Source organism: Pseudomonas sp. D1-36, assembly GCF_051132205.1.
In the GTDB taxonomy this organism is placed as follows: domain Bacteria; phylum Pseudomonadota; class Gammaproteobacteria; order Pseudomonadales; family Pseudomonadaceae; genus Aquipseudomonas.
On the sequence record NZ_CP071674.1, the window covers coordinates 1,146,956 to 1,204,192 of the forward strand.

The window sequence follows — 57,237 nt, forward strand, 5'->3', positions numbered from 1 at the left end:
TTGTCTGTTCGGCGCGCTGGCGCTGACGGTCTACCGTTGAGATCGATGCGATGAAAAAGTTTTTCAGCCTGCTGGCGACGTTGTTGATCGTGGCCCTGGCGCTGTGGATCGGCCGGACATTGTGGGTGCATTACATGAACACGCCCTGGACCCGCGACGGCCGGGTACGGGCCGACATCATCAATGTCGCTGCCGATGTCAGCGGGGAGGTGGTCGAGGTGCCGGTGCGCGACAATCAGTTGGTGAAAAAAGGCGACCTGTTGATGCGCATCGACCCCGAGCACTACCGCATCGCGGTGAAGCAGGCGCGCTCCCTGGTGGCGTCACGCAAGGCCACCTGGGAGATGCGCAAGGTCAATGCCCATCGGCGCGCCGATCTGGACAGCCTGGTGATCTCAAGGGAGAACCGTGACGACGCCAGCAACATCGCCGATTCAGCCCAGGCTGACTACCAGCACGCCCAGGCGCAGCTGGAGGCGGCCGAGCTGAACCTGGCCCGCACCGAGGTTCGGGCGGCGGTGGACGGATACGTCACCAACCTCAACGTGCACCGTGGCGACTACGCGCGCATCGGCGAGGCAAAAATGGCCGTGGTGGATATGAATTCGTTCTGGGTCTATGGCTTTTTCGAAGAGACCAAGCTGCCCAAGGTGCGGGTCGGGGATTCCGCGCAATTGCAGTTGATGAGTGGCGAGGTGCTCAAGGGCCACGTGGAAAGTATTTCCCGGGGGATCTACGACCGCGACAATCCCCAGAGCCGTGAATTGATCGCCGACGTGAACCCCACGTTCAACTGGGTACGCCTGGCCCAACGGGTGCCGGTGCGCATTCATCTGGACGAAGTGCCGGATGACGTGCTGCTGGCGGCGGGGATGACCTGCACCGTGGTGGTGGAGCCATACAGTCACCGCTAATTCCCTCGCCACAACGGCAAATAAGACCGGAACGATTACAGTAACCGACCCAAACCGAACCGCTTCATCAAGCCTTTCTCCAGTAACCCCTTGGGCAGCAGGCCGGCCATCAGCGGCAATGCACGACTGCCATTGCCCAGGCGCAGCAGGCGGGGTGGCTTGGGCTGTTGGATAGCCTTGAGCAGCGCGGCGGCGAATTCGCTGGCCGGGGTCGGGTTGTCCTGGGATGCCTTGGCGCGGGCACGAATGCCGTCGCGCAGCGGCCACCAGGGCGATTGCTCACTGATCAACTGTTCGGCCTCGTGCCCGGCGTTCTTGGCGAAGCTGGATGCGATGGCGCCGGGCTGGACTTCCATCACGCGGATGCCGAACGGCGCCAGTTCCATGCGCAACGCATCGCTCAGGGCGTGTACCGCTGCCTTGGAGGCGCAGTAGGCGCCGGCGAATGGAGTGACCAGCACACCGGACACGCTGCCGATATTGACCACCAACCCATTGGCCTGGCGCAGCACGGGGAACAATGCGCGGGTCACGCCGACGATGGCGAACACGTTGGTTTCGAACTGGCGCTGCATGGCCGGCACGCCGCCGTCCAGCAGCGGGCCCATGGCGCCATAGCCGGCATTGTTCACCAGCACGTCGAGGCCGCCGTGTTGCTGGTTGATCCGCTCGCTCAACTGCTCCAATGCCTGGCCGTCGTTGACGTCCAGTTGCACCGCTGTGAAGCCGGCAGCGCTTAGCTGCGCCACGTCTTCGGTCTTGCGCGCGCTGGCCCAGACCTGGTAACCGCCGGCCTTGAACGCGTCGGCGAGGGCGCGGCCGATGCCGCTGGAACATCCGGTGATCAACGCAACGGGCATGGCGCTTTCCTTGGGTAACGTTGTGATGGAATCAGTTGGAAAAACTACCCTGCAACCGCTCGGCGCGAAACTCCAAGGTTTGCGGGCGATAGCCGGGGCGCAACGGCGGCAACGGCAGGCAGTCTTGCCAGTCGGCGCCTGGTTGCAGTTCGCCAGGGCCGCGATAGCGGGGTGAGCTGTAGACGTTTTCGGCCAGGTTGATGGTGTCGCCGGGCGCATAGGCCGCTATACGCCAGTGCAGCTCGGTCAACGGCACGTCGTTGCCATTTTTCAGGCTCAACGACAGCGGACGATCAGCAGGGCAGCGCTCAGGCGCATAGGCAATGCGCACATCCAGGCGATCCAGTTGCCGGGTTTCGCGGTTTTCCTGCCAAAGCACCCACGCCGCGACCAGCCCCAGCCCGACGAACGCCGCCAGGGAAACCGGCAAGGCCTTGGCCGGGTAGCGTAATAGCAGGATGAGCCAGGTGATGACCAGCGCGACGCCGATAAGCATGTTGAAGCCTCCGTTCCTATCGCCACATCCTACCGAAGGGCGCGGGCGATGGATATTCATCTGCCCTGCACCGTCCGTCGTCACTGTCATACATGACAGTAGGCAGCCTTGCGCGACCGTTGGTTAGATGTGCCGGGTTACCTGGCACTTTACGGAGCTGCTGCTGATGGGCATGGATTATCGAACGCCGACGTTAATCGCTGTCGACTCGCGAAGCTTGCCGGTTCGTTCGGTGGGCTATTGCCGCAACGTTGAGCATGGCCCTGCGCAGCGGCGGATCAACCGCAGCCGGTTCGATATGGCCGGGCGCGCGGTGAAACAGTGGGATCCCCGCTTGTGGGTTTTGCAACGAACGGATGAGACGGCGCCGGCCAATCTCTCGGCGATCTATTCGCTGTCCGGCGCCACGCTGCATACGGACAGCGTCGACGCGGGCATTCAGACGGGTCTGCCCGGTCTCGCTGGCGAAGGCTTGCTGGGTTGGGATGGACGAGGCACGCAGCGTGAGGTCTCACATGACAACCTGTTGCGTCCCGTGGCCGTGTTCGAGCACGGCAGCGGGCAGCCACGCCGGTGTACCGAACGCCTGACGTATGGCTATCCGGGCCAGGGCGACCAAGACCACAACCAGTACGGGCAATTGATCCGCCACGACGACACGGCGGGCACCTTGTCACTGGCATCCTTTGCCTTGACCGGGCAAAACCTCATGCAGGATCGCCGCTTCATCCTCGATGCGGATTTGCCCGACTGGCCGGAAGCCGAGGGCGATCGCGAGCACCTGCTGGAGCCGGGAGACGGCGCCGTTTCGACGTGGCGCGTTGGGCCGTTGGGTGATGTGCTGGAGCGGGTCGACGCCAGGGGCAATCGACACCGACAAGGCCTTACGCTCGATGGCCGGCTGTCCGGCAGCCAATTGCTGCTGGAGGGGCAAGACGATTGGCAGGCGTTGGTGAGCGACATTCGCTACGACGCCCAAGGACAAATCGAGCAGGAAACAGCCGGCAACGGCGTGCAGACCTCACTCACGTATGACCCAGAGGACGGACGCTTGTCGGAACGCCAAGCCAAGCGTGCCGACCAGGTGCTGCAACACTTGCGCTACGACTACGACCCAGTGGGCAATGTGCTGGGCATCGAAGACCAAATCCTGCCGATCCGCTACTTCGCCAACCAACGCATCGATCCGATCAGTCGCTTTGTCTACGACAGCCTCTATCAACTGATCGAAGCTACGGGGTGGGAGGCGGGAACGGCCAATCAGGGCCCCGATTCGCTGAGACGCAACGACCCGGCGGCGGTCAGCAACTACCGACAGACCTACCGCTACGACGAGGCCGGCAACCTGTTGGAGCTGACTCACGTCGGCGCCCAAAGCCATGGCCGGGAAATCAAAGCGGCTCGCTACAGCAATCGCTGCCTGCCTTACCGCAACGGCGTGCCGCCCACCGAGGACGAAATCGCCGCCGCGTTCGATGCACGGGGCAATTGCCTGGAGCTGGACGCCGCTCGGTTCCTGGCCTGGGATCTGCGCAACCAGTTGAGGTCGGTCACCCCCATCGAGCGCGACTCGGGGCTCAACGACAGCGAAGCGTATGTCTACGACGGCGGCGGACAACGGGCGCGCAAACTTCGCACCTTGCAGACCGGCACCCGCACGCTGGCTGCCGAGGTGCGATATCTGCCGGGGCTGGAACTGCGTGTCGACAGTGGAACGGGCGAGGCATTGCAAGTGATCGTCGCCCAGGGCGGGCTCAGCGAGGTTCGGGTCCTGCATTGGGAAAGTACGCCGCCGACCGGGGAGAACGACGCTTACCGGTTCAGCGTGGCCGATCATCTGGGCTCGGTCGGCCTGGAGGTCGCCCTTGATGGGCGGATTATCAGCCGTGAGCATTTTTATCCTTTTGGTGAAACGGCTTATCTGGCGGGAGAAGATGCGATCGAGGTGGGGTACAAGACGGTTCGTTATTCGGGCAAGGAGCGGGATGCGACGGGGCTTTATTATTATGGTTTTCGTTATTACCTCCCTGGGTTGCAGCGGTGGATGAATCCCGATCCGGCGGGGACGGTGGATGGCTTGAACCTGTTTGTGATGGTGGGTAACAATCCGCTGACATTTGTGGATACGGATGGGCACATAAAGGAAGAGGCGGCGAGTGATAAAGGAGGCACAACACCGTTTATACCCAGTGCTCCCCCGTTTATGCCGCTATCAGTTATTCCCCAACCGCCTTCTGCGCCGGGGCCTCCTCCGCCACCGCCTTTAGCGCCGGGCCCTCCGCCCCCACCTGCGGCAGGCGCGTCATCCGCTTTATCAGTGGCTCGTCCACCGGAGCAGGGCGAAATATTTTCGCCCATTAACTTAGCGCCTCCTGAGGTGCGGGATTATGAGCCCACAGCTTCGTGGAACGTAGAAAATTATGTGGATCTTGCTGAGCTTTCCAGGAAGATAAGCGATAGGTTCAAGCTGCCAAGACAGGTAATTGCCTTAGAGCAAGTTTCACAGCATAGACTTAATACATTGATGAGTGCGGATAGGCGAATGAGTCCAGACGGAGAGTTTAATGAGTTTGGAGCTCCCGCATGGACGGCACCCGACGGGCGGATTTATATGGTGGCGGCCGCACCGGATTATTCGAATAACGGTCAGATTGATGCGGATAAAATCATATCGACCATCATTCACGAAAGTCTGCATTTTTCCTCCTTTGAACATGTAGGTCTTCAGGCGGTAACTGATATGACTGTGGCGCACGGTAATTATGATGAATACGTAACGGACTATTTCGCCAATGAGATTTTTACTGAAATGTTTCCCGGTAGAGTCTACAAGACCGGCTACTTTACAAGTGGGAATAATGGATACCTGCATTGGGGCGGTAACATGGCTAAATATATGATTGACTCTGGCCATCTAACGCGTGCCGACTTGGAAAATGGGTACTTTCGAACAGGGAAGCTGAAAAAATTGTCAGCTTCATCAATGTCAAAATGGCAAGACTTTGCCAAGCAGAATCGAAGACCTCTGAGAATGTGACCAGGCAAAAAAAGCCCCCACCCAACCCACTGCGGATAGGGGACGCAGTGGGCTGGATGAGGGCTTCTTGTCTGGCTGATCGTTGCTGATCTTATTGGGCGATAGTCTTCACCGACACGCCGCGCTCCAGTGGGGTGGAACGACCGTAGATATCTTCGAAGCGCTCGATGTCGTCTTCGCCCAGGTAGCTACCAGACTGCACTTCAATGATTTCCAGCGGGATCTTGCCCGGGTTGCGCAGGCGGTGAACCGACGCGATCGGGATGTAGGTCGACTGGTTTTCGGTCAGCAGGAACACGTTCTCGTCGCAGGTCACTTCAGCGGTGCCGCTGACCACGATCCAGTGTTCGGCGCGATGGTGGTGCATCTGCAGCGACAGGCACGCGCCCGGCTTGACCGAGATGTGCTTGACCTGGAAGCGACCGCCCATGTCCACCGAGTCATAGGAACCCCACGGACGATAGACCTCGCAGTGGTTCTGGGTTTCGGTGCGGCCCTGGGCATTGAGGGTGTTGACCAGCTGCTTGACGCCTTGGACCTTGTCCTTGTGGGCGATCATCATGGCGTCCTTGGTCTCGACCACGACGATGTTGTCCAGCCCGATCACCGACACCAGCTTGCCGTTGCCGTGGATCATGCAGTTGCGGCTGTCCTGGACCACGACGTCGCCCTTGGTGACGTTGCCGTTGGTGTCTTTGGCATTGACTTCCCACAGCGATGCCCAGCAACCGACGTCGCTCCAGCCCGCCGACAGTGGCACTACGCAGGCGCGCTGGGTTTTTTCCATTACCGCGTAGTCGATGGAGTTGTCCGGGCAGCAGGCGAAGGTGGCGTCGTCGAAGGTGATGGTGTCGGCGGTCTGCTCGCTGCGCTCAAGGGTCAGCAGGCAGGTGTCGTAGATGTCCGGATCGTGTTTTTTCAGCTCTTCGAGGAAGCGACTGGCGCGGAACAGGAACATGCCGCTGTTCCAGAAGTAACCGCCGGCTTGGACGAACTCGGTAGCGCGCTTGACGTCGGGTTTTTCGACGAAGTGGGACACGCGGCTCACGCCTTCAGGCAGCAAGGCGTCGTTGGTCGACTTGATGTAGCCGTAGCCGGTTTCCGGCTTGGTGGCCGGGACGCCGAACAGCACCATTTCGCCACGCTCGGCCGCCACGGTGGCCAGGGCCAATGCGCGTTGCAGGGCTTTCTGATCCTCGATGACGTGGTCCGCCGGCAGTACCAGCATCAGTTCGTCGCGGCCTTCGTTGACCAGCATCATCGCGGTCAGGGCCACGGCCGGCGCGGTGTTGCGACCGAACGGTTCCATCAGGATGCGCTGGGCTTCCAGATTCTGGGCGGACAGCTGCTCGTTGACGATGAAACGGTGCTCTTTGTTGCAGACCACGATCGGCGTGTCCATGCCTTCGAACACCAGGCGCTCGAGGGTCTGTTGGAACAGGGTGTGTTCGCCGGTCAGGGCCAGGAACTGTTTAGGGAATTGCTTGCGCGAAAGCGGCCAAAGACGTGAGCCACTACCACCTGACAAGATCACCGGAATCATGTTTGTTACTCCTTTGAAGCAAAAATGGTTTTAGAGCTACTGCGTTCTGTCGTTTCACTCTCTTGTTTTTGTTCCGTATCCGAATGACACCTGTGTCCTGTGGGAGCGAGCTTGCTCGTTCCCACAGGTGAAGCGTCAGTCAGAAAAACTCATCAGCGGGTGGACACCGGGCGCTTGACCCAGACCGGCGACAGGCTGCTGCCAGAACCAGTCACGTACAGTACGGCCGCTTCGCCGCGCTCAAGGGCTACTGGCTTCACATCGCCGACTTTCTTGTCGCCTTCGTACAGAGCCAGGGACACTTTCACCGGGTTGATTTCACGTTCGCCACGGCCCTTGGCCGCTACCTCCTTAACCACGTCGGTCTTGCCGTCGGCGGTCTTGAGGGTCAGCTTCTTGTCGCTGAGGTTCTGTACGCGGACCAGGGATTTCTGCTTGTTCTTGAACGGTGGTTCTTCGATCAGTTGTGGCTGGCCGCTGGCGTTGTTGACCAGGGTGTAATAGTGATCGGAGGCCAGTTTAACCGGTACGGTCTGGCTGCCTACCTTGGCGCTGTAGTCGCCGCCAGGCATGAAGCTGAAGTCACTGCTGGCCAAGGGGGCGACGTCGCTGATGTTAGTGCTGCCGACGGTGGCGCTGACTTCGGCGTTGCTGGCGTTGTAGACCCGCACGAAGCTCGAGCCTTTCGGCGCGACAGGGCCATACAGGGCCGAGTCACCGGCGAAGGCTGAGAAGGAAAGGGCGCTCATGCTGGCGACCAGGGCAACGGCCTTGAAGGAGCGAGCAGCGAGACGACGAGGAGTAGTGTTGAAAGTCATGATGGACCTCTCTTTCAGTTTTGCGCCCGGTCGGGCGTCTCGGATTGTGTGTTAGCAGCTACGTTCTGTTGGCGGGTGCCGGCTTGCTTGAGTTCGGCGACCCATTGCGGATCGGCGTCGCCGATCTCGTTGTTCACGGGCAGATAACGTTCAGGAAACTCCCAGATCAGCACCTGTGGCGGGCTGTTCTTGAAGGCGTCGCTCTTGAGGTAGCTGAGCATCGGCAGAATCGGGCCATGGCCGTCTTCGGCGTAGTTGACGACGTCGCTGTGCAGCGCTTGCTTGAGAGCACCGACGAAGTTCCAGTTGGGGTTGGCGCTGTAGCTGGTGCCGATCAGGGCCACGGGCACCTGGGCATCGGCGAACAACGCGTCATCGCTGGCCGGCTGGTCGTCGGCTTCGCGGGTGTTGCGCTTGACTAGCGGCTCCTGGGCCGGCATCAGGTTTTCGAACAGGGGATCGAGCGGCAGGAACTGACGCAGGTCGCCCTTGTGGATGATCTTCTCCGCAGGCTCGGTGACAAAACGCTGTGGTTCGCCATTCAGTGGTGTGCGTTCGGCAATGGCTTTGGCCAGATGTTCCGCGGCAATTTGCGCGCCTTCCGGCGTCCAGTGAGTGTCGGTGCGCAGGAACACCTGCTGGCCGCTCTGCTTGGCCTGTTGCAGCGGGCCGAGCAGATCAGGAGCGAGGATCTTGTCCGTCGCCACGCGGGCGTGGAAGTCCTGGTACAGGTTGGCGTGGATGCTCGACGGCTTCACTTCACCCAGGTGCTCGGGATACAGCCGCGCCTTGGCGGGCACGATCGCCATGACCAGGGTGATGCCTTGTTCCTTGAGCTTCTGGCGCACGCCTTCGATCAGCGCGTAGTTGCCTTGCAGGTTCTGCTCTTCGTTGACGATCGGGTTGAACTCTTCGTCGCTGAACAGCCACTGGTCGCGGCCCAGGACCACGCCCTTGCGGCCTTCGTTGAACAGTTTGTAGTCCAGCGCGGCCCAGATGTTGGTGCCCAGGCGCTTGATCGGGAATTCATCGTCGTAATGCGTTTCCACGGCCTTGGCCCAGCGACCGTTGAGCACGGTCGCATCGGGGTTGGTGCTGAAGCCTAGGAAGCTGCGCATCGACCAGATACCCAGCGCCGTCAGGATCAACATAAACAGCGCGACGTAGAAGATGCGTAATGAGCGGGTCATGTCCGGATCCCTCAGAACTGGAAGTAAAGGAACGGCGAGAAGCTTTGCGCCGACAGTTTGAGAATCGAGGCGATGAACAACAGCAGTACCAGGGCGCGCATCACATAGCGTGACCAGTCCACGGTCCAGTAGGCCGGTTGCACCTGGGCTTCGACGCCCACGGTGTAGCCGGGTTCATGGATGGTCGACGGGTTGTCGCCGGGTACGGCTTTGATCAGCCCCGGTTGCGCGGTGGCCGGACCATTGGCTTCGGCGCTCACCTCAGGCTTGGCCTTGACCGGCGGACGGTTGGTGTAGAAGTCCCGCAGGCCGAAGAAGGCGAGGGTGATGTAGGCCACCGCCAGCGTGGCGATCTGCAAACCGGTGAGGTTGGCGCGGGTCAGTTCCGACAGCGACCAGTCGTTGAAGCTGAACATCGCGCCGTACATGCGGCCGGCGACGTGCAGGTTCTCGGCGCGGAAGATCACCCAGCCCATCACCACCAGCAGGAACGTCAGTGCCCAGCGGATCGGGTTGATGCTGCGCGGGTTGGTGTCGATGCCCACGGCTTTTTCGATCGCCAGCCAGATCCCGTGCCACGCGCCCCAGATCACGTAGGTGATGTTCGCGCCGTGCCACAGACCACCGAGCAGCATGGTCAGGAACAGGTTGCGATAGGTCATCAGCGTGCCTTTGCGGTTCCCGCCCAGGGTGATGTAGAGGTAATCGCGCAGCCAGGTCGACAGGCTGATGTGCCAGCGACGCCAGAACTCGGTAATCGATTGGCTGATGTAGGGCTGCTTGAAGTTTTCCATGAAGCGGAAACCCATCATCAGGCCCAGGCCGATGGCCATGTCACTGTAGCCGGAGAAGTCGAAGTACAGCTGCGCCGTGTACGCCAGGGCGCCAAGCCAGGCATCGCCCGTGGTCGGGTTCTGCAGAGCGAAGCAGTGGTCCGCCACCACCGCCAGGGTATCGGCGATGAAGACTTTCTTGATGAAGCCCTGCATGAAGCGCGTGCAGCCTTCGGAGAATTTGTCCAGCGTATGGGTGCGGTTGTTGAACTGATCGGCCAGGTCACGGAAACGCAGCACGGGGCCTGCGATCAAGTGCGGGAAGATCGCCACGAATGCCGCGAAGTCGATCAGGTTGCGCGTGGCCGGCGTATCACCGCGATACACGTCGATGATGTAGCTGATGGACTCGAAAATGTAGAACGAGATGCCGATCGGCAGCAGCACGTGGGTCAGGATGAACGGGTTGAGCCCGAAGCTGGTGATGATCGCGTTGAGGCTGTCCACGCCGAAGTTGGCGTACTTGAAGTAGCCCAGGATGGCCAAGTCCACGCCCACGCCGAGCAGCAGCCAGCGCTGGGCCGGCTTGGTGCGCACGCCGGCGGCACCGACTTTCAGGCCGATCCAGTAGTTCCACAGGGTGACACCGGCGAAAAGGGCCAGGAAGTCCACGCGCCACCAGGCATAGAACACATAGCTGGCGATGAGCAGCAGCAGGTTGCGATAGCGTTGCCCGCTCAGGTAGTACAAGCCGAGAAAGATCGGCAGGAACAGGAACAGGAACACATTGGATGAAAATACCATCCCGATCTCTCCTTGTTGAATCAACAGTCAAGGGCCAGAGCCCCCCCAAACCCCCCCATGAAAACCGGGGGGTTATTGCATTTGAAACAGACCACTTTCCCTTGTGGGAGCGAGCTTGCTCGCGATAGCAGTGGTTCAGCTTGCATCGCAGTCGCATGTGCCGCCGTCATCGCGAGCAAGCTCGCTCCCACAGGGTTCCCTTTCAGGCAGGGAGACCAGTGTCAGCTTCCTTTCTCGCCTTTCTCCCGCGAAGGGTCATACACCCGGGTCAAGTCCCCGCCGAGGCGGAAGGTCTTGAACGGTTGCATTTCGTGCTTGCGTTCCAGCACGTCCTCGGAGCAGGTGTAGAGGCTGCAGAACGGTTCGAGCCAGGCGAATTTCGAATCGATCTTCAGATCCTTCATGTCCTGTTCTTCGCCGTTTTTCTCTTCGAAGATGTCCGGGTCTTTCACCCCGGCGAGCACTCGTTCACCCAGTCGCTTGAGGGCACCGTTGTTTTCCTGGCGCAGGTCCACGCCGTTGACCTGGGCGAAGCTGGCGATCATCGCCAGCGGTGGCAGGGCGTAGTTGTGGTAGGACAGGGCGCGTTGCTTGCGCTTGAGTTCGTTGGGCAGATAGCCCTCGGCATCAACCTGGTTGGCGCCGACCTTGTATTCCTTGACGGCCCAGTCGAACAGGTCGCGACGGTTGGTCGCCACGGACGTGGCCATGACCGACCAGGCGGCCCAGTACGAATGGTTGTTGATTTTCTCCAGCGGCAGGTTGTCCCAATCGCTGACCACCTGGTCGGCCATCTTGCTGAACCAGGCTTCGATCAGTTGCGCCTGTTCTTGATGGTTCGCCAGCGGGCGCGACTCGGAGAACTTCAGGCGCACATAGGCCGAAGCCATGCTGCCCAAGGCCCATTTGCGCATGGACTTGCCGGTGTGGTTGAAGTCCTTGGACATCAGCGCATCGGCCTTGGCCCAGGCGGTCAGCCAGTTCAGCGTGCATTCAAGCTGCTCGGGACGACCGTCGCGCATGAACTGCATGACTTGTTTGCTCACGCCGCGCTCGATCCTGGTGATGTCGGCGGTGCTGTCGCGGAAGGCTTTTTCCGATTGCAGGTTCAGCGTTGCGCGAGCTTTGTCGGAGCCCTCGTATTTGCTGCGAAACTGCAGCGAGCCCGTGTATGGCGTCGGCACTGCCTCGCAGCCCTTGCCGCCGTCGCCTTCCTTGACCTTTTCAATCGGTGCGAAGTAGCCCTGTGGCGGGCGCAGTGGCGCCGCGGCCTGCGTGGCCCCGGCGAACATCGCCAAGGTCAGCAGGGACGGAGCCAACAGCGTTTTCAACGTTCGGGTGCGCATGGTTCTGGTCATGAGACGAGACCTCATTGTCCGATTTGAGCCGTTTGTTGCTCGGCTTGCGGAGATGCATTGCGTTTGCAGACTTTCGCTTCGATTTGCAGTGGTTCTTTACCGGCTTCGGGTCCCTGGACTTCGACAGCCAGCAGGTTCTGCGAGGCCCAGTCTTCGTCGGTGCGCAATTGGAAGGCGAAACGTCCGTCGGTTTCGGAGGTGTTCGGTTTTTCGATCTTGATGTCCTCGTGGCGCCCATTCATGTACCAGAGGGTGGCTTGCAAGGTTTTCACCGAGGTGTCGGCGAAGCGGATGTCGATCTGGTGACTGCCGTTACGCAGGTCCATATTCTTGCTGTTGACCATCAATTCGTTCTTGCCCGGCTTGAGCTTGGCTTTGCTGCTCATCAATGCCGGCTTGCCTTCGCAACCGTTGTTGTCCAGCAGCGCCATCATCTGGCGGTAGATGGTTTCCTGGTCCAGGCGATACAGCGGCGAGAATTCCCAGATGAGGATCTTCGGTGGGTTCTTCTGGAACTCTTCGCTGCCCAGGTACTGGATCATCGCACCCTCGAAACCGCCGCCCGGGAAGGCTACGTTGAGGATGTCGGCGCCGATGGCTTCTTGCAGGAACCCGGCGAAGTTGTAGTTCTTGCCGCTGTGACTGGTGCCCACCAGCGTGATTTGCGGGTCGCCCGCATCGCCGAACAGGTCGCCATCGCCCGCCTCGCCCTTGGGCTCGGTGGTGAACTGGTCCATGTACTGGATCGCATAGCTGGTGCCACACAGTTGCCCGGCCATGTTGTGCAGGGTGCCGGTCTTGCCCATGCGGCCGGACTTCTTGGTCTCGAATTCACGCTTGGGAATGTCGGCGAATGCCGGGATCTGCTTGACCTTCTCGGCCACGATCTTCGCCGTGCGCTGGGCGCCGTACGGGGTCCAGTGCTGGTCGCCACGGAAGTAGAAATCATGGGCCGGCAGGGTTTCGGGCAGGTTTTCGTTGGTCAGCGGCGACAGGTCCGGCACCACGTAACCCATCTGGGCGAAACGGCCGAGCATGGTTTTGTAGTTGGTCAGCGCCTTCTCGTAGTCGAAGGCGGCCTTTTCCTGCGGGTTGAGCTTGTTGCGGTTCACCAGGCCCCGGGTCGGCTGGTAGACAAGCACCAGTTCTACGCCTTTTTTCTTGAACGCATCGTGCAACTGCTGCATGCGCTTGTAGCCGGCCGGCGTGGTGTTGAACTCCGTGCGCAGGTCTTCCTGGGTACGGAACAGCCAATCGCCCTGGGCCTGGACCAGCGTGGTGAAGTTCTGCTGGTAGCGCGTGGTGTAGTTTTTCGCGTCATGGGCAGCCGGGCACAGGTTGCAGCAAGGTTCGGCGGTAAAGGTCGGTGCTTTGACTTCATCGGCGCGCGCGCCGCTTGCGGCGGCGAGAATGCCGGCGGTCAGGGCGGACAGGCCCAGAAGTTTGATCATGTGTGGGTTCATAAAGGTCATTCCTCAGTCCCGCAATTCGGTCTGGCTTTCAACAGGGTCGATCAGCACGGCTTTTTGCTGGCGCACCAGCAGGTCGAGGATTTCGTCCTGGCGTTCGCCCAGGATCCCCGTGAAGCTGATGCCGCTGGATTTGGTCGGCGCGAGCATGGACACGCGGTACAGCTCGACGCTCAAAGGCGAGTCGATGGACAGCGGGCCGCTGCCGTTGCCGGCCAGTTCGCCGCCGACCACGATCAGCGACACCTCGGTGTCGAACGGGTCGAGCTTGATGTCCCGGTCGGTGTCGGACAGGTCTTTGATGTGGCCATACAGACCGGTCAGGCCATTGGCCATGGACAGGTTTTCGTACAGTCGGATGTTTACGCTGTTACGAATCCGGATGCCGTGGCGCTGGTTGCTGATCACCTTGTTGCCCCACAACAGGTTGTCACCACTCTCATAAAGCGTGATGCCGTCGGTGTGGTTCTTGTAGATCTCGTTGTAGGCGATCACGTTGTTCACACTGTTGCGGTCGATCACCACGCCCGAGAGCTTGTTGTCGTAGCTGCGGTTGTTGAAGATGAAGCTGTCATTGACCTCACGGGAAATAATGATCCCGTGCTTCTTCTTGGTTCCGTAAACGGTGTTGTCGGCAATGATCAGCCGATGGGAACGGTCGTGGGGGTCGATGCCGTAGACGATGTTGTCTTTGTAGGTGTTGCCCTTGATCACAAAGTCTTCCGTTTCGTAGCAGTAGAAGCCGTACCACATGTCCGAGAACTCGGAACCGATGATCCAGCCGGTCGGTTCCGGGCGCTTGAGGACCTTGGCCATGTTCGGCGTGTACTGGGAAATACTCACGCCGTACGACTTACTGTTGGCGTAGCCGAAGCTGGCCATCTTGGTATTGACGATGTAGGTCTCGGTACCACCCCAGGACAGCAGGAACGGACGGAACTCGTTGGGCGAACGGAACGTGGCGGGGCCGTTGTCCTTTTCGCGCCAGCCGGTGACCTTGGTGTCGCGGATGAACATGTGCCCATCGTTGACCAGGAACGAGCCGCCCTCCTGGGACAGGCGCAGTTCCTGGGTCTGCTTGTCGATTTCCAGGATGCCTTTTTCGCCCACGACAATCGGGATCCGCGCCAGGAACACCCCTGGCGACGTTTCCTTGAGGTACTGCTTGGGCACTTTCTTGACCAGGTCCTTGAGGTTCATGTAACCGTCGTCGATGAAGATGGCCTGCGGGATGCCGTGCTGACGCACCACCCACTCGGCCATCTTGTTGTCGCCGCCGATGAAGTCCTTCAAGGCGTTTTCCTGCATCATCCGGCGCACGCTGACTTTGCCGGGCTTGCTGCGCACGATCTTCGCCGCGACCGCTTCGGCGGTATAACCCTTGAGGTCGGGCAGGGTTGGCGCGGCCAGTTCCAGCGGCGCGGTCGGCGCGCTGCTGACGGTGTAGGTCTTGGCTCGTTGCAGCTCCTTGACCACGTTGCCCGGCTTGACCGCCGGTTCAACGTTGGCGAACGCCGATGAGCCGGCCAGCAGCATCGCTGCGGCCAACAGGCTGATCGAACCCTTCATCGCCTGGCTGTTCCTGAGGTAGCGGTTCATATCGGGCACTCCCATGGCCGTTCGCATCAGAAGCGCCAGATCACGTCGACAAAGGCACGATGCATGTACGAATCGACCTCTTTGCCGTAGGCGTCGCCTGGCTTGAACACGCCGCCACGCAAGCGCACCAGCGCCGACGGCTCATCTATGGATTGACTCAGCGCAGCCGGCAACAGGCCTTGCTTGAAGTACTTGGTGACCACCAGATCGACTTCCTGGCCCAGGTCCTTCTCGCCGTCGCGCAGCGGCAGGGTCGAGGTGGACAAGATGGCGCCGGTCACGTCGTCGGTGTTGTTTTGCACGGCATTGATGCCGTTGCTGCCCACCGCCTTGTTGCCGTCCACGCGCCAGAACTTGTGGTACACGAGGCTGGCGTCGTATTCGTCGCGCAGTTGCCAGGAGCCGAACAGGCTGGCGCTCTGGGTGTTGGCCATTTCGCCACGGAAGGCCTCGCCGAAACGGTGGACGCGCGAGCGGGTGCCGGTGAAGTTCGAGCGGTTACTCTGCAGGCCGTTCTGCTCGTAGTCCTCGCTGGCGCGGGCGTAGGCCGCACCGACTTGCCATTGCGGATCCAGACGCAGGCGGATACCCAGGTCGGTGGCCCAGCCGTCAACGTCGTCGCTGCGCTTGAGCTGCGCGGGGCGGGTGCCGTCGGCGTCGAGCGGGTTGACGGTGTCGCGGTCGCCGGTCATGCCGGTGATGCTTGCCCAGTAATTGACGGTGTTGGTGTTGCGCCAGTTGTAGGCATCGCTGTTGGCTTCCAGGCCGAGCCAGGTCAGGTCACCATTCTGGGTCTTGTCCAGGGTGTCGGTGGCTTCGCCCGGGGTCGGGTAGTCCAGGCTGCCGTTGTCATGGGTGTGGTGCGCGCGGATCCCGGCCCATTGGCCTGGCATCCATTGGTACGCCACGTCACCGTAGACGTGCAGGCGATCCTCGTCCTGGGGCGACAGTTCCTTGAGGTCGGTGCGGTATTCGCTAAAACGCTCGGCCACGCCCAGGTTGGCGCGCAGCAGGGTGGTGTCGAAGGTCCAGTTCAGGGCCTCGATGTTGGTGTCGCGCCATTGCCCGTCGTCGTTGCGCAGGCGCTGGCGACCGAACTTCAACAGTTCGCCCGGATAAGGCGTGAGGCCGCTGTAGCCAATCCAGAATTCGCGCATTGCCAGGTAGCTTTTTTTGGCTTCGCGATCACCGCTGTCGGTTTGCTGGGTCGCGTCATCCGACTGCTGCAGCGTGTCGGTCTCAATGATGTCGGTGGATGTCACGGCCTGGGCCATGGCGTAGCCGCTCCAGTTACCGCTTTCGCCATAGATCCAAGGGCGCAGGTCCAGGCCGATACCGTTGACGTCGCCACCGCTCTGGGTGCCGAGGTCGCGGTCATCTTCGGACTGGCCGGTGATCTTCACTTCCAGGCCGAAATTCTTGCTTTCGGTCAGCGCCGCCAGGGTCGGGCAGGACCACAGCAGGGCAAACGACAGGCCAATACCAGCCTGTACAAAAGGGTTGAGCTTCAAAAGCTTCATAGAGGTTCCTCGCCGTCATCTTCTTTTAGGGCTTGCAGTTCAAGCGTATCGGGGCTCATGGCGCCGCGAATGGCCTGCTCTTGTTGTAGCAGGCGTTGCGCTTGTGCAAGTTGTTCCGGCGGTAATTGTGCTTCGAGGGTCTGGGCAAGCTCGGTGGCCTGCGGGGTGTTTTGTGCCTTGGCCAACTGGCTGAACACGTAAGCGTTGACCGGGTTGGGCTTGGTGCCCTTGCCTTGGGAGAACAGCTGGGCAATGGCGTAATCGGCGCTGTTCTGGCCGTTGCGGGCGGCCTTGAGCAGGTGGTCCAGAGCCTTTTGCGAGTACACCTGGCCCAGATAACCACGGCGATAGATCTGGCCGAGGTAATAATCGGCCGCCACTTCACGGCCCACGGCTTTCTGGAAGTGCGCCTCGGCGACCTTGGCGTCGGCGGGCACCCACTTGCCTTCGTAATACAGCTTGCCCAGCAACAGCTCGGCGCGCGGCTGGTCGGCGGCGCGGCCGTTTTCCAGGTACTGCATCATCTTGTCGACGTCACCCAACTCGGGGAAATCGTAAAGCAGCTGCGCCAGGCTGACCCAGGAAGCGGGGTAGCCGGGGGCGATGCCTTCGAGCAACGACTGGGCGGTTTTCTCGTCGGTCTTGCCCAGGCTCTGATCGGCCAGGACGCGGGCGACGCTGTCTACACGCTGGGCCGAGACCACACCGCGGGCGTGACCGGCTTGCATCTGCTTGATCAGCTCGGCCTGTTGTTCCGGCTGGCCGCGTTTCTGGTAGACCGTGGCCAATTCGACGTAGCAGATATCGGTGGTCGCCAGGGCGGCCTTGCAGACCTTTTCCACTTCGTCCAGGTGCTGGTCGTACGTGCCCTGGGTGCGGTAGAGCAGGATCTGCGCCAGGCCGGCTTCCGGGTAGCCGGCGCTGCGCCATTGGCTGATCTGCTGCTGGGCGTTGACGTTCGGGAAGCTGTGGGGGTATTGCAGGTACAGCATCGCCAGCGGGATCAAGGTATTGCCTTCACCGTTGGCGAAGGCTTTTTTCAACAGGCCTTCGGCTTCGTGTCTTTCAGCCTCGGTGGATCCGGGCTTGGCCACCAGCAGGCGACCCAGGCGAGCCTGGGCGCGCGGCGAGATATCGGCGGCGGCGCGGTAGGTCGCCTCGGCCTTTCTCATCTGCTCGGGGTCGCGGCTGTCCACCTGGATATCGGCCAGGCCCACCTGGGCCTCGCTGTAGCCCAGGTCTGCCAGTTGCTGATAGTTCTGCTGCGCCAACGCCGTGTCGCCGCGCTTGAGGGCTTCGTTGGCCAGACGCTGGTCGGGCAGGCCGGCGCAACCGGCCAGGCTGACGGCCAGTGCCAGGGCACACAACGCATAGCCTGTGTGGGAGCGAGCCTGCTCGCGATGCAGGCTGCTCGGAGTCTCAGACAGACCGCGTCGATCCCATCGCGAGCAAGCTCGCTCCCACAGGGAACGCGGCGCATTGTTGTTTTGTGGAGTGATCACGGGCATATCCTCGACTTAAAGACCAACGGCCATGGCTTTGTCGATCAGCCAGTTCAGGCTTGGGCCACGATCGCTGACGACTTCCACGGGACGGCCGGCCAGCGCGCTGTCGAGGGCTTCGTCGGGCTGGATCAGCACGCGGATATCGGAAGACAGGTCGGCGCTTTTCAGGCTGGTGCTGCTGACGATCTTGCCGGTACGGGTGGTGTCTTCGCCGGCCACCTGGAAGCTGACCGGTGTACCTGGGCGCACGTCGCCGAACTGGCGATAGGAGAAACGCGCTTCAACGTTGGCTTCGGCGCCACGTGGAACCAGTTGGAAGATCACGTCGCCCTTGCTGGCGTACTGGCCGTTGGAAACCAGTTGCTGGGCCACGATGCAGTCGCATGGCGAGGTGAGGGTGCCGGTCATTTGCTTGCCGAACAGCTCTTCAACCTTGGCCGGCTGCAGCTGGTTGTCGTCCAGGTGACCCTTGAGTACGTCCAGCATGCTGGTGCTGAAAGTCGCCAGCGGAGCGCCTTTGGCGGCCAGGCCGTCGGCCTTGACCAGGCTCTGCACGGTGCCGTCGCGCGGCATGGTGATGGCCATGCCCGGTACGTTGACGATGCCGGCCTGGGCGTGGCTGACGAAGTACATGCCGTATACCGACTTGAAGATGAAACCGAACGCCGCCAGGCCGACAATGAAGATGCCCAGGCTGAAGGTCACGGCGCGCAGGCGGCCGAAGGCGCTCATGCCACCGTTGTCATCTTTCTGTTTGCGGGCCTTGGTGAAGTTGTCGCGTTGCAACGTCGCCAGCACGTCGCCGACGCCCACGATGTCGCCGCCCAGGTGCGAGGTGATGATATGGCGCAGTGTCGAGATGTCACGCGGCTCCAGGTTCTGGAACTGGCAACCGGTGCGGCCGGTCTGGCGGTCGTGGGAACGGATTTGCAGCTCCACATCCATGGCCAGGCCAAGGTTGTCGATCACGAACTGCAGGCGGGCCTTGTACGTCTCGCCAACCTTGAGCGGCATCTGGCCGGCGTTGAAGCACAGCCCACCGGCCGACAGGTCCAGGACCTTGACTTCCATGGGCGTACGGTCTGGGCCGAAGAAGCGCAACTTGGCCGGGATTTTGACCCGGGCGTGTTGGCGTTGGGCTTCGGATTCATGCACTACGTTGACATTCACGGCGGTGTTCATAGGGGCGATTTCCTAGTTAATTCAGGCAAGTTCGGTCAGACCATCGTCAGCAGCACGGCGACAAAGATGCTGCCGGCGGAGAAGGTCATGGTCCGAGACGACCAGGTGTTGAACCAACGTTGAAAGCTGGCGAGATCACGGGTCAGGTGGGTGGGCTGGCGGGTCCAGGACTGTTGATCGAGGCGGAAGAACACATAGATCTTCACCATCGCGCCGACGATCTGGTTGTAATAGAGAATCGCCGGGTAGGCCGGGCCGATCCGGTGTCCGGAGCACGACAGCAACAGGGTCAGTAGCAGCCGCGTGATGCCGATCCACAGCAGGTACACCAGGATGAACGCGGTGCCGTACTTGATGCTGGCGATGATCGCCACGGTCAAGCCCAGCAGCGAAGTCCACATCGAGACGCGCTGGTCGAACAGCACCACCGACGTGAACAGGCCCAGACGCCGCAGACCCAGGCCCAGGGCCCGGGAGTTCTGCCGCAGGTTGTTGCCGTACCAACGGAACATCAACTTGCGACTCGCCTTGATGAAGCTTTTTTCCGGCGGATGCTCAACCGTGTTGATGGCCGCGTCTGGCACGTAGAACGTGTCGTAGCCCAGGCGCATCAGGCTGAACCAACTCGATTTGTCATCGCCGGTGAGGAACTTGAAGCGGCCCAGGCGCCAGTGTTGCAGCGAGTCGCTTTCCACGTCGGCGATGAAGTCCGGGTTGGTGACCACGGTCGCGCGGAATACGGACATGCGTCCGGTCATGGTCAACACGCGCTTGGACAGGGCCATGGAGCACATGTTGATGTGACGCTGGGCGAAACGCAGCTTGTGCCACTCGCTCATGATGTAGCCGCCGCGTACTTCGCAATATTCGTTGGTGGTCAGGCCGCCGACATTGCCGAACAGTTGGAACCACGGCACGGTCTTGCGCACCACGCCCTCGGCGAGGACGGTGTCGCCATCGATCACCGCGACCACCGCGCGATCGTCCGGCAGGTGGCGGGAGATGGCGCGAAAGCCGTAGGCCAGGCCGTCACGCTTGCCGGTGCCAGGGATGCGCACGAAGTCCAGCTTGACGTGCTCGGGCGGGTTCATGCGGGCCCAGAGGCTCTTGACCAGCAACTCGTCGGACATTTCCACGATGGAGCAGACCACGGTGGTGGGCAGCCCGCACTCGATGGCTTCGCGAATTACCGAGCCATAGACCTGGGCGGTGGTCAGCGCATCGATGCGAAAGCTGGTCACCATCAGGTACACATGGGACGGGTCCGCCGCCTTGCCCAACTTGCGAACCTTGCGGCGCAGGTGTGGGTAGACGATGTACAGGAAGATCATGCCGCGCACGAAATGCGTTGCTCCCATGGAGTAACGCCAAATGCCCACGGCGCCGATCAGGAAGATGAAGTCCTTGGATTCGGCGTCGAACGTGGACGTGGGCAACGCCGTGGCGATGCCCATCAGTAAACTCAAGTAAAACAGCCAACCGGCGGCCTGAAGCAGGCCGTGCTTTAGCCTGTGCATAATCTGCATCCGTCTCTATCTCGGGCGGGCCCTGGGGGCGGCCCGATGGGTTAAGGCAGGCGAAAGGCCGGCCGGGGCGAGCCCCGGCCGGCTAACAGACTTACCAGCAGATGCCTTCGGTCCGGCCATTCGCAGAGGTGGCCTTGGACATGAACCCAACCAGGTCGATGACCTGCTTGCCTTCCGGTACGTTCTCGGTCAGCGCGCGGAACTTCTCGTCGCGGTTGCCGAGGATGATGATGTCGGAGCTGTCGATCACCGCGTCGAAGTCGGAGTTGAGCAAGGACGAGACGTGAGGGATCTTCGACTCGATGTAATCCTTGTTCGCACCGTGGACACGGGCGTATTCGACGTTGCTGTCGTAGATGCGCAGGTCGTAGCCCTTGCCGATCAGCATTTCCGCCAGCTCTACCAGCGGGCTCTCACGCAGGTCATCGGTGCCGGCCTTGAAGCTCAGGCCCAGCAGGGCGACTTTGCGCTTGTCATGGCTGGATACGATGTTGAATGCGTTCTGAACCTGGGATTCGTTGCTGCGCATCAGCGAGTTCAGCAGCGGTGCTTCCACGTCCAGGGAGCCTGCACGGTAGGTCAGGGCGCGCACGTCCTTGGGCAGGCACGAGCCGCCGAAGGCGAAGCCTGGGCGCATGTAGTACTGGGACAGGTTCAGGGCCTTGTCCTGGCAGACCACGTCCATTACTTCACGGCCATCGACGCCGACAGCCTTGGCGATGTTGCCGATCTCGTTGGCGAAGGTGACCTTGGTGGCGTGCCACACGTTGCAGGTGTACTTGATCATCTCGGCGACGGCGATGTCCTTGCGGATGATCGGCGCATCGAGTTCTTCGTACAGCGATTGCAGGACGTCGCCCGAGGCTTTGTCGAACTCGCCGATGACGGTCATTGGCGGCTGGTCGTAATCCTTGATCGCGGTGCTTTCGCGCAGGAACTCAGGGTTGACCGCAACGCCGAAATCAACGCCGGCTTTCTTGCCGGAGCAATCTTCGAGGATCGGGATAACGACGTTGGCCACGGTGCCTGGCAGTACGGTACTGCGGACCACGATGGTATGGCGGGTGGTTTTCTCGCGCAGTACAAAACCGATTTCACGGCACACTGCTTCGATGTAGTTCAGTTCCAGGTCGCCATTCTTCTTACTTGGCGTGCCGACGCAAATCATCGACAGATCGGTATCACGAATTGCTTCGGCGAAGTTGGTAGTACCACGCAACCGACCTGTTTGAATGCCTTGCGCCAACAGCTCGCCAAGACCCGGTTCAACGATCGGGGATTTACCCGCGTTGATCATGTCGATTTTGTCTTTGGCGACATCTACGCCAACTACGTCATGGCCCCGTGCAGACAGGCAACCGGCACATACTGCACCGACGTAACCCAAACCAAATATGCTAATGCGCATCGCATTTACCTCTGTTTTCACGCCATTAAATGGCCGGAGTTAATAGTGTTCAGCGGTCATCGTGCACTCGGAAGTGTGGAATGCAGGCGCCACAGTGCCGTGTGCAGGCATACAAAGTTCCGAGTGTCTAAATAATTGCACTCAAGTTGTGCGCAAAGCGGCCTAGTTGTTATGACCTGCCCTGTTATGCAGCCAGTCCTCGTTGGCGGGACGTCGGTGCAAAAGATCCTTCACTTCAGACTCCTGGCAAAAAGCCCACAAAATCAGAAGCTTGTGTGCTCGGGGGAGCACGTTAATAGGGGCGCAGCCTTGGCCTTGTAGGGGATACTAATGGTGCATTATCTCCCGTCCTTCAGGGTGGATCCAATTAGACGACCGTTTCGCTAAGTTGTCGTTACAACTCTGTTACTCCGGACGACGTGCCACGTAAGTTATCTCGTACATCCTCGGCGAGAATCGTTACGGGTGGTATGAGCCGTGCGTTTTGACATAGTTCCGATCCGCTCATCGCCATTTTCGAAATTTTTCGAAATATCTGCCTAGATGGCACTGCCCTCATAGTGATAGCACTCGCGTTTTTAGCCTTTAGTTTCGGGGAGTTGAGGGGGGTAGATAGTTTTGTGCCACTACTGATGAAAAAATTCCGTGCCACTACGGAAAAATCTGACATTTGTCGAGTGAAAGAAAAGTTAGCGCGGTGTGTGTTTGTTTTATTGGCGCCAAGAAAGTGGCAAGTAGGGAGGGGAATCGGGATGACATCTAGCGAAGTGATCGAGGCCCCTTATCGGGGCCTGAAAGAGGTATTGCGTTATTGCGGGGCGTGGTCGCGCAAGAAGACCAGTTTTTCCGGGGTGGATTGTTCGGGGTTGTAGCGATAACCCTGCACATCAAACTCCCTTAGTGCAGTGGGATTATTAATGCGTTGTTCGATGACAAATCGGCTCATCAGGCCCCGGGCTTTTTTCGCGTAGAAGCTGATGATCTTGTACTGGCCGTTCTTGAGGTCCTTGAATTCGGTATCGATCACCCGTGCCTTCAGGGCACTGCGTTTAACCGCCGAGAAGTATTCATTGGAGGCCAGGTTCAACAACACGTCGTCACCCTGTTCGGCCAAGGCTTCGTTCAACCATTCGCTGATGCGGGTGCCCCAGAAGGCGTAAAGATCCTTGCCCCGGGCATTGGCCAGTTTCGTGCCCATCTCCAAGCGATAAGGTTGCATCAGGTCCAGGGGGCGCAGCAGGCCATATAAACCGGACAGCATGCGCAGGTGCTGTTGGGCGAAATCGAAATCGGCGTCACCGAGGCTTTGCGCATCGAGGCCGGTATAGACGTCGCCTTTGAAGGCCAGCAATGCCTGTTTGGCGTTGGCGGGGGTGAACGCCGGGTTCCAACTGCCGAACCGTGCTGCGTTGAGGCCGCCGATCTTATCGGAAACGTGCATCAGTTCGCTGATCTGGGCCGGCGAAAGTTCGCGTAGTTGCTCGACCAGCTCCTGGGAGTGGTCAAGGTATTGCGGCAGGGTGAAGCGCTCGATGGCCGGCGGTGTTTCGAAATCGAGGGTCTTGGCGGGGGAAATCACCATCAGCATGCAGACGTCTCCTTTGAGGGTGCGGCGATTCTAGGGGGTTGTCCGGGTGGACTCCAGCTATTGGGGTGATAGGGGATGGATGGTGGTGGTGCCTTTGTGGCGAGCAAGCAAGCTCCCTCGCCACAAAGGCAGGTTCTCCAAGAAGGATCAGCTATCATGCCGCGCGGGTTTCGTTATGGAGACATCCCCTTTGCGTATCGCCCTTCTATTGTCGGCCTGGTTGTTGAGTTTCGCTGCGATCGCCGCACCCAACGACGTCGCCACCTTGGACCGCAGCACCTGGCCTGAGCAACTCACCAATCCGACGCTGTTCGATGTTGCCTCGCGCGCCGAGATCCTGATGTTCGCCCGGGTATTGCTGGACGTCGATGCCATGGATGAAGTGGCGCTCAAGCAGTACCTTGGGCTGCGCTCGGTCAATATGGCGGCGGTCGACGCGCTGCGCACACGGCTGTGGCAGCGTCTGCTATCGAGTTACAACTTTGCCCAGCGAAGCTGTGAATTGGATGCCTCCTTCTGCTATCTGGTGGAAAACATGGCGACCCTGCGAGAAGAAGCGGGCAGGTTCCAACTCGATGATAATTCCTACTACATCAAGTGGGCCGAGCCGAGCCGGACCTTCCACACCCACTATCGGGACGAGTTGTTGCGCAAGGCGGCGCTGTTTCCCCAGGTCAGCAGTGAAATCGAGCGTTTCGGCGATTACGAGCGCAACGGCGAACAGATGAACGACCGGCTGTTCTTGCTGACCTTCGACAGCGGGGCCAATATCGCGCCGGATAACACCCCGTGGCTGACCGAATACCTGCGAAAATCGAACATGAACGGTACGTTCTTCGTACTCGGCAAGGATATCCAGGCGCGGCTGGCGGATCGCTCGGTCAATGATCTGCAGAGCCTCTATTCCAGACAATGCGTCGGTGTGCAGGGCTGGGAGTTTCGCTCTCACAGCTATTGGCAGGATTGGCAAGACTCGGTGCGGCGCAGTGTCGACCTGGTCAAGGGCAAGCTGCCGGAGAATTTCGTGCCGCTGTTCCGCCCGCCCCAAGGCCAACGCCGGGGCGATGCGCAATCATTCTTCCAGGCACAGGGCCTGCAAGTGGCGCTGTGGGATATCGATCCTCAGGACAGCACCAACCGCCTCAAGCCCGAACAGAGTGCCCAGCGGGCGCTGACCTTGATGCTGTTGTGGCGCCATGGCGTGATCAACTTCAACGCCAAGCAGGATGCGGTGAAAATCGCACTGCCCTGGCTCGTAGCGCAAACGGCGCAGAGCGGGATCGGCTGGGAGGAATGTCAGGACGCGTTTCGCTGAAAGATGGGAAAGGCCCGGAAACATTGGGCGGGGCGGGTTTTTTGGCATGCATTCGGTGCGACCCGACTTCCGACTTTAACGGTGCGACAGCGGTACGCCAAGGGTTATTCGTCACTCTGAAAAATAAACTTCAAAAAAGCGTCAAAGTGCTTTTTCCTGTCATGTGTTTTGGAGTATCAAGAAGTCAGACCGCCGAAACCTGCAACACAGGTGGCGTCTTCCAAGACCCAGATTGTGTGCAGTTCACCTGAATCCTCGCGGGTGAATTCGGTGGCTACCTCGAGGCGCAGCACTGTCACGGTATTGCGTCGAATGGCCCCCACATAGGTGACCGAGTATGGATGACCACGGACGTAGCCCTTCCTCCAACCAGCCAATCCTCTATGTACTCGATACCAACGTATTGATCCACGATCCAAACGCGCTCCTGAACTTCGAAGAACACCACGTAGCCCTCCCGATGACCGTCCTTGAAGAGCTGGACAAGCTCAAGAGTGGGCATCACAGCGTGGCGGCCGAATGTCGCCAGGCGATCCGCCTGATCGACAAGACCCTGGGGGACGCCTCTCCCGAGGACGTCGAACTCGGCGTACCGATCCAACGTGGCAAAAGCGGCCCCAAGGGCCTGCTCTCGATCCTGATGAGCAAGCGCACCGAACCCAACCTGGTGCTGCCTGAACACCTTAACGACAACATCATCATCAACCAATTGATCGACCTGCACGCGCGCAACAAGGATCAGGCCGTGGTGCTGGTGACCAAAGACATCAACATGCGCCTCAAGGCCCGCGCCTGCGGGATCGCGGCCGAGGACTACAGCACCGACCAGCTGGTCGACGACGTGTCGCTGCTGCCCAACGGCTACCACACGATGACCGGCTCTTTCTGGGACCGCGTGAGCAAGGTCGAGACCCGCCAGGACCATGGCCGCACGTGGCACCAGGTGCAATTGATCGACAATCTGCCGGCGGTGCACATCAACGAATTCATCATCGACGAACAAGGCTTCGTCGGCTGGATCAAGGAAATCCAGGTCGACAAACTGCTGATCCTCGACTTGCATCAGGAACCCTTGTTGCATCAGGAGGCGTGGGGCCTCAAGCCTCGTGACATCTACCAGAGCCTGGCGCTGTTCGCCTTGCTCGATCCGGATATCCACCTGGTCAACCTGTCCGGTGCGGCTGGTTCCGGCAAGACCATCCTGGCCCTGGCCGCTGCTATCGAGCAGACCATGGTCAGCAAGCGTTACCGGCGCATCATCGCCACCCGCAGCGTGCAGGGCCTGGACCAGGAGATTGGCTTTTTGCCCGGCACCGAAGCGGAAAAAATGGAGCCGTGGCTGGGCGCGATTACCGACAACCTCGAAGCCTTGCACATGGATGACGAAAGCACCCATGGCAGCGTCGACTACATTCTCAGCAAAGTGCCGTTGCAGTTCAAATCCCTCAACTACATCCGAGGCCGCAGCTTCCAGCAAAGCCTGATCTTGATCGACGAATGCCAGAACCTGACGCCGCACCAGATGAAAACCATCATCACCCGTGCCGGCGCCGGTTCCAAAGTGGTGTGCCTGGGTAACCTGGCACAGATCGACACCCCATACCTGTCCGCGACCAGCTCCGGGCTGACCTACCTGACCGAACGCTTCAAGGACTTCCCCAACGGGGTCCATATCACCCTGCAAGGCGTACCGCGCTCGATCCTGGCCGAATACGCTGAGTCTCATCTGTAACACCAGCCGAACCGGGCGACCTCACCGTCGCCCGGTTCTTCCATGCACCACATAACCCTGTGGGAGCGAGCAGGCTCGCTCCCACCAAGGATCTTCAGTGGTCTGCTAATTACGGGCACGACAATCAGCCCTGCCAGAATCTGACCCACGGGTTTACAATCGACGCTCCTGATCAGGAGTAACCCTGTGCTGACTCATCTCGATTCCCAAGGTCGCGCCAATATGGTCGACGTGACCGACAAGGCCGTGACGTTCCGTGAAGCCACGGCTGAAGCCTTTGTGCGAATGCTGCCCGATACCCTGCGGATGATCGTCAGCGGCGGCCATCCCAAGGGCGACGTGTTTGCCGTTGCCCGCATCGCCGGCATCCAGGCTGCGAAGAAAACCAGCGACCTGATTCCGCTCTGCCACCCGCTGATGCTCACCGGCGTCAAGGTCGAGCTCAATGCCGAAGGCGAGGACCGGGTACGTATCGTTGCCCGTTGCAAACTGTCGGGGCAGACCGGAGTGGAAATGGAAGCGCTCACCGCCGCCAGCGTCGCCGCGCTGACTATTTATGACATGTGCAAAGCCGTGGACCGGGGCATGACCATCGAAGGCGTGCGGGTGCTGGAAAAGCTTGGCGGCAAGAGTGGTCATTTCCAGGCGGATGCATCATGAAAATCACTGTGAAGTTTTTTGCTCGCTACCGCGAAGCGCTCGGCGTGGACTCGGTTAAGGTGGAAGGCGGTTTCGCCACGATTGACGACGTGCGCGCCTTGCTCGCGCAGCGTGACGGCGCCGAAGTGCTGAGAGAGCAAAACCTGATGTGTGCCCGCAACGAGGATCTCTGTCAACTCGACGAGCCAGTGGCGGACGGCGATGAGGTGGCGTTCTTTCCCACCGTGACCGGAGGCTGAGCCATGGCGATTCGGGTACAGGTGGAACCGTTCGACCCGGGCAGCGAAGTCAACGCGATGCACGCGGCCAATGTCGGCGTGGGTGCTGTGGTCAGTTTTGTCGGCTACGTGCGCGACTTCAATGACGGCCTCGATGTGTCCGGGATGTTCCTGGAGCATTATCCGGGCATGACCGAGAAAGCGCTGGGCAAGATCGCCATCGAGGCCGAGCAGCGCTGGCCATTGCTCAAGCTTGAAGTGCTGCACCGCATCGGCGCCTTGGAGCCGGGTGAGCCGATCGTTTTTGTCGGCGCCGCCAGCGCCCACCGCCAGGCGGCGTTCGACGCCTGCGCCTTTGTCATGGACTACCTCAAGACCCGCGCGCCGTTCTGGAAAAAAGAAAACACCGTCGATGGCCCGCGCTGGGTCGAAGGGCGGGACAGTGATCATGCGGCGGCGGATCGCTGGAAGCAGTAGTCCACGTCGTTTCTTCGCAATACTTATGCCCGCATCGCGAGCAAGCTCGCTCCCACAGTGGCGCTTCGTTGCACACAATGTTTGTGTCTGACACAGATCCCCCTGTGGGAGCGAGCCTGTTCGCGATGAGGCCGGTAGCCTCCCATCACTTTCGCCTGTTTCCCCAATTGACGATGTGTACATTAAAGTCCAGTATGGATTTATCAGTACAAAATCAGTCGCACCTGCCTTTCTCTGCCAAACCAACAACAACCCGCGAGAGAACGATTATGAAGAAACTCCCCCTCATCACTGGTCTGGCCTTGAGTCTGTTGGCCTCCGGTAGCCTGTTCGCCGCCGATAAAACCTTGCGCATCGGTATCGAGGCGGCTTATCCGCCGTTTGCTTCGAAAACCTCGGAGGGGAAAATCGAGGGGTTTGACTACGACATCGGCAATGCCTTGTGCGCACAGATGCAGGTGAAGTGCGAGTGGGTCGAGGGTGAGTTCGATGGGCTGATCCCGTCCCTCAAAGTGAAGAAGATCGACTTGGCCCTGTCGTCCATGACCATCACCGAAGAGCGCAAGAAGTCGGTGGATTTTACCCACAAGTACTACTTCACCTCATCGCGCCTGGTCATGAAGGAAGGGGCGTCGGTCGATGACCAGTACGCCAGCCTCAAGGGCAAGACCGTCGGCGTGCAGCGCGCCACCACCACGGACCGTTTCGCCACGGAGGTCTTTGAGCCCAAGGGCGTTACGGTCAAGCGCTACAGCAATAACGAAGAAATCTACATGGACCTGGCGTCGGGTCGCCTGGATGCGATTTTTGCCGACACCATTCCTTTGGAAGACTTCCTGTCGATGCCTCGTGGCAAGGGCTATGCCTTCGTCGGGCCGGAGCTCAAGGACCCGAAATACGTCGGCGAGGGCGCCGGGATTGCGGTGCGCAAGGGCAACACCCAATTGGTGGCGGATTTGAACGAGGCCATCGATGGGATTCGGGCCAATGGCGAGTATCAGAAAATCCAGGCCAAGTATTTCAAGTCGGATATCTACGGCGATTGATCGATAGCCTTCGCGAGCAGGCTCGCTCCCACAGAGGATTTGTGTCGTGCACGAGATATGTGTGCAAAGCGATTCAATGGGGGAGCGAGCTTGCTCGCGATGGCGTCAGGCCAGGCAACCCAAAACCTCAGCCCTTCAATTCCTTCAGATGCTTGTACACCGTCGCCCGCCCCATGTTCAGCACATTGGCCACATAGTTGGACGCGCTCTTGCCCTTGAACGCGCCTTCGGCATGCAGCGCCAACACCAGCTCGCGTTTGTGGTCGCGGGTCAGCAGGTTCAGGCTCAGTTGACGCTCGCGCATCCAGGCGTGCAGGAAAGTGTTGATCCGCTCCTGCCAGTCATCACGAAACAGTGAATCCGGCTGGGGAATCAATTTGCCTGGCGACAGGAACAGATCCAGCGCGGCCTTGGCATTCTCGAACAGCGAAATATTAAGGTTGATGCACAGCACCGCCAGCGGATGACCGTTGGCATCACGCAGGACGCTGCTGAGGCTGCGAATCTTCTGTCCGTCCCAGTTCAGTTTTTCGTACGGCCCGATGTTACGTTCGCTGACGTCCTCACTGAGCATGTCTTCCAGGGACGAGTCATCGCCGATTTCGCGCTTGGACAGGTTATTGGCGATGTAGTCGACCTTCTGGGTGCGCAGGTCATGCAACACCACTTCCGCGTGGGGGTAGAACAGTGTGGCGATGGCATCGGCGATAGTGCGGAAGTTATCGAGTGTCGGATTGGCTTGCGGGGCATTCATGACAGGACTCCAGACGGTCAGCGCCCCGTGGAACAGGGGCGCGGGGGAGTGTGCCGCAATCGTGGCGATGCGTCACCTCACCGAAGGTCAACCCAGGCGAGTGGGCGATAGCATCGCGGCGTTCAGGCCGAAACGGGTCAAAGGCTCAGGCAGTGGTTCACCGCGCGCCAGTGCCGCGCTTGCCTGGCCCATGGCAGGGGAGGTCTGGATGCCATAGCCCCCCTGGGCCGCGACCCAGAAAAGGCCGGGCACTTGTGGATCGAAGCCGGCCAGCAGATCACCGTCAGGCACGAAGCTACGCAATCCGGCCCAGGTGCGGGTCGGACGGCGAATGGTCAGGGTGGTCGCCTCTTCGATCTGGTAGATGCCCATGGCGATGTCCAGCTCTTCGGGCTGTACGTCGTGTGGTTCGACCGGGTCGGCATTGGCCGGAGAGCCGAGAAACATGCCAGCGTCGGGCTTCATATAGAAAGATTCGTCGAGGCTCACCAGCATCGGCCAGTCGTGGATATCCACACCCTCGGGGCCAGCGAAAATGAACGCCGCCCGCCGCTTGGGTTGCAGGCCCAGCTTGCGCGCGCCGGCCATTTCGGCCACTTGATCGGCCCAGGCGCCGGCCGCGTTGATCAGCACCGGCGCGTAGAACGTCTGGCTGGCGGTCCTGACCTGCCATCGCCCTTGGTCGTCGCGGATCAAGTCCAGCACTTCGCTGTCGGTGTGTACCTCACCGCCGCTGCGACGGATACCGCGCAGATAGCCTTGGTGCAGCGCATCGGTATCGATATCGCAAGCCGTGGGGTCGTAGATCGCGCCGTGGACTTTTTCCCGTCGCAGGATCGGCAGGCGCAGGCAGGCCTCTTCGGCGCTGAGCAATTGCATTTGCGGCACCGTGGCCTTGGCGCTGAGGTATTGGTTACCAAGCTCGGCCGGGTCGCCGATGAAGTCCACCGTCATTTCGCCGCGCGGGGTGAGCAACGGGTGTACGCAGAACCCGGCTGGTGGTGCGTCGAAGAAATCCCGGCTGGCCTGGGTCAATGCCCGTACCTGAGGGGTGCCGTAGGCTGCGGTGTACAACGCCGCCGAGCGTCCGGTGGAGTGATAGGCCGGATGGGATTCGCGTTCAAGCACAATGACCCGGCCGTGGGGTGCGAGCCAGTAGCCGGTGGAAGCACCGGCGATGCCGCCGCCGATGATGATGAAGTCTGCTGAGATCATAAAGTTCTCCTGTCGAGCACATTGCCGGGAGTTTCCGAGAACCCGTGGGAGCGAGCCTGCTCGCGAAAGCGGTGTGTCAGTCACGCGTATTTATCTGATAAACCGCTTTCGCGAGCAGGCTCGCTCCCACAAGGGAAAATGGGTGTGTCAGTCGAGAAGTTGGTAAAGCGCATTCGCCAGCGCAACATCCTCCAGCCCCAACCCAATGGAACGGAAAAACACATGGCGCTCATAGTTTGGTCGCGCCGCACGTTCGCTCAGCAGATCGGGCAAGTCACCCACAATGCTTGAAGGCTCCCAGCCATGCTGTTCAGCGGCGATCAACATCTCGCCAGCCGAGCCCGGAGTGGTCTGACGATAGTCGCAGAACACATCCATGTCGTTGAGGCTCTGGGGCGGTACTTCATGCGCGCGCGGGGCATTGGTGCTGATGGATGTGATCAACGTCGGTTTGCCGAGGGTCTGCGGGTCTAGCACCGCTACGGCGGACGAGGTGCAGAGCATCACCACATCGACGTCGTGCAACGCGGCTTCAAGTGTATCGGCGATGTGCAGGCGCGGGTCGAGCCCGGTGATTTGCGCGAGATCCTGGGTTGAGCGCTCTTTGAGGCTTGGCGAATAGAGACTGATGCCTTGCCAATCCCGCAGTCCCTTGACGTACTGCACATGGGCGCGCGCCAGCGCGCCACTGCCGATCACCGCCAGGCGCCTGGCGTTGTGCGGGGCGAGGGCATCGATGGCGACGGCGGTGGTGGCGGCGGTGCGGACGGTCGTCAGCTCGGCGGCATCGCACAGCATCAACGGCTGGCCGGTCTGCATCGACATCAGCAAAGTCCAGGCGGTGATGAGTGGCCCTTGCTCGCGCACGATGTAGGGCGAGGTCTTGACCCCATAGACCTGGTCTTGAGCCAGCACACCGAGGAAGTTGATGAAGTCCCCGGCGCCCTCGGGAAACACCACCCTTTGCTGGGGCGGCTGCACCGCTTGCCCGGCCGCAAGATCGCGGAACAGCTTGCGCAGGACTGCCAGCACATCGACGTGCCCGAGCAGTTCTCGGGCCTGGGCTTGGGTCATGACATGAGGCGTATTGGTCATCGTAGACTCCGGGTGTCTCGAGTAAACTAATTTGTCCATTATGGACTTTTAGTTTATCCGAGCAATATCCCCGGGCAAAAAAAAACGCAGCCTGTGTTGGCTGCGCTGATCGTTCCCACGCGCTGCGTGGGAATGCCTCAGTGGACGCGTTGCGTCCGTCTCGACGTTAGGGCCGCTTGCGCTCAACCGGCCGCAACAGATGAGTCGGTGGCATCTCGCAACTGATCTTGCGACCCAGCAGCGCTTCGATCGACGGCAACTGGTAAGAGTCGTCTTCGCCGGCAAAGCTGATCGATACACCTGCTGCCCCGGCACGACCCGTGCGACCAATGCGATGCACATAGTCGTCCGGTACTTCAGGCAAGGTGAAGTTGATCACATGGCTGATGCCGTCGATGTGAATGCCCCGACCCGCCACATCGGTGGCGACCAGCACGCGGATCTTGCCTTCGCGGAAACCTTCCAGTGTCTTGATCCGCTTGTGCTGCGGCACGTCGCCCGAGAGCTGGGCGGCGTTGACGCCGTCGCGCACCAGGCGTTCCTCGATGCGGCGCACTTCGTCCTTGCGGTTGGCAAATACCATCACCCGCTCCCAGCCATTGTCGTTGACCAGGTTGTAGAGCAGCTTGTACTTGTCGGCACCGGCAACGGCGTAGATATGTTGCTCGACGTTCTCACTGGCGACATTCTCGGCTTCGATTTCGACGATGGCCGGGTCAGTCGTCCACTGTTTAGCGAGGTTCATCACATCGTCGGTGAAGGTGGCGGAGAACAGCAGGGTCTGGCGTTCGCTTTTCGGCGGGGTCTGGCGAATGATCTGGCGGACCTGGGGAATGAAGCCCATGTCGAGCATGCGGTCGGCTTCGTCCAGCACCATCACTTCGACCATGTCCAGGTGCACGTCGCCGCGCTGGTTGAAATCCAGCAGGCGGCCCGGCGTGGCCACGAGGATGTCGCAGTGGCGGGCTTCGAGGTGCTTGAGCTGCTTGTCGAAATCCATGCCGCCCACGAACGTCATCACGTTCAGACCGGTGTACTTGGTCAGGTCGGCGGCGTCCTTGGCGATTTGCACCACCAGTTCGCGGGTCGGCGCAATGATCAGCGCGCGCGGTTCGCCCATATAGCGTTCCTTGGGCGGTGGGGTCTGAAGCAATTGGGTAATGATGGAAATCAGGAATGCGGCGGTCTTGCCGGTACCGGTCTGGGCACGGCCGATGGCGTCTTTGCCAGCGAGGGTGTAACCGAGCACCTGCGCCTGGATCGGCGTGCAATAGGGAAAGCCCAGGTCCTGGATGGCATGCATCAATTCAGGGGCGAGCTTGAAATCGTGGAAGCGGGTCTTGCCTTCCTGGGGCTCTACGACAAAGTCCTCGAGCTTCCAGGCGACGACGGGCGGTTTTGGTGCGCGTTCGCGGCGCGGCCTTGGCGCTTCGCTGCGTGGCTTTTCCTGGGCAGGGGCCGCGACAGGCTGGGCTGCGGTGGCGGTTGGCGGCGTTGTTTTCGCCTCCGCAACCGGCGGTGCGGTCCGGCGCGACTGCTGCGCATCGGCGCGGTTCGGGGCCTGGGGCGCGCTGGCGACAGGCGCGAGCTGCTCGGCCTCGCTTTTACCGAACATCTTCTTGAGTGCTTTGAGCACGGTCATCTCATCGATTGGTTAAGGAATGTACGCCGGCCAGTGTAATGCAAGAAACGGGCGCGGCGTAGTGTGTTCATCAAAGCGCTGGCGTGCGATAGGCCTCTTAGCGCAACTGCTTATCCAGCCAGGCGCCGATGTCGCGGATCTCCTCGGGTAACACTTCGTGGCCCATTGGGTATTCCTGCCATGTCACGGTGACACCATGCTGCTTCAGATACTCTTTCGCCGTCCGGCCCATCGGGTTAAGGACCACCTCGTCGTATTGTCCGTGCAACGCCAGTACCGGGATGCGCTGCTGGCTGGCAGAGAGTTGCAATTGCTCGCTGAAAGTTGGCGCATAAGTGGACAGCGCGATAACGCCCCCCAAGGGCCCCTGCCATTTGACGAACGCTGTGTGATAGACCACCGCGCCACCTTGGGAAAAACCCGCGAGGAAGATTCGCGAAGCGTCTATTCCGCTGGATCGCTGGGTCTCCATCAGGTCGATGACCCGCTGGGCCGAGGTTTCGAGTTGATCTTCGTCAATGGCTCGAGCCGGGCTCAGGGCGCGGATGTCGTACCAGCTTGGCATGGCATAGCCACCATTGATGGTGACGGGCTGAGTGGGTGCTTGAGGCAGGACGAAACGTGTGGTGAGCAGGCTTTGCTGCAACATTTCGGCTACCGGCATGAAGTCGTAGCGATCGGCGCCCAGGCCGTGGAGCCAGATAATGCAGGCATCGGCGGTGCCAGAAGGCTCGAGAATCAAGGGGTCGGTCATGGTGTGCTCCAAAAATGTGCGGGCGCGCTCGATCAGTGCATGCTTACGGTGCGCGCTTGGTGCCTCAGTTAATTACATGTCGCAATGCTACAACTTTTTGTCTTGACGTACCCGGTATGGGGTAAGCGCAGCGGTATGGTACGGGCTTTGCTATGGGGTAGCTGAGTGATGATTCTTACGCTGCGCGGTAACACTATCAGCTAGACGCGACGCATGGGATATCAGAAATCCGGTGATGGATGTTCGCCAATAGCCGCTACGGGCTTCGCGAACGTGAAGGGCTACAGCCCGTTCGGCCGATTGGTGAGAAGTGAGCAGGCCGCTGTTGATGGGCGCTCTCATTAATAGACTCATAGCGAAGGCCCAGACGTCGGGTCGACCCTAAAAAAAGCCAACAAGGGTCGGCAATGCCTCAAAAGGGTGCGACAGGGCTCAAGCTCCGACACAACAAGAGCAAAACTGGAGGTTTGAATGAAGTTACTGAAATCCACCCTGGCAGTCGTGACTGCAGCAGCAGTCCTCGGCGTCAGCGGGTTCGCTCAGGCGGGTGCAACCCTGGATGCCGTGCAGAAGAAAGGTTTTGTGCAATGTGGTGTAAGTGATGGCTTGCCGGGCTTCTCGGTGCCAGATTCCACCGGCAAGATCGTCGGTATCGACGCTGACTTCTGCCGTGCCGTTGCCGCTGCGGTATTTGGCGATGCGACCAAGGTCAAGTTCAGCCAGTTGAACGCCAAGGAGCGCTTCACCGCGCTGCAATCGGGCGAAATCGACGTGCTGTCGCGCAACTCCACCATGACCAGCTCCCGTGATGCGGGCATGGGCCTGAAGTTTCCTGGCTTCATCACCTACTATGACGGCATCGGTTTCCTGGCCAACAGCAAACTGGGCGTCAAGAGCGCCAAAGAACTGGACGGTGCAACCATCTGCATCCAGGCCGGTACCACCACCGAACTGAACGTATCCGACTACTTCCGCGCCAACGGCCTGAAGTACACCCCGATCACCTTCGACACCTCCGATGAAAGCGCCAAGTCGCTGGAATCCGGTCGTTGCGACGTGCTGACCTCCGACAAGTCCCAGCTGTTCGCCCAGCGCAGCAAGCTGGCCTCGCCAAAGGACTACGTGGTTCTGCCGGAAACCATTTCCAAGGAGCCTCTGGGCCCGGTCGTGCGTAACGGCGACGACGAGTGGCTGGCTATCGTGCGTTGGACTGGCTTCGCCATGCTCAATGCCGAAGAAGCAGGCGTGACTTCGAAAAACGTCGAAGCCGAAGCCAAGTCCACCAAGAACCCTGACGTCGCTCGTATGCTGGGCGCTGACGGTGAATACGGTAAAGACCTGAAGCTGCCTAAGGACTGGGTCGTGCAGATCGTCAAGCAAGTCGGCAACTACGGCGAAATGTTCGAGCGCAACCTCGGCAAAGACACCCCGCTGCAAATCGATCGCGGTCTGAACGCTCTGTGGAACGCAGGCGGCATCCAATACGCACCACCAGTGCGCTGATGGTTCTATCACCCGGTGGGCCAACCACCGGGTGATGTTCTGTTCCATTCTTTGCGGGGCACTTCATGCAAAATTCAATCGGCGCACCTAAGCAGAGGTTCAGCCTCAGCGATCCACGAGTGCGTGCGTGGGTATTTCAGATCGTCACCATCGTGGCGGTCATCTCGCTGGGCTGGTTTCTGTTCGATAACACACAAACCAACCTGGAACACCGGGGCATCACGTCCGGTTTCGGTTTTCTGGAGCGCAGTGCCGGGTTCGGCATCGCCCAACATCTGATCGACTACACCGAAGCGGACAGTTATGCCCGCGTCTTTGTCATCGGTCTGCTCAACACCCTCCTGGTGACCTTCATTGGCGTGATCCTGGCGACCATCCTGGGGTTCATCATCGGCGTCGCACGCTTGTCGCAGAACTGGATCATCTCCAAGCTGGCGACCGTCTATGTGGAGGTTTTCCGTAACATCCCACCGCTGTTGCAAATCCTGTTCTGGTACTTCGCCGTATTCCTGACCATGCCGGGACCACGGGCTGCCCACAATTTCGGTGACACGTTCTTCGTCAGCAGCCGGGGCCTGAACATGCCGGCGGCGCTGGTGGCCGATGGGTTCTGGCCGTTCGTGATCAGCATCGTGCTGGCGATTGTCGCGATCGTGCTGATGACGCGCTGGGCCAACAAGCGCTTCGAAGCGACGGGCGAGCCGTTTCACAAATTCTGGGTCGGCCTGGCGCTGTTCCTGGTGATCCCGGCAATCTGCGCTTTGGTCTTCGGGGCGCCTGTGCATTGGGAAATGCCACAGCTCAAGGGCTTCAACTTCGTCGGCGGCTGGGTGTTGATCCCGGAGCTGCTTGCGTTGACCCTGGCCTTGACCGTGTACACCGCGGCGTTCATCGCCGAGATCGTGCGCTCGGGCATCAAGTCGGTCAGCCATGGCCAGACCGAGGCGGCCCGTTCCCTGGGGCTGCGCAACGGTCCGACCTTGCGCAAAGTCATCATCCCGCAAGCCCTGCGTGTGATCATTCCGCCGTTGACCAGCCAATACCTGAACCTGGCGAAGAACTCTTCCCTGGCGGCTGGTATCGGTTACCCGGAAATGGTTTCGCTGTTTGCCGGCACGGTGTTGAACCAGACCGGCCAGGCCATCGAGGTGATTGCGATCACCATGAGCGTGTACCTGGCGATCAGTATCAGCATTTCCTTGCTGATGAACTGGTACAACAAGCGCATTGCGCTGATCGAGCGGTGAGGAAACGCGCATGACATCTCATACTTTCAAACCCGACATGCCACCGCCGAGCAGCAGTATCGGCGTGGTGGCATGGATGCGCGCCAACATGTTCTCCAGCTGGCTCAACACGCTGTTGACGTTGTTTGCGTTCTACCTGATCTACCTGATCATTCCGCCGATCCTGCAATGGGCGATCCTGGATGCCAACTGGGTCGGCACCACCCAGGCCGACTGCACCAAGGAAGGCGCTTGCTGGGTGTTCATCCAGCAGCGTTTCGGCCAGTTCATGTACGGCTATTACCCGACGGGCCTGCGCTGGCGCGTGGACCTGACCGTGTGGCTGGCCGTGATCGGCGTGGCGCCACTGTTCATCTCGCGCTTCCCGCGCAAGGCGATCTACGGCCTGAGCTTCCTCGTGCTGTACCCGATCATCGCCTGGTGCCTGTTGCACGGCGGCGTGCTGGGCCTGGATACCGTGGCGACCAGCCAGTGGGGCGGCCTGATGCTGACTCTGGTGATCGCCACCGTCGGCATCGCCGGAGCCTTGCCGCTGGGTATCGTCCTTGCGCTTGGCCGTCGCTCCAACCTGCCGGCGATCCGCGTGGTCTGCGTGACGTTCATCGAGTTCTGGCGCGGCGTGCCGTTGATCACAGTGCTGTTCATGTCCTCGGTCATGCTGCCGTTGTTCCTGCCTGAAGGCATGAACTTCGACAAGCTGCTGCGGGCACTGATCGGCGTGATCCTGTTCCAGTCGGCCTACGTGGCCGAAGTGGTGCGCGGTGGCCTGCAAGCGATTCCCAAGGGGCAGTACGAAGCGGCCGCGGCGATGGGCCTGGGGTACTGGCGCAGCATGGGCCTGGTGGTTCTGCCGCAAGCCCTGAAAATGGTGATCCCGGGGATCGTCAACACGTTTATCGCGTTGTTCAAGGACACGAGCCTGGTGATCATCATCGGCCTGTTCGACCTGCTCAACAGCGTGAAACAAGCTGCCGCCGACCCGAAATGGCTGGGCATGGCCACTGAAGGCTATGTGTTCGCCGCCCTGGTGTTCTGGATTTTCTGTTTTGGTATGTCCCGCTATTCCATGCATTTGGAACGCAAGCTGGACACTGGCCACAAGCGTTAGGAGTTGACTCATGAGTGAAGCGATCAAACAGCCTGTGAGCCCTGAAGGCATTATTCAGATGCAGGGCGTGAACAAGTGGTACGGCCAGTTCCACGTGTTGAAAGACATCAACCTGAACGTCAAGCAGGGCGAGCGCATCGTGCTGTGCGGCCCGTCGGGTTCCGGCAAGTCCACGACCATCCGCTGCCTCAACCGCCTGGAAGAGCACCAGCAGGGTCGCATCGTGGTCGACGGCGTCGAGCTGACCAACGACCTCAAGCAGATCGAAGCGATCCGCCGTGAAGTCGGCATGGTGTTCCAGCACTTCAACCTGTTCCCGCACCTGACCATTCTGCAGAATTGCACCCTGGCGCCCATGTGGGTGCGCAAGATGCCCAAGCGCAAGGCCGAGGAAATCGCCATGCACTATCTGGAGCGCGTTCGCATTCCAGAGCAGGCGCACAAATACCCGGGTCAGCTCTCCGGTGGTCAGCAACAGCGCGTGGCGATCGCCCGTGCCCTGTGCATGAAACCGAAAATCATGCTGTTCGACGAACCGACCTCGGCCCTCGACCCGGAAATGGTGAAAGAGGTTCTGGACACCATGATCGGCCTGGCCGAAGACGGCATGACCATGCTCTGCGTAACCCACGAAATGGGCTTCGCCCGTACCGTGGCGAACCGTGTGATCTTCATGGACAAGGGTGAAATCGTCGAACAGGCCGCGCCGAACGACTTCTTCGACAACCCGCAGAACGACCGCACCAAGCTGTTCCTGAGCCAGATCCTGCATTGATCTGATCAGGCGGCGAAATAGACCCGGACTTGTCCGGGTTTATTTTTGTCCGCAGGTCAGAGATCCGCCGTGTCGCGTTCCCCATGGCGACTCGACAGCAGTCGCTGCAAATCGGCTCCGTCACTCAGCGCAACGACCTCAGCCATCAGATGCGGATGGCGATCAAGCAGCCGCATCAGCACGAACAGCGATTGAGCCGGGGCGACTTCGCCGCGCTCATAGCGGGAGAAGGCGTTGTGTCCGCCTCCCGACAACAGCTTCACTGCGTCTTTTTGCGTGAGGTGCAGTTTGCGCCGGATGCGTTTGATTTCCGCACCTATGGCCAGCGCATAATCTTCGAGCAACAGGTCGCTGGCCTTGGAGTAACGCTCGGCACTGTCAGTGTCGTGATCGAATTCGATTTCCCCGCAGATCCGGCATTCCCATCCGGCGATGTCGGATACTTGCCGGGTAACCTGCTTATAGTCGACCGCAAATGTGCGGCCTTGGAAGTGATGCATCGCTTCGAGAGTGCCGCAGCTGACGCATTGCTGGGTTTTCATTGGTTTTTCTCCTTGAAGGAGATCACCGGATGCCCACCGCCGGGGCGATAGGACACTTTGATGTAGATCTCCCGATCCTGAAATGTTGTGTGATAGACGTCTTGCCAGATTCGGTGATCGGCGTAGGTCGTCATTGATTTGTGAAACATTCTGTATTCGAGCAATTGAACGATTCGCAGCATTTGGGGAAGACTCAGCGACATCCTTCTGCCGCCCTCCCGCGCACTTAGCGTGAAGGCCTTGCTTCCCAACCTGCGAGTCTCGACCTTGACCACCGCCAGGTCGTAATGGGGTGTGCTCTTTTCCATAAGAAGTCATTTGCCCTGTTTCTGAAATTACCCATATCGGGTAATTGTGTCCAATCGAATTTTCAGGATCTTTACCTCCAATAAAACGTAGGCGGTTGCTGTCCTACACGAAGCTGACTAACATGTCAGAAAATTCATCCCATGATTGGATGAAAAGGCGAAGCCCATGTCCGACATTTCTCCATTGATAAAGCGCTCGTTGGTCGATCAGGCCTTGGAGCAATTGCGCCAACGCATCAGCGACGGCGTGTGGGTCGTCGGCCAGCGCCTGCCCACCGAGCCGGAGCTGGTTGCCGAGTTGGGCATCAGCCGCAACACCGTGCGCGAAGCCATGCGCGTGCTGGCGTTTTCCGGGTTGATCGAAATCCGTCAGGGCGACGGCAGCTATGTGCGGGCGGTGGTCGATCCGCTGGACACGCTCAAGGCGTTGTCGCGCTGCTCACTGGAGCAGGCGCGAGAAACCCGGCACATCCTGGAAGTGGAGGCCATTGGCCTGGCGGCGCTGCGGCGCACCGAGGCGGATTTGGCTGCTTTGCGCCAAGCGTTGAAAACCAGCGGAGAGCATTACCACGGCGACCTGGAGCACTACATCGCCTGCGACCTGATTTTCCATCGGCTTCTGGTGGATGCCGCGCATAACCCGGCCCTCAGCGAGCTCTATCGTTATTTTTCCAGCGTGATCGGCGCGCAGTTGCGCCAGAGCCTCAACGTCATTCCTCGCCATCAACACGTGTTTGACCTGCATGTCGAAATCCTCGACGCCGTCGAACGACAGGAGCCGGAGCGGGCCAAGGCCCTTTGCCGGCAGTTGATCAATGAACCCTGAACCAGAGCTTTCCATGTCCCGCGACCCGCTTGACCACGCCACCGCGACGACGCACAAACGTGCCGCCGAACTCGAAGAACTGCTGATCGACGCCGAAGCCGACGATGAGCAAGCCCAGCAGAACCATCCATTGGTGCGCCGGCCCTGGCTGTTGTTGCTCGGGCTGATTCTGGTGGCGCTGAACCTGCGTCCGGCTCTGTCGAGCATGGCGCCGCTGCTCAGTGATGTATCAAAAAGCCTTGGACTGTCGGCTGCCCAAGCGGGCCTGCTGACTACGCTGCCCGTGCTTTGCCTGGGGTTGTTTGCACCGCTGGCTCCGGTTCTGGCTCGGCGTTTTGGCGCAGAGCGCGTCGTGTTGGGGATTTTGCTCACGTTGGCTGGCGGGATCATTCTGCGCAGTTCGTTCGGCCAGTTCGGGCTGTTCGCCGGTAGCATCCTGGCAGGTGCCAGCATTGGCGTGATCGGCGTGCTGCTGCCGGGCATCGTCAAGCGCGACTTCGCCAAACAGGCTGGGGCCATGACCGGTGTCTACACCATGGCGCTGTGCCTGGGCGCCGCGATGGCGGCCGGGGCTACGGTGCCTTTGAGCGAACGAATGGGCGATAGCTGGTCGCTTGGCCTGGGTTTCTGGATGCTGCCTGCACTATTGGCCGCGGTGTTCTGGTTACCGCAAGTGGGGTACAAGCACGGCGCTCACAACGTGGCCTATCGTGTCCGCGGTCTGCTGCGTGATCCATTGGCCTGGCAGGTGACGTTGTACATGGGGTTGCAGTCTTCCCTGGCCTACATCGTATTCGGTTGGCTGCCGTCGATTCTCATCGGCCGGGGCCTGACGCCTACCCAGGCCGGGCTGGTGCTGTCCGGTTCGGTGATCGTGCAATTGATCAGCTCGCTGGCGGCGCCATGGCTGGCAACGCGCGGCAAGGACCAACGGCTCGCCATCGTGATTGTGATGGTCATGGCCCTCGGCGGTCTGTTCGGTTGCCTCTATGCCCCTATCGAGGGCCTGTGGGGCTGGGCTATCTTGTTGGGGTTGGGGCAGGGCGCGACGTTCAGCCTGGCCCTTACCCTGATCGTATTGCGCTCGCGCGACGCCCACGTGGCCGCGAACCTTTCGAGCATGGCCCAGGGCTTTGGTTACACGCTGGCGTCCCTGGGGCCGTTCGCGGTGGGCGTGGTACATGACTGGACTGGCGGCTGGAGTGCTCTGGGCTGGATCTTCGGCGTGATTGGCCTGGGGGCGATCATCGCGGGAATCGGTGCCGGTCGGGCTCTGTACGTCGGCGTGGTCAGCGAAAGAGTCACCGAGCCTCATTGATATCATTTTCATGGCGAATGACGATGGTCTTCCCGGCGGCGGGGGATTATCGTGCAGGCCTGTCGAACCGTTTCCCGGAGCCTGTCCATGAGTGATGCCCATAACGCCCTGATCACCCGTTTCTACCAGGCCTTCCAACGCTTGGATGCCGAGGCCATGAGCGCTTGTTATACCGATGACGTGGTGTTCAGCGATCCGGCGTTCGGCGAACTGCGCGGGCGCGATGCCGGTGACATGTGGCGCATGTTGACCACTCGGGCCAAGGATTTTTCCCTGACGTTCGACAACGTGCGCAGCGACGAGCGCAGCGGCGGCGCCCATTGGGTGGCAACGTACCTGTTCAGCCAGACCGGCAATATCGTGGTCAACGATATCCAGGCGCGCTTTGTGTTTCGCGATGACAAGATCTGCGAGCACCACGACAATTTCGATCTGTGGCGCTGGTCTCGCCAGGCTTTGGGCGCCAAGGGTCTCTTGCTGGGCTGGACGCCGCTGGTGCGCAACGCTGTCAGGGCGCAGGCCCTCAAGGGGCTGCGGGCGTTCCAGGCCAGTCGCTGATAAGATCGCGGCTTGTTTCCTACCTGCTTGTTGAACATCCGTGACGACCGCCAACGAATCTTCCGAGCTGTGCGTGCCCGAGGCGACCGAGCCGGGCAAGCCCTGGTTCGTCTACCTGGTGCGGGCCGCCAATGGCTCGTTGTACTGCGGCATCAGCGATGACCCGGTGCGGCGCTTCGCCAAGCATCAAAGCGGCAAGGGCGCGCGCTTTTTTCTTTCCAGCCCGGCCGTGGCGCTGGTGTACACCGAAGCCTGCCGCGACAAGGGCGAGGCCCTGCGCCAGGAACGGCTGATCAAGAAGCTCAGGAAGAGCGCCAAGGAATGCCTGGTAGCCAGCGCAACGGCTCTTGATCAACCGCGCTGATAGTCCTTCATCACGCCGGTAGGCTGTTGTTCCTTGGCGCGCTAAAGTGCGGGACTTCCTACCTGCATTGGCGAATCTCATGTCAGAGCTGATTCTTCACCATTACCCGACATCTCCTTTCGCGGAAAAAGCCCGCCTGCTGCTGGGTTATAAAGGCTTGGCCTGGCGCTCGGTGAACATCCCGCCGATGATGCCCAAGCCCGACCTGACCGCGCTCACCGGCGGCTACCGCAAGACACCGGTCCTGCAAATCGGCGCGGATATCTATTGCGACACCGCCTTGATGGCCCGTCGGTTGGAGCGGGAAAAAGCCTCGCCGGCGCTGTTCCCTGAAGGTCGTGAAATGATCGCGGCGTCCTTTGCGGCGTGGGCCGATTCGGTGGTGTTCCAGCATGCGGTGAGTCTGGTGTTTCAGCCGGAGTCGGTGGCGGTGCGTTTTGCCAAGTTGCCGCCTGAAGCGATCAAGGCGTTCATCAGCGACCGCGCTGGCCTGTTCAGTGGCGGCACGGCCACGCGCTTGTCCGCCGAGCAGGCCAAGCACCAATGGCCGACGATCATGGCGCGGCTTGAGCAGCAGTTGCAGCGCGAAGAGGGGGATTTCCTGCTGGGTGATCCTTCGATTGCCGACTTTGCCATGGCTCATCCGCTGTGGTTCCTCAAAGGCACGCCGGTGACCTCGCCGCTGGTGGACGTATATCCGGCTGTTTCGGCATGGCTCGCGCGAGTGCTGGGTTTCGGCCACGGCGCGTCGAGCCAGATGAGTGCCGAAGAAGCCTTGGGGGTTGCCCGCAACGCGACACCGGCTGCGCTGCCGGATGAGTCGTTCGAAGAGCCTGACGGGTTCACAGCAGGGCAGCAGGTAACCATCGCCGCGACGGACTATGGTGTCGATCCGGTGGCTGGGGAGTTGCTGTTTGCCGGTCGCGAGGAATTGATTTTGCGTCGCGAAGATGAGCGTGGCGGGGTGGTGCATGTGCACTTTCCGCGGTTTGGATTTCGGGTCGAGACCCGATGAACAACGAATGATCTTGTGGGAGCGAGCTTGCTCGCGATGGGCCAGGGCAATCAATATTGATGTTGAATGTCAGTCCGCTATCGCGAGCAAGCTCGCTCCCACAGGGGGGGGCAGAGGATCTGCGTTTGCCGCTAATCACTGTGTAGGAGCGAGCTTGCTCGCGATGAGGCCCTTAAGCCTATATCGCGGGCACTTCTTCAGCACCCTGTCTGCATCAATTACGACGCTTGAGCTGATCAGTCAACGAAGTCGGCAACCCCTTGATGATCAACGTCCCAGCCTCTTCGTCATACTCGATCTTCGAGCCCAGCAAGTGCGCTTCGAAGCTGATGGACAAGCCTTCGGCGCGGCCGGTGAAGCGGCGGAACTGGTTGAGGGTGCGTTTATCCGCCGGGATCTCCGGCGACAGGCCGTAGTCTTTGTTGCGGATGTGGTCGTAGAAGGCTTTCGGGCGATCTTCGTCGATCAGTTCGGAGAGTTCTTCCAGCCCCATCGGCTCGCCGAGCTTGGCCTGGCTGCTGGCATAGTCCACCAGGGTCTTGGTCTTTTCCCGGGCATCGTCTTCCGGCAGGTCTTCGCTTTCGACGAAGTCACTGAAGGCCTTGAGCAGGGTGCGGGTCTCGCCAGGGCCGTCGACGCCTTCCTGGCAGCCGATGAAGTCGCGGAAGTACTCCGAGACCTTCTTGCCATTCTTGCCCTTGATGAACGAGATGTACTGTTTGGATTGCTTGTTGTTCTGCCATTCCGACACGTTGATCCGCGCCGCCAGGTGCAACTGGCCCAGGTCCAGGTGGCGGGACGGGGTCACGTCCAGCTCGTCGGTGACTGCCACGCCTTCGCTGTGGTGCAGCAGGGCGATGGCCAGGTAATCGGTCATGCCCTGTTGGTAGTGGGCAAACAGCACGTGGCCGCCTACCGACAGGTTGGACTCTTCCATCAGTTTTTGCAGGTGTTCCACCGCCACACGACTGAAGGCGGTGAAGTCCTTACCGCCGTCCAGGTACTCCTTCAGCCAGCCGCTGAACGGATGCGCGCCGGACTCGGCATGGAAAAATCCCCAGGCCTTGCCTTGCTTGGCGTTATAGCTCTCGTTGAGATCGGCGAGCATGTTCTCGATGGCCGTGGATTCGGCGAGTTCAGAGTCGCGGGCATGAAGCACAGCAGGCGTGCCGTCGGGTTTTTTGTCGATCAGGTGGACGATGCAATGACGGATCGGCATGGATTTCTCGGCTGGTGAAAGAGAGGAGGGCGCGCTCCCCGAAAAAGGGCTCAGTGTACCGCAATCACTGGTTTTGCAACGCGTCGAAGGCCCTTTCAGACCCTTCCGACACCCTGCGAGCATTTTTTTACCGATTTAGCGCAATAAAGCTGACCAAATGGGTAGGTAGAGGCGGATATTTCACAGGCGTTGTGCTAGTTTTGCCCGGTCTTACGCGATGTCACTGCGTTAAGCGTGCATTCAGCATTTGTCAGGTCGAACCAAACCCGGATTTCGGCATCTATTACCCCGATCCGTCGTGGTGATGACCGAGGGCGGCTGATCAGACAGATCGGGCTCGATGGCTGACACTGCACTCTGCAATCCATATGAATTTGATAGGGAAGGAACACTACATGGCTCTTACTAAAGACCAACTGATCGCTGATTTGGCTGAATCTGTAGACGCACCTAAAGCTACCGTGCGTGCTCTGCTGGACCAACTGGGCCAAGTCGTTGCCGATCAGCTGGAAAACGGCGGCGAACTGACCTTGCCAGGCGTTGGCAAGCTGAAAGTCACCGAGCGTCCTGCCCGTACCGGTCGCAACCCTTCGACTGGCGCAGCCATCGAAATCCCGGCCAAGAAAGTGATCAAGCTGGTTGTGGCCAAAGGCCTGACCGACGCGGTCAACAAGTAAGACCGCCCGATAAAAGCCGTGCCGCGGAGCGATCCGGGCACGGTTTTTTATTGCCTTGGAAAAACCAGTGAGACGGCAATGCTGTCATAGTAAACCCGTGGCGAGGGAGCTTGCTCCCGCTGGGCTGCGCAGCAGCCCCAACTGCGAGTACTTTGTATTGGGTGGCTTCACTCAGCCCTTGCGAACCCAACGCGACTGGCGCCAAGCCTGTTGCTGTGCCTCGGTCTGGAAGGTCCAGGCCACGAAGCGGCTCTGTTTTTGTCCCTGGGACATTTCCACCACCTGACTATGCAAGGCCCCCGCCTTTTTCAGCGCTGTCTCGATGGCCGGCAGGTTCGACGCCTTCGATACCAGGGTGCTGAACCACAACACTTGGCCCGCCACCTGTGCGCTTTCGCTGATCAGTTGCGTGACAAACCGCGCCTCGCCGCCCTCGCACCACAACTCCGCCGCCTGGCCGCCGAAGTTCAGCACCGGTAACTTGCGCTTCGGATCCGCTTTGCCCAGCGCGCGCCATTTGCGCTGGCTGCCCTTGGTCGCTTCTTCCAGGGAGGCGTGGAACGGTGGGTTGCACATCGTCAGGTCGAAGCGTTCAGAGCTTTCCAGAAGGCCCAGCAGAATCTGCTTGCGGTTGGTTTGCTGGCGCAACTGGATGGCCTTGTTCAGATCGTTGGACAGCACGATGGCCCGGGCGGCCGCCACGGCTGTCGGGTCGATTTCCGAGCCGAGGAAGTGCCAACGGTATTCGCTGTTGCCGATCAGCGGATAAACGCAATTGGCGCCCATGCCGATGTCCAGCACATTGACGATTGCGCCACGCGGCACCTTGCCGTCGTTCATGCTCGCCAGCAGGTCAGCGAGAAAGTGTACGTAATCGGCGCGGCCTGGAACCGGAGGGCAGAGGTAATCCGCCGGGATGTCCCAATGCTGGATCCCATAGAACGCCTTGAGCAGCGCCCGGTTGAACACCCGCACGGCGTCGGGGTTGGCGAAGTCGATGCTTTCCTTGCCGTACGGGTTGGTGATCACGTACTTCGCCAGTTCGGGCGAGGTCTTGATCAGCGCCGGGAAGTCGTAACGACCCTGATGACGATTGCGTGGGTGCAGGCCGGCCTTCTCGCGCGGCTCGACGGCTTTGCTTGAGGACGCGGCGTCAGGCTTCTTGCGCGCAGGTTTGGAAGTGCGGGGGGCGTTCATGGGCGTGGCCGATTCGGGTATGGCTGAAAATGGCGACTATTGTCCCACATCTACCCTCGGTCCAACTTGCAATGTTCCTTCTCCGTGATTTTTATACGTAATGGATCTAAAAAACTGTTAGTTATTACAGTGGTGGACCCCGCGGCCTCCGAGTGTACTGAAGGGGCTGGGTTCAAGGGGCACGTCGTCTCGACTGCAAGAACTCGGCTTATCAAAAACCGATCGTTATTTTGCAGATTCAGGGAGAACACTTATGGACCAATCTCGCTCTATTACCTTTCCCGGTACCGACCCTACCGGGATTATTTCATGCAGATCGAATCCGATGGAGGGCATCAGTTTCAGGATCGACCTGACGGGAGTACAAGTCGGTGCGGTCGTCCTATTTTCATGGCAAGGATTCCGTGATCAAGCGCTAACGGATCCTATACGAGGAACGCGGACCGTAGGCGAATATGTTGTTGAACAAAGTGATATCGATAAACGATTTTTGGAGGGAAAAATCGGAGAGTATTTTAAACACATCAAACCGATTCGATACGGTTGGGGAAAAGCCTCTTACACGATTGAAGTGATGGCCAAAGTTGAAGTTAATTTGCTCAATAGTTCCGGTCAAACCTGTGATGAGGTAAAGGAGAAATAAAAAAGGAGGCCCTCGCGGCCTCCCTTTCTAACTGCGATCTGCCGTTACAGACTGGCAATCCGCGCATGCTGCTCAGCCAGCTTGCCCAGGGCCAGCTCAGCCTCGGCCAACTTGGCCCGTTCCTTCTCGATGACTTCGGCCGGCGCCTTGTCGACAAAGCCGGCGTTCGACAGCTTGCCGCCAACGCGCTGGACTTCACCCTTCAGGCGCAGGATTTCCTTGTCCAGGCGCGCCAGTTCGGCCGCCTTGTCGATCAGGCCTGCCATCGGCACCAGCACTTCCATCTCGCCGACCAATGCGGTGGCCGACAGCGGCGCCTCTTCGCCGGCAGCCAGCACGGTCACCGATTCAAGCTTCGCCAGCTTCTTGAGCAGCGCTTCGTTCTCATTGAGGCGGCGCAGGTCTTCGGCGCTGGCGTTTTTGAGGAACAGGGTCAGCGGCTTGCCCGGGCCGATGTTCATTTCGGCGCGGATGTTGCGCAGGCCGAGCATGAAGGTCTTCAGCCACTCGATGTCGTCTTCGGCCGCCGGATCGATGCGGCTCTCGTTGGCCACCGGCCACGGTTGCAGCATGATCGTCTTGCCCTGCGCACCAGCCAGCGGCGCGACGCGCTGCCAGATTTCCTCGGTGATGAACGGCATGAACGGATGCGCCAGGCGCAAGGCCACTTCCAATACCCGAACCAAGGTGCGACGGGTGCCGCGCTGGCGCTCGACCGGAGCGTTTTCGTCCCACAAAACCGGCTTGGACAGTTCCAGGTACCAGTCGCAATACTGGTTCCAGATGAACTCGTACAGCGCTTGCGCCGCCAGGTCGAAACGGAACTGGTCGAGCTGGCGGGTTACTTCGGCTTCGGTGCGTTGCAACTGGGAAATGATCCAGCGATCCGCCAGGGTCAGCTCGTAGGCTTCGCCGTTCTGGCCGCAATCTTCGCCTTTATCCAACACGTAGCGCGCGGCGTTCCAGATCTTGTTGCAGAAGTTGCGATAGCCTTCGACGCGGCCCATGTCGAACTTGATGTCGCGACCGGTGGATGCCAGCGAACAGAAAGTGAAACGCAGGGCATCGGTGCCGTAGCTGGCGATGCCGTCGGCGAATTCTTCGCGGGTGGCTTTCTCGATCTTCTTCGCCAGTTTTGGCTGCATCAGGCCGGAGGTGCGTTTTTGCACCAGGGTTTCCAGGTCGATGCCGTCGATGATGTCCAGCGGATCCAGGACGTTGCCCTTGGACTTGGACATCTTCTGGCCCTGGCCGTCGCGCACCAGGCCATGGACATAAACGGTCTTGAACGGCACCTGCGGGGTACCGTCTTCGTTTTTCATCAAGTGCATGGTCATCATGATCATCCGGGCGACCCAGAAGAAAATGATGTCGAAGCCGGTGACCAGCACGTCGGTGGAGTGGAATTTCTTCAGGAATTCGGTCTGCTGCGGCCAGCCTAGGGTGGAGAAGGTCCACAGGCCGGAGCTGAACCAGGTATCGAGAACGTCGTTGTCCTGTTGCAGGGCAACGTCCGGGCCGAGGTTGTGCTTGGCGCGGACTTCGGCTTCATCGCGGCCAACGTAGACCTTGCCCGACTCGTCGTACCAGGCCGGGATGCGATGACCCCACCACAGCTGACGGCTGATGCACCAATCCTGGATGTCGCGCATCCACGAGAAGTACATGTTTTCGTATTGCTTGGGCACGAACTGGATGCGGCCGTCTTCCACGGCGGCAATCGCCGGCTCGGCCAATGGCTTGGTGGACACGTACCATTGATCGGTCAGCCACGGCTCGATGATGGTGCCGGAACGGTCGCCTTTCGGGACTTTCAGGGCGTGATCATCGACGCTCACCAGCAGGCCGGCGGCTTCGAAGGCCGCGACGATCTGCTTGCGTGCCTCGAAGCGCTCCAGGCCGGCGAATTCGGCCGGAATCTGGCCGTCGACGTTCTCGTTCAGCGTGCCATCGAGGTTGAATACCTGGGCTGCTGGCAAGACATTGGCGTTCTTGTCGAAGATGTTCAGCAGCGGCAGGTTGTGGCGCTTGCCGACTTCGTAGTCGTTGAAATCGTGGGCCGGGGTGATTTTCACGCAACCGGTGCCGAATTCAGGGTCGCAATAATCGTCGCCGATGATCGGAATACGACGGCCCACCAACGGCAGCTCGACAAACTTGCCGATCAATGCCTTATAGCGCTCGTCGTTCGGGTTCACCGCCACGGCAGCGTCGCCGAGCATGGTTTCCGGACGGGTAGTGGCAACGATCAGGTAATCCTTGCCTTCGGCGGTTTTGGCGCCGTCGGCCAGCGGGTACTTCAGGTTCCACAGGAAACCCTTCTCGTCGTGGTTCTCCACTTCGAGGTCGGAAATCGCCGTGTGCAGCTTGGTGTCCCAGTTGACCAGGCGCTTGCCGCGGTAAATAAGACCGTCTTCATGCAGGCGCACGAAGGCTTCCTTCACCGCTTCCGAGAGGCCGTCGTCCATGGTGAAGCGCTCGCGGCTCCAGTCCACGGACGAACCGAGGCGGCGGATCTGGCGGGTGATGTTACCGCCGGACTCCTCTTTCCATTCCCAGACTTTCTCCAGGAATTTTTCGCGACCCAGGTCATGACGGTTCTGGCCCTGGGCTTCGAGGCGGCGCTCCACCAACATCTGGGTGGCGATACCGGCGTGGTCGGTGCCCGGTTGCCACAACGTATTACGACCTTGCATGCGACGGAAACGGATCAGGGCGTCCATGATCGCGTTATTGAAACCGTGGCCCATGTGCAGGCTGCCGGTGACATTCGGCGGCGGGATCATGATGGTGTAGGAATCGCCCGCGCCTTGCGGAGCGAAATAATTCTCGGACTCCCAGGTGTTGTACCAGGAAGTTTCAATGGCGTGCGGCTGGTAGGTCTTATCCATGCGCGGCGGGACCCTATAGGCATTTATTCAGGAAAAGCCGGGAAGTATAGCGGGCAGGGCTGGTGCAAGCCACAAGCTGCGATGAATGCGGAGACAGTTGACCCCTGTGGGCGCGAGCTTGCTCGCGATAAGGCCATCACATTCAACATTGATGGTGACTGACAGCCCGCTATCGCGAGCAGGCTCGCTCCCACAGGATGTTCACAATGAGGCGGAGGACGCTATTCGTACTGGCTCAACAACCGCTCCATCCGCGCATCCAACCGGCGCTTGATCTCGGTCTCGATATGCGGCGCGAAGTCGTCGATGACGTCTTGCATGATCAACTGCGCGGCGGCGCGAAGTTCTCGGTCCAGGTGTAGCAAGGCGTCGGGGCCTTTCGGTTCTGCCTTGGTGGCTGGCTGGGGTTCAGGCTGGCCGTTGATCGGGTCGAACAGCAGCGGGATCTGTTCGTCATGCACCGGCTCGTGCTCCACCGTATCGGTCAGCAGCGGCGGTTGCAGGTTGTCATCGCCGAGCAGTTGGCGGATCGACTCGAGGTCATCCAACAGTTGCGCGGGTTTTTGCGAAGGTTTTGGAGTATCCATCGTAGGCTCAGAGTCGCTGTAAACGGTGGTCTTGCAGAGGATAGCCCTGTTCACGGTAGAAACGGAAACTCTCCCGAGCGGCTTGCCGGATGGCCGGGTCTTCCACCACCACTTCCGCCACGCGGGCGAAGCGCTGGGCGAAGGCCGGCACTTTCAGGTCGAGGTTGACCAGCAGGTCGTGGTGTTGCCCGCAGTCATTCCCAAGCCCGAGTACGATCAAGCCCTCGGGTTCGTTTTCGGCAGGGCCATGGGGCACGAAGCTCTCGCCCTTGAACGCCCACAAGCGCGCATCGAGGTCGTCACGCTGGGCGGCATCGCTGCAATGCAGGTAGATGCGATGGCCCATGCGCCAGGCCTTTTCGGTGAGTTTGCAGGCGAAATCCAGCCGCGCCGAGGGATCGGCGCTGGGCAGGATATAGAAATCGACTTTGGTCATTGCGGTTCCTGGATCGCCGATGCGCCGCCCGAAGGCGACGTACCGGCGATCATCAGTGTCAGGCTTTGGCGCGGTCCAGCAGGTACTGGGTCAACAGGGGGACCGGACGGCCGGTGGCGCCCTTGTCCTTGCCGCCGCTGGTCCAGGCCGTGCCGGCGATGTCCAGGTGCGCCCAATTCAAGTTCTTGGTGAAGCGCGACAGGAAGCACGCCGCCGTGATGGTCCCGGCTTTCGGGCCGCCGATGTTGGCGATGTCGGCGAATGGGCTGTCCAGCTGTTCCTGGTACTCGTCGAACAACGGCAGTTGCCAGGCGCGGTCGTCGGCTTGCTGGCCGGCGCTCAGCAATTGGGCGATCAGCTCGTCATTGTTGCCCAGCAGGCCCGAGGTATGGGCGCCCAAGGCAACCACGCAGGCGCCGGTCAAAGTGGCGATGTCGATCACCGCTTGCGGCTTGAAGCGTTCGGAGTAGGTGAGGGCGTCGCACAGCACCAAGCGGCCTTCGGCGTCGGTGTTGAGGATTTCGACAGTCTGGCCGCTCATGGTGGTGACGATGTCGCCAGGGCGCGACGCCGTGCCGCTGGGCATGTTCTCGGCGCAGGCGAGGATGCACACCAGGTTGATCGGCAATTGCAGTTCGAGCACGGCGCGCAGGGTGCCGAACACGCTGGCGGCGCCGCCCATGTCATATTTCATTTCGTCCATGCCGGCGCCGGGCTTGAGGCTGATGCCGCCGGTGTCAAAGGTGATGCCCTTGCCGACCAGCGCGTACGGCTTCTCGGATTTCTTGCCACCGTTGTATTGCATGACGATCAGGCGCGGCGGCTGGGCGCTGCCCTGGCCGACGGCATAGAACGAGCCCATGCCCAGGTCCTTGATCTTCTTCTCGTCGAAGACCTCGACCTTGAGACCCTTGAATTCCTTGCCAAGCGCCTTGGCCTGTTCGCCCATGAAAGTCGGGTGGCAGATGTTCGGCGGCAGGTTTCCCAGGTCACGGGTGAAAGCCATGCCGTTGGCAATGGCGGTGGCATGGGTCACGGCGCGCTGGACTTCGGCCTGGGCGGCCTTGATGGTCAGCAGGGTGATTTTCTTCAGGGCGCGCGGTTCGGCTTTCTGGCTCTTGAAGCGGTCGAACTGGTACTCGCCGTCAATCAGGGTTTCGGCCAGCAGGCGATTCTTGCCGTAGCTGTCGCGGCCTTTGACTATCAGTTCGTCCAGCGCCAGTGCAGCGTCGCCGCCACCGAGGTTTTTCAGGGTGGCCAGCACGCCGGCGATGATCTTGCGCAACGGACGGTCGCCCAGTTCGGCGTCCTTGCCCACGCCCACCAGCAGCACACGGTCGGCCTTGAGGTTGGGCAGGTTGTGCAGCAACAGGCTCTGGCCGACCTTGCCGGCCAGGTCGCCGCGCTTGAGCACGGCGCTGATTGCACCGCCGCTCAGGGCGTCGAGCTGGCTGGCAACGACGCCGAGCTTGCGGTTTTCACCCACGGCAACCACCAGGGTGGCGGTCTTCAACGTTTCTGGGCTGACGCTTTTTACAACCAGTTCCATGTCCGGATCCTTGAGTCAATGGTCAAGAGGCCAGGCGCCACGACGACATTGGCGCGCTGAACAGCTGTCTTCTATAAAAAGAAGCGCCGGGCTTGCCGGCGACAAAGGCGGCAGTTTGAACCTCGGCGCCCGAGCCTGACAACCCTGGCAATCGTTAACTTTTTGGCCATGAAGCGTCTGCTTAAAGCGTGCGCAGTGACAGGCGCCTCCAATCACAGGATAATGCGGCTCTTTTTTCGGCGGCTCGCATTGTGGGCCGGCTCGATACGTTTGCTAGTTTGGCCGCCTTAGGGTTTGTATGAAAAGTCGCGCAGGCGCTTCTCGTACAAGGCCCAGCCTGACAATCCTGGAGTGTCTGGTTTGATCGTCTTCCGTTACCTATCCCGCGAAGTCCTGTTGACCCTGAGCGCCGTCAGCGCCGTGCTGCTGGTCATCATCATGAGCGGGCGCTTCATCAAATACCTCGCCCAGGCGGCCTCCGGTGCCTTGGACCCGGGCTCCCTGTTCCTGATCATGGGGTTCCGCCTGCCGGGCTTCCTGCAATTGATTCTGCCGCTGGGGCTGTTCCTCGGCATCCTGCTGGCCTATGGGCGCTTGTATCTGGACAGCGAAATGACCGTGCTGTCGGCCACCGGCATGAGCCAGCAACGGCTGTTCCGCATCACCTTGTTCCCGGCAACGCTCGTGGCGCTGGTGGTCGCGTGGCTGAGCCTGAGCCTGTCGCCGCAAGGGGCCAACCAGTTCCAGCTGTTGATCAACCAGCAGGACGCCATGACCGAATTCGACACCTTGGTACCGGGGCGCTTCCAGGCCCTGCGGGACGGGACGCGGGTCACTTATACCGAACAGCTCTCGGACGATCGCATCGACCTGGGCGGCGTCTTCATTACCCAGAAGAATGTGTCTTCGGACACCAAGAAGGATCGGGGCATTTCCGTGCTGGTGGCTGAAAAAGGTCGCCAGGAAATCAACCCCGACGGCAACCGCTACCTGATCCTTGAAAATGGCTATCGCTACGATGGCACGCCAGGCCAGGCCAACTACCGGGCGATCAAGTACGACACCTACGGCGTATTGCTACCCAAGCCGGAGGCCAGCGACGAAGTCACCGATCGTGACGCCATGTCCACGGCCAGCCTGCTGGGCAACGACGACATCCGCGCCCGCACCGAGCTGCAATGGCGCCTGTCGCTGCCGCTGCTGGTATTTATCGTGACGCTCATGGCGGTTCCGCTGTCGCGGGTCAATCCGCGCCAGGGCCGTTTCCTCAAGTTGTTGCCGGCGATTCTTTTGTATATGGCTTACCTGACCATCCTGATTTCCGCCCGCAGCGCCCTGGAGAAAGGCAAGATCCCGCCGACGCTGGGCCTGTGGTGGGTGCATTCGATATTCCTGGCCATTGGCCTGGGGCTGCTCTACTGGGAGCCCCTGCGCCTGAAGCTCGCAAGTCGTCGCAGCGCGCTGGAGGTGGCCCGTGGTTAAGCTCGATCGCTACATCGGCAGCAGCGTATTCATGGCGATCCTCGCCGTATTGGGGATCATTCTTGGCCTGGCGACCTTGTTCGCGTTCATTGATGAAATGGGCGATGTCAGCGATACCTATACGCTGCTGGACGTGGCGAGCTACGTATTGCTGACCGCGCCGCGCCGCTTGTACGACATGCTGCCGATGGCCGCATTGATCGGCTGCCTGATCGGCCTGGGCAGCCTGGCGAGCAACAGCGAACTGACCATCATGCGCGCCGCTGGCGTGTCCATCGGTCGGATCGTCTGGGCGGTGATGAAACCCATGCTGGTGCTGATGCTGGTAGGTGTGCTGATCGGCGAGTACGTCGCCCCGGCCACCGAGAATACCGCCCAGGCCAACCGCTCCCTGGCCCAGGGCGGCGGTGACGCGCAAAGCGCCAAGCACGGTCTGTGGCACCGCCAGGGCGAAGAGTTCATCCATATCAACTCGGTCCAACCCAACGGAACCTTGTATGGCGTGACCCGCTACCGTTTCGACGATCAGCGGCATATGTTGTCCTCCAGCTTCGCCAAGCGGGCCCAATTCGCCGACGATCACTGGCAACTGAGCGATGTCACCACCACGCTGTTCCATGACAAGCGCACCGAAGTCGTCACCGCACCGCAGGAGCGTTGGGACGTGGCGCTCAGCCCGCAGCTGCTCAGCACCGTGGTCATGGCGCCGGACTCGTTGTCTATCACCGGGTTGTGGGGGTACATCCATTACCTGGCGGACCAGGGCCTGAACAACGGTCGCTACTGGCTGGCTTTTTGGGTCAAGGTGTTGCAACCCCTGGTGACCGCTGCGCTGGTGTTGATGGCCATCTCCTTCATCTTCGGTCCGCTGCGCTCCGTGACCCTTGGCCAACGGGTATTCACCGGTGTGCTAGTGGGCTTTACTTTCCGCATTGCCCAGGATCTGCTCGGGCCATCGAGCCTGGTGTTCGGCTTCTCGCCATTGTTCGCGGTGCTGGTGCCGGCCGGCGTCTGCGCGTTGGCCGGGCTCTGGCTGTTGCGCCGGGCAGGTTGATTCAACGCTCGATGTGGCGAGCAAGCATCCTCGCCACACATGCTCATCGACAGGCGAGCGTGACGCTTGCGCGGTGTATCGGGTACAATTCCCGGCTATTTTTCGGCGGGCCATGCCTGCAGCCTTTTTGAGTGTTGATCCGTGAGTGATTTGAGTCATATCCGCAATTTCTCCATCATCGCCCACATTGACCATGGCAAGTCGACGCTGGCTGATCGCTTCATCCAGATGTGCGGCGGCCTGGCCGAGCGTGAAATGGAAGCCCAGGTCCTGGACTCCATGGACCTCGAGCGTGAACGCGGGATCACCATCAAGGCCCACAGCGTTACCCTTTACTACAAGGCTCGCGACGGCATTACCTACCAGCTCAACTTCATCGATACCCCGGGCCACGTCGACTTCACCTATGAAGTCAGCCGGTCGCTGGCGGCCTGTGAAGGTGCGTTGCTGGTGGTCGATGCCGGCCAGGGCGTCGAGGCCCAGTCGGTCGCCAACTGCTACACGGCCATCGAGCAGGGCCTGGAAGTCATGCCGGTGCTGAACAAGATCGACCTGCCCCAGGCCGATCCGGACCGCGTGAAGGAAGAAATCGAAAAAATCATCGGCATCGATGCCACCGACGCGGTCACGTGCAGCGCCAAGACCGGCCTGGGCGTGGATGAAGTGCTCGAGCGCCTCGTCACCACCATTCCCGCGCCGACCGGCAATATCGAAGATCCGCTGCAAGCGTTGATCATCGACTCCTGGTTCGACAACTACCTGGGCGTGGTTTCCCTGGTTCGCGTGCGCCATGGCCGCGTGAAGAAGGGCGACAAGATCCTGGTCAAGTCCACCGGCAAGATCCACCTGGTGGACAGCGTCGGTGTCTTCAACCCGAAACACACCGCTACCACCGACCTGAAGGCCGGTGAAGTGGGCTTCATCATCGCGGGCATCAAGGACATTCATGGGGCGCCGGTGGGCGATACCCTGACCTTGAGCTCCACCCCGGATGTCGACGTCCTGCCCGGTTTCAAACGCATCCAGCCACAGGTCTACGCCGGCCTGTTCCCGGTCAGTTCCGACGACTTCGAGGACTTCCGCGAAGCCCTGCAAAAGCTGACCCTGAACGACTCGTCCCTGCAGTACACCCCGGAAAGTTCCGACGCCCTGGGCTTCGGCTTCCGTTGCGGGTTCCTCGGCATGCTGCACATGGAAATCATCCAGGAGCGCCTGGAGCGCGAGTACGACCTGGACCTGATCACCACGGCGCCGACGGTAATCTTCGAGCTGCTGCTCAAGAACGGCGAGACTATCTACGTCGACAACCCGTCCAAGCTGCCGGACCTGTCGGCTATCGAAGACATGCGCGAGCCGATCGTGAGGGCCAACATCCTTGTGCCTCAGGAGCACCTGGGCAACGTCATTACCCTGTGCATCGAGAAGCGCGGCGTGCAGCAC

51 protein-coding genes (2 of these 51 only partly in view) are annotated in these 57,237 nt (G+C 60.3%); 23 read left to right on the forward strand and 28 right to left on the reverse strand.

Going from position 1 to position 57,237, the window contains the following annotated elements; all coding sequences use genetic code 11:
- Together J3P76_RS05130 and J3P76_RS05135 are read left to right on the forward strand one after the other, a co-directional pair.
- Positions 1-40 carry the final stretch of a DUF1656 domain-containing protein gene (locus tag J3P76_RS05130; protein WP_003205331.1) on the forward strand. 161 nt of this gene lie to the left of the window's left edge, so the window shows 40 of its 201 coding nt (coding positions 162-201); its start codon lies beyond the left edge, outside the window; it ends in the stop codon at positions 38-40.
- Between the two features lie 10 nt (positions 41-50).
- Positions 51-914 carry an efflux RND transporter periplasmic adaptor subunit gene (locus J3P76_RS05135; protein WP_434560497.1) on the forward strand — a complete coding sequence of 288 codons (864 nt, stop codon included), beginning with the start codon at positions 51-53 and terminating at the stop codon, positions 912-914.
- A gap of 35 nt (positions 915-949) precedes the next feature.
- On the opposite strand, the gene J3P76_RS05140 is transcribed toward J3P76_RS05135, so the two are convergent.
- Both J3P76_RS05140 and J3P76_RS05145 read right to left on the reverse strand, forming a co-directional pair.
- Positions 950-1,774, reverse strand: a complete 825-nt coding sequence (locus J3P76_RS05140; RefSeq protein WP_434607626.1) for an SDR family oxidoreductase — start codon at positions 1,772-1,774, stop codon at positions 950-952.
- A 31-nt stretch (positions 1,775-1,805) separates the two neighbouring features.
- Positions 1,806-2,270: a multidrug transporter gene (locus J3P76_RS05145; RefSeq protein WP_434560493.1), complete on the reverse strand. Its 465-nt coding sequence runs from the start codon at positions 2,268-2,270 to the stop codon at positions 1,806-1,808.
- Between the two features lie 166 nt (positions 2,271-2,436).
- On the opposite strand from J3P76_RS05145, the gene J3P76_RS05150 reads away from it, so the two are divergent.
- A complete protein-coding gene (locus J3P76_RS05150; RefSeq protein ID WP_434701619.1) occupies positions 2,437-5,307 on the forward strand; it encodes an RHS repeat domain-containing protein in 2,871 nt (956 codons plus the stop codon).
- A gap of 91 nt (positions 5,308-5,398) precedes the next feature.
- On the opposite strand, the gene J3P76_RS05155 is transcribed toward J3P76_RS05150, so the two are convergent.
- The 13 genes from J3P76_RS05155 to yaaA all read right to left on the reverse strand — a co-directional run bounded on the left by J3P76_RS05155 (position 5,399) and on the right by yaaA (position 23,590).
- The gene (locus J3P76_RS05155) at positions 5,399-6,850 is read right to left on the reverse strand and encodes a mannose-1-phosphate guanylyltransferase/mannose-6-phosphate isomerase (protein WP_420765398.1); all 1,452 of its coding nucleotides are present in this window, start codon (positions 6,848-6,850) and stop codon (positions 5,399-5,401) included.
- Between the two features lie 152 nt (positions 6,851-7,002).
- Entirely contained in the window at positions 7,003-7,668 is a 666-nt protein-coding gene (locus J3P76_RS05160) for an alginate O-acetyltransferase AlgF (protein ID WP_420765397.1), read from the reverse strand.
- 14 nt (positions 7,669-7,682) lie between these two features.
- Positions 7,683-8,858: an alginate O-acetyltransferase gene (locus J3P76_RS05165; protein ID WP_434560489.1), complete on the reverse strand. Its 1,176-nt coding sequence runs from the start codon at positions 8,856-8,858 to the stop codon at positions 7,683-7,685.
- 11 nt (positions 8,859-8,869) lie between these two features.
- A complete protein-coding gene (locus J3P76_RS05170) occupies positions 8,870-10,435 on the reverse strand; it encodes an MBOAT family O-acyltransferase (RefSeq protein WP_420765395.1) in 1,566 nt (521 codons plus the stop codon).
- 221 nt (positions 10,436-10,656) lie between these two features.
- Positions 10,657-11,781, reverse strand: coding sequence for a mannuronate-specific alginate lyase (locus tag J3P76_RS05175; protein WP_420765417.1), 1,125 nt, complete (start codon positions 11,779-11,781; stop codon positions 10,657-10,659).
- Between the two features lie 23 nt (positions 11,782-11,804).
- On the reverse strand, positions 11,805-13,256 hold the full coding sequence (locus tag J3P76_RS05180) for an alginate O-acetyltransferase (RefSeq protein ID WP_434675904.1): 1,452 nt from the start codon (positions 13,254-13,256) through the stop codon (positions 11,805-11,807).
- Between the two features lie 12 nt (positions 13,257-13,268).
- Positions 13,269-14,861: a mannuronan 5-epimerase AlgG gene (algG, locus tag J3P76_RS05185; RefSeq protein WP_420765393.1), complete on the reverse strand. Its 1,593-nt coding sequence runs from the start codon at positions 14,859-14,861 to the stop codon at positions 13,269-13,271.
- A gap of 26 nt (positions 14,862-14,887) precedes the next feature.
- On the reverse strand, positions 14,888-16,372 hold the full coding sequence (locus J3P76_RS05190) for an alginate export family protein (protein ID WP_434564143.1): 1,485 nt from the start codon (positions 16,370-16,372) through the stop codon (positions 14,888-14,890).
- A 5-nt stretch (positions 16,373-16,377) separates the two neighbouring features.
- A complete protein-coding gene (gene algK / locus J3P76_RS05195) occupies positions 16,378-17,883 on the reverse strand; it encodes an alginate biosynthesis TPR repeat lipoprotein AlgK (protein ID WP_420765392.1) in 1,506 nt (501 codons plus the stop codon).
- A 15-nt stretch (positions 17,884-17,898) separates the two neighbouring features.
- Complete coding sequence (locus J3P76_RS05200; protein WP_434701620.1) at positions 17,899-19,068, reverse strand: PilZ domain-containing protein; 1,170 nt, start codon at positions 19,066-19,068, stop codon at positions 17,899-17,901.
- 35 nt (positions 19,069-19,103) lie between these two features.
- On the reverse strand, positions 19,104-20,585 hold the full coding sequence (gene alg8 / locus J3P76_RS05205; protein WP_420765390.1) for a mannuronan synthase: 1,482 nt from the start codon (positions 20,583-20,585) through the stop codon (positions 19,104-19,106).
- Positions 20,586-20,685: 100 nt separating this feature from the next.
- On the reverse strand, positions 20,686-22,002 hold the full coding sequence (locus tag J3P76_RS05210; protein ID WP_434607617.1) for a nucleotide sugar dehydrogenase: 1,317 nt from the start codon (positions 22,000-22,002) through the stop codon (positions 20,686-20,688).
- A gap of 808 nt (positions 22,003-22,810) precedes the next feature.
- A complete protein-coding gene (yaaA, locus tag J3P76_RS05215) occupies positions 22,811-23,590 on the reverse strand; it encodes a peroxide stress protein YaaA (RefSeq protein ID WP_434675905.1) in 780 nt (259 codons plus the stop codon).
- 190 nt (positions 23,591-23,780) lie between these two features.
- Between yaaA and J3P76_RS05220 the strand changes: the two genes are divergently transcribed.
- The 6 genes from J3P76_RS05220 to J3P76_RS05245 all read left to right on the forward strand — a co-directional run bounded on the left by J3P76_RS05220 (position 23,781) and on the right by J3P76_RS05245 (position 29,038).
- On the forward strand, positions 23,781-24,905 hold the full coding sequence (locus J3P76_RS05220; RefSeq protein ID WP_434564142.1) for a polysaccharide deacetylase family protein: 1,125 nt from the start codon (positions 23,781-23,783) through the stop codon (positions 24,903-24,905).
- A gap of 337 nt (positions 24,906-25,242) precedes the next feature.
- Entirely contained in the window at positions 25,243-26,637 is a 1,395-nt protein-coding gene (locus J3P76_RS05225; protein ID WP_030139644.1) for a PhoH family protein, read from the forward strand.
- A gap of 186 nt (positions 26,638-26,823) precedes the next feature.
- Positions 26,824-27,297 carry a cyclic pyranopterin monophosphate synthase MoaC gene (moaC, locus tag J3P76_RS05230; protein ID WP_434648847.1) on the forward strand — a complete coding sequence of 158 codons (474 nt, stop codon included), beginning with the start codon at positions 26,824-26,826 and terminating at the stop codon, positions 27,295-27,297.
- Positions 27,294-27,536, forward strand: a complete 243-nt coding sequence (locus J3P76_RS05235; RefSeq protein WP_434607612.1) for a MoaD/ThiS family protein — start codon at positions 27,294-27,296, stop codon at positions 27,534-27,536. Before moaC ends, J3P76_RS05235 begins: the two co-directional genes overlap by 4 nt.
- 3 nt (positions 27,537-27,539) lie before the next feature.
- Complete coding sequence (moaE, locus tag J3P76_RS05240) at positions 27,540-27,992, forward strand: molybdopterin synthase catalytic subunit MoaE (RefSeq protein WP_420765385.1); 453 nt, start codon at positions 27,540-27,542, stop codon at positions 27,990-27,992.
- Positions 27,993-28,261: 269 nt separating this feature from the next.
- Positions 28,262-29,038, forward strand: a complete 777-nt coding sequence (locus tag J3P76_RS05245; RefSeq protein WP_434701622.1) for an ABC transporter substrate-binding protein — start codon at positions 28,262-28,264, stop codon at positions 29,036-29,038.
- Positions 29,039-29,165: 127 nt separating this feature from the next.
- Here J3P76_RS05245 and J3P76_RS05250 read toward each other — a convergent pair whose 3' ends face one another.
- The 5 genes from J3P76_RS05250 to J3P76_RS05270 all read right to left on the reverse strand — a co-directional run bounded on the left by J3P76_RS05250 (position 29,166) and on the right by J3P76_RS05270 (position 34,498).
- Positions 29,166-29,792, reverse strand: a complete 627-nt coding sequence (locus J3P76_RS05250; protein WP_420765383.1) for a helix-turn-helix transcriptional regulator — start codon at positions 29,790-29,792, stop codon at positions 29,166-29,168.
- Between the two features lie 87 nt (positions 29,793-29,879).
- Positions 29,880-31,007, reverse strand: a complete 1,128-nt coding sequence (locus tag J3P76_RS05255; protein WP_434675907.1) for an NAD(P)/FAD-dependent oxidoreductase — start codon at positions 31,005-31,007, stop codon at positions 29,880-29,882.
- Between the two features lie 147 nt (positions 31,008-31,154).
- Positions 31,155-32,102: an ornithine cyclodeaminase family protein gene (locus J3P76_RS05260; RefSeq protein WP_434675908.1), complete on the reverse strand. Its 948-nt coding sequence runs from the start codon at positions 32,100-32,102 to the stop codon at positions 31,155-31,157.
- A 166-nt stretch (positions 32,103-32,268) separates the two neighbouring features.
- Positions 32,269-33,744, reverse strand: a complete 1,476-nt coding sequence (gene rhlB / locus J3P76_RS05265; RefSeq protein WP_434675909.1) for an ATP-dependent RNA helicase RhlB — start codon at positions 33,742-33,744, stop codon at positions 32,269-32,271.
- Positions 33,745-33,841: 97 nt separating this feature from the next.
- On the reverse strand, positions 33,842-34,498 hold the full coding sequence (locus J3P76_RS05270; RefSeq protein WP_434607604.1) for an alpha/beta hydrolase: 657 nt from the start codon (positions 34,496-34,498) through the stop codon (positions 33,842-33,844).
- Between the two features lie 471 nt (positions 34,499-34,969).
- On the opposite strand from J3P76_RS05270, the gene J3P76_RS05275 reads away from it, so the two are divergent.
- From J3P76_RS05275 to J3P76_RS05290, 4 genes are all read left to right on the forward strand, one after another.
- Positions 34,970-36,001: an amino acid ABC transporter substrate-binding protein gene (locus J3P76_RS05275; RefSeq protein WP_186610954.1), complete on the forward strand. Its 1,032-nt coding sequence runs from the start codon at positions 34,970-34,972 to the stop codon at positions 35,999-36,001.
- A 65-nt stretch (positions 36,002-36,066) separates the two neighbouring features.
- Positions 36,067-37,248: an amino acid ABC transporter permease gene (locus J3P76_RS05280; protein ID WP_420765378.1), complete on the forward strand. Its 1,182-nt coding sequence runs from the start codon at positions 36,067-36,069 to the stop codon at positions 37,246-37,248.
- A 10-nt stretch (positions 37,249-37,258) separates the two neighbouring features.
- Positions 37,259-38,356, forward strand: coding sequence for an amino acid ABC transporter permease (locus J3P76_RS05285; RefSeq protein WP_434648839.1), 1,098 nt, complete (start codon positions 37,259-37,261; stop codon positions 38,354-38,356).
- Positions 38,357-38,366: 10 nt separating this feature from the next.
- On the forward strand, positions 38,367-39,131 hold the full coding sequence (locus tag J3P76_RS05290) for an amino acid ABC transporter ATP-binding protein (RefSeq protein ID WP_003178331.1): 765 nt from the start codon (positions 38,367-38,369) through the stop codon (positions 39,129-39,131).
- Between the two features lie 56 nt (positions 39,132-39,187).
- Here J3P76_RS05290 and J3P76_RS05295 read toward each other — a convergent pair whose 3' ends face one another.
- Both J3P76_RS05295 and J3P76_RS05300 read right to left on the reverse strand, forming a co-directional pair.
- Entirely contained in the window at positions 39,188-39,673 is a 486-nt protein-coding gene (locus J3P76_RS05295; protein ID WP_420765376.1) for a type II toxin-antitoxin system MqsA family antitoxin, read from the reverse strand.
- Positions 39,670-39,981 (reverse strand): type II toxin-antitoxin system MqsR family toxin, encoded by a 312-nt coding sequence (locus J3P76_RS05300; protein ID WP_434701623.1) that lies wholly within the window; start codon positions 39,979-39,981, stop codon positions 39,670-39,672. The genes J3P76_RS05295 and J3P76_RS05300 overlap by 4 nt, the downstream gene beginning before the upstream one ends.
- Positions 39,982-40,147: 166 nt before the next feature.
- Here J3P76_RS05300 and J3P76_RS05305 point away from each other — a divergent pair, with 166 nt between their 5' ends.
- The 5 genes from J3P76_RS05305 (at position 40,148) to J3P76_RS05325 (ending at position 44,062) form a co-directional block, all read left to right on the forward strand.
- Positions 40,148-40,807 carry a FadR/GntR family transcriptional regulator gene (locus J3P76_RS05305; protein WP_434560471.1) on the forward strand — a complete coding sequence of 220 codons (660 nt, stop codon included), beginning with the start codon at positions 40,148-40,150 and terminating at the stop codon, positions 40,805-40,807.
- Positions 40,797-42,125: a CynX/NimT family MFS transporter gene (locus tag J3P76_RS05310; RefSeq protein WP_434675910.1), complete on the forward strand. Its 1,329-nt coding sequence runs from the start codon at positions 40,797-40,799 to the stop codon at positions 42,123-42,125. The genes J3P76_RS05305 and J3P76_RS05310 overlap by 11 nt, the downstream gene beginning before the upstream one ends.
- Before the next feature lie 87 nt (positions 42,126-42,212).
- A complete protein-coding gene (locus J3P76_RS05315; protein WP_420765372.1) occupies positions 42,213-42,683 on the forward strand; it encodes a nuclear transport factor 2 family protein in 471 nt (156 codons plus the stop codon).
- A 40-nt stretch (positions 42,684-42,723) separates the two neighbouring features.
- Complete coding sequence (locus J3P76_RS05320; RefSeq protein WP_420765371.1) at positions 42,724-43,047, forward strand: GIY-YIG nuclease family protein; 324 nt, start codon at positions 42,724-42,726, stop codon at positions 43,045-43,047.
- 79 nt (positions 43,048-43,126) lie between these two features.
- Positions 43,127-44,062, forward strand: a complete 936-nt coding sequence (locus J3P76_RS05325) for a glutathione S-transferase family protein (protein ID WP_434701624.1) — start codon at positions 43,127-43,129, stop codon at positions 44,060-44,062.
- Positions 44,063-44,276: 214 nt separating this feature from the next.
- Here the strand turns inward: J3P76_RS05325 and yejK are convergent, their stop codons facing one another.
- Positions 44,277-45,281 (reverse strand): nucleoid-associated protein YejK, encoded by a 1,005-nt coding sequence (gene yejK / locus J3P76_RS05330; RefSeq protein WP_014340016.1) that lies wholly within the window; start codon positions 45,279-45,281, stop codon positions 44,277-44,279.
- Positions 45,282-45,676: 395 nt separating this feature from the next.
- Here yejK and J3P76_RS05335 point away from each other — a divergent pair, with 395 nt between their 5' ends.
- A complete protein-coding gene (locus tag J3P76_RS05335; protein WP_030139622.1) occupies positions 45,677-45,958 on the forward strand; it encodes an HU family DNA-binding protein in 282 nt (93 codons plus the stop codon).
- 171 nt (positions 45,959-46,129) lie between these two features.
- On the opposite strand, the gene rlmF is transcribed toward J3P76_RS05335, so the two are convergent.
- Positions 46,130-47,155 carry a 23S rRNA (adenine(1618)-N(6))-methyltransferase RlmF gene (rlmF, locus tag J3P76_RS05340; RefSeq protein ID WP_434675912.1) on the reverse strand — a complete coding sequence of 342 codons (1,026 nt, stop codon included), beginning with the start codon at positions 47,153-47,155 and terminating at the stop codon, positions 46,130-46,132.
- Between the two features lie 253 nt (positions 47,156-47,408).
- Between rlmF and J3P76_RS05345 the strand changes: the two genes are divergently transcribed.
- Positions 47,409-47,798: a hypothetical protein gene (locus tag J3P76_RS05345; protein ID WP_434607583.1), complete on the forward strand. Its 390-nt coding sequence runs from the start codon at positions 47,409-47,411 to the stop codon at positions 47,796-47,798.
- Positions 47,799-47,842: 44 nt separating this feature from the next.
- On the opposite strand, the gene J3P76_RS05350 is transcribed toward J3P76_RS05345, so the two are convergent.
- The 4 genes from J3P76_RS05350 to J3P76_RS05365 form a co-directional block, all read right to left on the reverse strand.
- Complete coding sequence (locus tag J3P76_RS05350; protein ID WP_434627827.1) at positions 47,843-50,689, reverse strand: valine--tRNA ligase; 2,847 nt, start codon at positions 50,687-50,689, stop codon at positions 47,843-47,845.
- Between the two features lie 221 nt (positions 50,690-50,910).
- Positions 50,911-51,276, reverse strand: a complete 366-nt coding sequence (locus tag J3P76_RS05355; protein WP_434560449.1) for a DNA polymerase III subunit chi — start codon at positions 51,274-51,276, stop codon at positions 50,911-50,913.
- A 7-nt stretch (positions 51,277-51,283) separates the two neighbouring features.
- Positions 51,284-51,712, reverse strand: coding sequence for a DNA polymerase III subunit chi (locus tag J3P76_RS05360; protein ID WP_420765365.1), 429 nt, complete (start codon positions 51,710-51,712; stop codon positions 51,284-51,286).
- Between the two features lie 58 nt (positions 51,713-51,770).
- A complete protein-coding gene (locus J3P76_RS05365; RefSeq protein ID WP_420765364.1) occupies positions 51,771-53,261 on the reverse strand; it encodes a leucyl aminopeptidase in 1,491 nt (496 codons plus the stop codon).
- 360 nt (positions 53,262-53,621) lie between these two features.
- Here J3P76_RS05365 and lptF point away from each other — a divergent pair, with 360 nt between their 5' ends.
- The 3 genes from lptF to lepA form a co-directional block, all read left to right on the forward strand.
- Positions 53,622-54,743: an LPS export ABC transporter permease LptF gene (lptF, locus tag J3P76_RS05370; protein ID WP_434560445.1), complete on the forward strand. Its 1,122-nt coding sequence runs from the start codon at positions 53,622-53,624 to the stop codon at positions 54,741-54,743.
- Positions 54,736-55,797 carry an LPS export ABC transporter permease LptG gene (gene lptG / locus J3P76_RS05375; RefSeq protein WP_434648824.1) on the forward strand — a complete coding sequence of 354 codons (1,062 nt, stop codon included), beginning with the start codon at positions 54,736-54,738 and terminating at the stop codon, positions 55,795-55,797. The genes lptF and lptG overlap by 8 nt, the downstream gene beginning before the upstream one ends.
- 141 nt (positions 55,798-55,938) lie before the next feature.
- Positions 55,939-57,237: the 5' portion of a translation elongation factor 4 gene (gene lepA / locus J3P76_RS05380; RefSeq protein ID WP_245142437.1), read on the forward strand. It continues 501 nt past the right edge of the window; only the first 1,299 of its 1,800 coding nucleotides appear in the window; it begins with the start codon at positions 55,939-55,941; the stop codon falls past the right edge of the window.

Excerpts from the sequence above, each read along its gene's own strand:
- J3P76_RS05155 (WP_420765398.1), bottom strand. The coding sequence starts at position 6,850 with ATGATTCCGGTGATCTTGTCAGGTGGTAGTGGCTCACGTCTTTGGCCG.
- J3P76_RS05210 (WP_434607617.1), bottom strand. The coding sequence starts at position 22,002 with ATGCGCATTAGCATATTTGGTTTGGGTTACGTCGGTGCAGTATGTGCC.
- J3P76_RS05360 (WP_420765365.1), bottom strand. The coding sequence starts at position 51,712 with ATGACCAAAGTCGATTTCTATATCCTGCCCAGCGCCGATCCCTCGGCG.
- J3P76_RS05135 (WP_434560497.1), top strand. The coding sequence starts at position 51 with ATGAAAAAGTTTTTCAGCCTGCTGGCGACGTTGTTGATCGTGGCCCTG.
- J3P76_RS05165 (WP_434560489.1), bottom strand. The coding sequence starts at position 8,858 with ATGACCCGCTCATTACGCATCTTCTACGTCGCGCTGTTTATGTTGATC.
- J3P76_RS05140 (WP_434607626.1), bottom strand. The coding sequence starts at position 1,774 with ATGCCCGTTGCGTTGATCACCGGATGTTCCAGCGGCATCGGCCGCGCC.
- J3P76_RS05295 (WP_420765376.1), bottom strand. The coding sequence starts at position 39,673 with ATGAAAACCCAGCAATGCGTCAGCTGCGGCACTCTCGAAGCGATGCAT.
- rhlB (WP_434675909.1), bottom strand. The coding sequence starts at position 33,744 with ATGACCGTGCTCAAAGCACTCAAGAAGATGTTCGGTAAAAGCGAGGCC.
- J3P76_RS05200 (WP_434701620.1), bottom strand. The coding sequence starts at position 19,068 with ATGAACACCGCCGTGAATGTCAACGTAGTGCATGAATCCGAAGCCCAA.
- J3P76_RS05160 (WP_420765397.1), bottom strand. The coding sequence starts at position 7,668 with ATGACTTTCAACACTACTCCTCGTCGTCTCGCTGCTCGCTCCTTCAAG.
- J3P76_RS05275 (WP_186610954.1), top strand. The coding sequence starts at position 34,970 with ATGAAGTTACTGAAATCCACCCTGGCAGTCGTGACTGCAGCAGCAGTC.
- J3P76_RS05365 (WP_420765364.1), bottom strand. The coding sequence starts at position 53,261 with ATGGAACTGGTTGTAAAAAGCGTCAGCCCAGAAACGTTGAAGACCGCC.
- J3P76_RS05310 (WP_434675910.1), top strand. The coding sequence starts at position 40,797 with ATGAACCCTGAACCAGAGCTTTCCATGTCCCGCGACCCGCTTGACCAC.
- yaaA (WP_434675905.1), bottom strand. The coding sequence starts at position 23,590 with ATGCTGATGGTGATTTCCCCCGCCAAGACCCTCGATTTCGAAACACCG.
- J3P76_RS05170 (WP_420765395.1), bottom strand. The coding sequence starts at position 10,435 with ATGGTATTTTCATCCAATGTGTTCCTGTTCCTGTTCCTGCCGATCTTT.
- J3P76_RS05235 (WP_434607612.1), top strand. The coding sequence starts at position 27,294 with ATGAAAATCACTGTGAAGTTTTTTGCTCGCTACCGCGAAGCGCTCGGC.
- rlmF (WP_434675912.1), bottom strand. The coding sequence starts at position 47,155 with ATGAACGCCCCCCGCACTTCCAAACCTGCGCGCAAGAAGCCTGACGCC.
- J3P76_RS05300 (WP_434701623.1), bottom strand. The coding sequence starts at position 39,981 with ATGGAAAAGAGCACACCCCATTACGACCTGGCGGTGGTCAAGGTCGAG.
- J3P76_RS05285 (WP_434648839.1), top strand. The coding sequence starts at position 37,259 with ATGACATCTCATACTTTCAAACCCGACATGCCACCGCCGAGCAGCAGT.
- J3P76_RS05180 (WP_434675904.1), bottom strand. The coding sequence starts at position 13,256 with ATGAACCCACACATGATCAAACTTCTGGGCCTGTCCGCCCTGACCGCC.
- alg8 (WP_420765390.1), bottom strand. The coding sequence starts at position 20,585 with ATGCACAGGCTAAAGCACGGCCTGCTTCAGGCCGCCGGTTGGCTGTTT.
- algG (WP_420765393.1), bottom strand. The coding sequence starts at position 14,861 with ATGAACCGCTACCTCAGGAACAGCCAGGCGATGAAGGGTTCGATCAGC.
- J3P76_RS05305 (WP_434560471.1), top strand. The coding sequence starts at position 40,148 with ATGTCCGACATTTCTCCATTGATAAAGCGCTCGTTGGTCGATCAGGCC.
- J3P76_RS05250 (WP_420765383.1), bottom strand. The coding sequence starts at position 29,792 with ATGAATGCCCCGCAAGCCAATCCGACACTCGATAACTTCCGCACTATC.
- yejK (WP_014340016.1), bottom strand. The coding sequence starts at position 45,281 with ATGCCGATCCGTCATTGCATCGTCCACCTGATCGACAAAAAACCCGAC.
- J3P76_RS05325 (WP_434701624.1), top strand. The coding sequence starts at position 43,127 with ATGTCAGAGCTGATTCTTCACCATTACCCGACATCTCCTTTCGCGGAA.
- J3P76_RS05175 (WP_420765417.1), bottom strand. The coding sequence starts at position 11,781 with ATGCGCACCCGAACGTTGAAAACGCTGTTGGCTCCGTCCCTGCTGACC.
- J3P76_RS05225 (WP_030139644.1), top strand. The coding sequence starts at position 25,243 with ATGGATGACCACGGACGTAGCCCTTCCTCCAACCAGCCAATCCTCTAT.
- J3P76_RS05270 (WP_434607604.1), bottom strand. The coding sequence starts at position 34,498 with ATGACCGACCCCTTGATTCTCGAGCCTTCTGGCACCGCCGATGCCTGC.
- J3P76_RS05280 (WP_420765378.1), top strand. The coding sequence starts at position 36,067 with ATGCAAAATTCAATCGGCGCACCTAAGCAGAGGTTCAGCCTCAGCGAT.
- moaE (WP_420765385.1), top strand. The coding sequence starts at position 27,540 with ATGGCGATTCGGGTACAGGTGGAACCGTTCGACCCGGGCAGCGAAGTC.
- J3P76_RS05245 (WP_434701622.1), top strand. The coding sequence starts at position 28,262 with ATGAAGAAACTCCCCCTCATCACTGGTCTGGCCTTGAGTCTGTTGGCC.
- J3P76_RS05255 (WP_434675907.1), bottom strand. The coding sequence starts at position 31,007 with ATGATCTCAGCAGACTTCATCATCATCGGCGGCGGCATCGCCGGTGCT.
- J3P76_RS05260 (WP_434675908.1), bottom strand. The coding sequence starts at position 32,102 with ATGACCAATACGCCTCATGTCATGACCCAAGCCCAGGCCCGAGAACTG.
- J3P76_RS05315 (WP_420765372.1), top strand. The coding sequence starts at position 42,213 with ATGAGTGATGCCCATAACGCCCTGATCACCCGTTTCTACCAGGCCTTC.
- J3P76_RS05345 (WP_434607583.1), top strand. The coding sequence starts at position 47,409 with ATGGACCAATCTCGCTCTATTACCTTTCCCGGTACCGACCCTACCGGG.
- J3P76_RS05290 (WP_003178331.1), top strand. The coding sequence starts at position 38,367 with ATGAGTGAAGCGATCAAACAGCCTGTGAGCCCTGAAGGCATTATTCAG.
- J3P76_RS05145 (WP_434560493.1), bottom strand. The coding sequence starts at position 2,270 with ATGCTTATCGGCGTCGCGCTGGTCATCACCTGGCTCATCCTGCTATTA.
- J3P76_RS05150 (WP_434701619.1), top strand. The coding sequence starts at position 2,437 with ATGGGCATGGATTATCGAACGCCGACGTTAATCGCTGTCGACTCGCGA.
- J3P76_RS05355 (WP_434560449.1), bottom strand. The coding sequence starts at position 51,276 with ATGGATACTCCAAAACCTTCGCAAAAACCCGCGCAACTGTTGGATGAC.
- J3P76_RS05335 (WP_030139622.1), top strand. The coding sequence starts at position 45,677 with ATGGCTCTTACTAAAGACCAACTGATCGCTGATTTGGCTGAATCTGTA.
- J3P76_RS05350 (WP_434627827.1), bottom strand. The coding sequence starts at position 50,689 with ATGGATAAGACCTACCAGCCGCACGCCATTGAAACTTCCTGGTACAAC.